At 60.1% G+C, this 57,671-nt stretch carries 38 protein-coding genes and 1 pseudogene (1 of these 39 running past the window's edge); 13 read left to right on the top strand and 26 right to left on the bottom strand.

Annotated elements, in window-relative coordinates; all coding sequences use genetic code 11:
- Positions 1-471, top strand: the end of a protein-coding gene (locus ACLKOZ_RS19305) for an aminotransferase class I/II-fold pyridoxal phosphate-dependent enzyme (RefSeq protein WP_436477490.1). The gene continues 759 nt to the left of window position 1, outside the view; 471 of the gene's 1,230 nt are visible here — the last part of the coding sequence; its start codon lies beyond the left edge, outside the window; the stop codon is at positions 469-471.
- Positions 471-1,259 (top strand): spermidine synthase, encoded by a 789-nt coding sequence (locus tag ACLKOZ_RS19300; protein ID WP_436477488.1) that lies wholly within the window; start codon positions 471-473, stop codon positions 1,257-1,259. The genes ACLKOZ_RS19305 and ACLKOZ_RS19300 overlap by 1 nt, the downstream gene beginning before the upstream one ends.
- A 31-nt stretch (positions 1,260-1,290) precedes the next feature.
- Here ACLKOZ_RS19300 and rsmD read toward each other — a convergent pair whose 3' ends face one another.
- The 7 genes from rsmD to ACLKOZ_RS19265 all read right to left on the bottom strand — a co-directional run bounded on the left by rsmD (position 1,291) and on the right by ACLKOZ_RS19265 (position 11,917).
- Positions 1,291-1,917, bottom strand: a complete 627-nt coding sequence (gene rsmD / locus ACLKOZ_RS19295) for a 16S rRNA (guanine(966)-N(2))-methyltransferase RsmD (RefSeq protein WP_337348915.1) — start codon at positions 1,915-1,917, stop codon at positions 1,291-1,293.
- Positions 1,918-1,971: 54 nt separating this feature from the next.
- Positions 1,972-4,239 (bottom strand): ATP-dependent DNA helicase RecG, encoded by a 2,268-nt coding sequence (locus tag ACLKOZ_RS19290; RefSeq protein ID WP_436477486.1) that lies wholly within the window; start codon positions 4,237-4,239, stop codon positions 1,972-1,974.
- On the bottom strand, positions 4,229-5,251 hold the full coding sequence (locus ACLKOZ_RS19285; RefSeq protein ID WP_337348917.1) for a DAK2 domain-containing protein: 1,023 nt from the start codon (positions 5,249-5,251) through the stop codon (positions 4,229-4,231). Before ACLKOZ_RS19285 ends, ACLKOZ_RS19290 begins: the two co-directional genes overlap by 11 nt.
- 22 nt (positions 5,252-5,273) lie before the next feature.
- Complete coding sequence (locus ACLKOZ_RS19280) at positions 5,274-6,329, bottom strand: thiamine-phosphate kinase (RefSeq protein ID WP_436477558.1); 1,056 nt, start codon at positions 6,327-6,329, stop codon at positions 5,274-5,276.
- Positions 6,330-6,459: 130 nt separating this feature from the next.
- Complete coding sequence (locus ACLKOZ_RS19275) at positions 6,460-7,830, bottom strand: hypothetical protein (RefSeq protein ID WP_436477484.1); 1,371 nt, start codon at positions 7,828-7,830, stop codon at positions 6,460-6,462.
- Positions 7,831-7,947: 117 nt separating this feature from the next.
- The gene (locus ACLKOZ_RS19270) at positions 7,948-8,715 is read right to left on the bottom strand and encodes a hypothetical protein (protein WP_436477482.1); all 768 of its coding nucleotides are present in this window, start codon (positions 8,713-8,715) and stop codon (positions 7,948-7,950) included.
- A 613-nt stretch (positions 8,716-9,328) separates the two neighbouring features.
- Positions 9,329-11,917, bottom strand: a complete 2,589-nt coding sequence (locus ACLKOZ_RS19265) for a hypothetical protein (RefSeq protein WP_436477481.1) — start codon at positions 11,915-11,917, stop codon at positions 9,329-9,331.
- Positions 11,918-12,100: 183 nt separating this feature from the next.
- Here ACLKOZ_RS19265 and ACLKOZ_RS19260 point away from each other — a divergent pair, with 183 nt between their 5' ends.
- The 4 genes from ACLKOZ_RS19260 to ACLKOZ_RS19245 all read left to right on the top strand — a co-directional run bounded on the left by ACLKOZ_RS19260 (position 12,101) and on the right by ACLKOZ_RS19245 (position 17,794).
- Positions 12,101-12,604, top strand: coding sequence for a DUF3515 domain-containing protein (locus ACLKOZ_RS19260; RefSeq protein WP_436477479.1), 504 nt, complete (start codon positions 12,101-12,103; stop codon positions 12,602-12,604).
- 230 nt (positions 12,605-12,834) lie between these two features.
- On the top strand, positions 12,835-13,410 hold the full coding sequence (locus ACLKOZ_RS19255) for a YdcF family protein (protein WP_436477477.1): 576 nt from the start codon (positions 12,835-12,837) through the stop codon (positions 13,408-13,410).
- 495 nt (positions 13,411-13,905) lie between these two features.
- Positions 13,906-15,048: a non-hydrolyzing UDP-N-acetylglucosamine 2-epimerase gene (gene wecB / locus ACLKOZ_RS19250; protein ID WP_436477475.1), complete on the top strand. Its 1,143-nt coding sequence runs from the start codon at positions 13,906-13,908 to the stop codon at positions 15,046-15,048.
- A 94-nt stretch (positions 15,049-15,142) separates the two neighbouring features.
- Entirely contained in the window at positions 15,143-17,794 is a 2,652-nt protein-coding gene (locus ACLKOZ_RS19245; RefSeq protein WP_436477473.1) for a heparinase II/III domain-containing protein, read from the top strand.
- A 20-nt stretch (positions 17,795-17,814) separates the two neighbouring features.
- Here the strand turns inward: ACLKOZ_RS19245 and ACLKOZ_RS19240 are convergent, their stop codons facing one another.
- Positions 17,815-19,992, bottom strand: a complete 2,178-nt coding sequence (locus ACLKOZ_RS19240; RefSeq protein ID WP_436477471.1) for a heparinase II/III domain-containing protein — start codon at positions 19,990-19,992, stop codon at positions 17,815-17,817.
- A 475-nt stretch (positions 19,993-20,467) separates the two neighbouring features.
- Between ACLKOZ_RS19240 and ACLKOZ_RS19235 the strand changes: the two genes are divergently transcribed.
- A complete protein-coding gene (locus ACLKOZ_RS19235) occupies positions 20,468-21,469 on the top strand; it encodes a serine O-acetyltransferase (RefSeq protein ID WP_436477469.1) in 1,002 nt (333 codons plus the stop codon).
- Positions 21,470-21,518: 49 nt separating this feature from the next.
- Here the strand turns inward: ACLKOZ_RS19235 and ACLKOZ_RS19230 are convergent, their stop codons facing one another.
- The 7 genes from ACLKOZ_RS19230 to ACLKOZ_RS19200 form a co-directional block, all read right to left on the bottom strand.
- Positions 21,519-25,949, bottom strand: coding sequence for a glycosyltransferase (locus ACLKOZ_RS19230; RefSeq protein WP_436477467.1), 4,431 nt, complete (start codon positions 25,947-25,949; stop codon positions 21,519-21,521).
- Between the two features lie 33 nt (positions 25,950-25,982).
- Positions 25,983-27,230 carry a UDP-N-acetyl-D-mannosamine dehydrogenase gene (wecC, locus tag ACLKOZ_RS19225; protein WP_436477465.1) on the bottom strand — a complete coding sequence of 416 codons (1,248 nt, stop codon included), beginning with the start codon at positions 27,228-27,230 and terminating at the stop codon, positions 25,983-25,985.
- 12 nt (positions 27,231-27,242) lie between these two features.
- Positions 27,243-28,937 carry a glycosyltransferase family protein gene (locus ACLKOZ_RS19220; protein WP_436477463.1) on the bottom strand — a complete coding sequence of 565 codons (1,695 nt, stop codon included), beginning with the start codon at positions 28,935-28,937 and terminating at the stop codon, positions 27,243-27,245.
- A 218-nt stretch (positions 28,938-29,155) separates the two neighbouring features.
- Positions 29,156-30,046 (bottom strand): ABC transporter ATP-binding protein, encoded by an 891-nt coding sequence (locus ACLKOZ_RS19215; protein ID WP_436477461.1) that lies wholly within the window; start codon positions 30,044-30,046, stop codon positions 29,156-29,158.
- A complete protein-coding gene (locus ACLKOZ_RS19210) occupies positions 30,030-30,842 on the bottom strand; it encodes an ABC transporter permease (RefSeq protein ID WP_436477459.1) in 813 nt (270 codons plus the stop codon). Before ACLKOZ_RS19210 ends, ACLKOZ_RS19215 begins: the two co-directional genes overlap by 17 nt.
- Before the next feature lie 80 nt (positions 30,843-30,922).
- Positions 30,923-32,149, bottom strand: a complete 1,227-nt coding sequence (locus tag ACLKOZ_RS19205; RefSeq protein ID WP_436477556.1) for a glycosyltransferase family 4 protein — start codon at positions 32,147-32,149, stop codon at positions 30,923-30,925.
- A gap of 518 nt (positions 32,150-32,667) precedes the next feature.
- A complete protein-coding gene (locus ACLKOZ_RS19200; protein ID WP_436477457.1) occupies positions 32,668-33,918 on the bottom strand; it encodes a glycosyltransferase family 4 protein in 1,251 nt (416 codons plus the stop codon).
- Positions 33,919-34,857: 939 nt separating this feature from the next.
- Here ACLKOZ_RS19200 and ACLKOZ_RS19195 point away from each other — a divergent pair.
- Positions 34,858-35,292 (top strand): annotated as a pseudogene (locus tag ACLKOZ_RS19195) (DUF3515 family protein).
- A 42-nt stretch (positions 35,293-35,334) separates the two neighbouring features.
- Here the strand turns inward: ACLKOZ_RS19195 and ACLKOZ_RS19190 are convergent.
- The 7 genes from ACLKOZ_RS19190 to leuC all read right to left on the bottom strand — a co-directional run bounded on the left by ACLKOZ_RS19190 (position 35,335) and on the right by leuC (position 42,674).
- On the bottom strand, positions 35,335-36,474 hold the full coding sequence (locus tag ACLKOZ_RS19190; RefSeq protein WP_436477456.1) for a D-alanine--D-alanine ligase family protein: 1,140 nt from the start codon (positions 36,472-36,474) through the stop codon (positions 35,335-35,337).
- Positions 36,475-36,476: 2 nt separating this feature from the next.
- Complete coding sequence (locus ACLKOZ_RS19185) at positions 36,477-37,526, bottom strand: NAD(P)H-dependent glycerol-3-phosphate dehydrogenase (RefSeq protein ID WP_436477454.1); 1,050 nt, start codon at positions 37,524-37,526, stop codon at positions 36,477-36,479.
- Entirely contained in the window at positions 37,523-38,344 is an 822-nt protein-coding gene (locus ACLKOZ_RS19180; RefSeq protein ID WP_436477452.1) for a lysophospholipid acyltransferase family protein, read from the bottom strand. Before ACLKOZ_RS19180 ends, ACLKOZ_RS19185 begins: the two co-directional genes overlap by 4 nt.
- A 10-nt stretch (positions 38,345-38,354) precedes the next feature.
- Positions 38,355-39,680 carry a UDP-N-acetylglucosamine 1-carboxyvinyltransferase gene (gene murA, locus ACLKOZ_RS19175; protein ID WP_337348924.1) on the bottom strand — a complete coding sequence of 442 codons (1,326 nt, stop codon included), beginning with the start codon at positions 39,678-39,680 and terminating at the stop codon, positions 38,355-38,357.
- Positions 39,681-39,750: 70 nt separating this feature from the next.
- Positions 39,751-40,554: a DUF6270 domain-containing protein gene (locus tag ACLKOZ_RS19170; RefSeq protein ID WP_436477450.1), complete on the bottom strand. Its 804-nt coding sequence runs from the start codon at positions 40,552-40,554 to the stop codon at positions 39,751-39,753.
- Between the two features lie 53 nt (positions 40,555-40,607).
- The gene (gene leuD, locus ACLKOZ_RS19165) at positions 40,608-41,210 is read right to left on the bottom strand and encodes a 3-isopropylmalate dehydratase small subunit (protein ID WP_337348925.1); all 603 of its coding nucleotides are present in this window, start codon (positions 41,208-41,210) and stop codon (positions 40,608-40,610) included.
- 9 nt (positions 41,211-41,219) lie between these two features.
- Positions 41,220-42,674, bottom strand: a complete 1,455-nt coding sequence (gene leuC / locus ACLKOZ_RS19160) for a 3-isopropylmalate dehydratase large subunit (protein ID WP_337348926.1) — start codon at positions 42,672-42,674, stop codon at positions 41,220-41,222.
- Positions 42,675-42,786: 112 nt separating this feature from the next.
- Between leuC and ACLKOZ_RS19155 the strand changes: the two genes are divergently transcribed.
- Together ACLKOZ_RS19155 and ACLKOZ_RS19150 are read left to right on the top strand one after the other, a co-directional pair.
- On the top strand, positions 42,787-43,506 hold the full coding sequence (locus ACLKOZ_RS19155) for an IclR family transcriptional regulator (protein ID WP_066292257.1): 720 nt from the start codon (positions 42,787-42,789) through the stop codon (positions 43,504-43,506).
- A 43-nt stretch (positions 43,507-43,549) separates the two neighbouring features.
- A complete protein-coding gene (locus tag ACLKOZ_RS19150) occupies positions 43,550-44,089 on the top strand; it encodes a DUF1697 domain-containing protein (protein ID WP_436477448.1) in 540 nt (179 codons plus the stop codon).
- Positions 44,090-44,130: 41 nt separating this feature from the next.
- Here ACLKOZ_RS19150 and ACLKOZ_RS19145 read toward each other — a convergent pair whose 3' ends face one another.
- Together ACLKOZ_RS19145 and ACLKOZ_RS19140 are read right to left on the bottom strand one after the other, a co-directional pair.
- Positions 44,131-45,747 carry a GTPase gene (locus ACLKOZ_RS19145; protein WP_436477446.1) on the bottom strand — a complete coding sequence of 539 codons (1,617 nt, stop codon included), beginning with the start codon at positions 45,745-45,747 and terminating at the stop codon, positions 44,131-44,133.
- A complete protein-coding gene (locus ACLKOZ_RS19140; protein ID WP_436477444.1) occupies positions 45,744-47,525 on the bottom strand; it encodes a dynamin family protein in 1,782 nt (593 codons plus the stop codon). Before ACLKOZ_RS19140 ends, ACLKOZ_RS19145 begins: the two co-directional genes overlap by 4 nt.
- 220 nt (positions 47,526-47,745) lie before the next feature.
- Here ACLKOZ_RS19140 and ACLKOZ_RS19135 point away from each other — a divergent pair, with 220 nt between their 5' ends.
- Together ACLKOZ_RS19135 and ACLKOZ_RS19130 are read left to right on the top strand one after the other, a co-directional pair.
- Positions 47,746-48,765, top strand: coding sequence for an FkbM family methyltransferase (locus tag ACLKOZ_RS19135; RefSeq protein ID WP_436477442.1), 1,020 nt, complete (start codon positions 47,746-47,748; stop codon positions 48,763-48,765).
- Positions 48,762-50,798, top strand: coding sequence for a DUF6270 domain-containing protein (locus ACLKOZ_RS19130; protein WP_436477440.1), 2,037 nt, complete (start codon positions 48,762-48,764; stop codon positions 50,796-50,798). The genes ACLKOZ_RS19135 and ACLKOZ_RS19130 overlap by 4 nt, the downstream gene beginning before the upstream one ends.
- Positions 50,799-50,838: 40 nt before the next feature.
- On the opposite strand, the gene ACLKOZ_RS19125 is transcribed toward ACLKOZ_RS19130, so the two are convergent.
- Positions 50,839-51,828, bottom strand: coding sequence for a hypothetical protein (locus ACLKOZ_RS19125; RefSeq protein WP_436477438.1), 990 nt, complete (start codon positions 51,826-51,828; stop codon positions 50,839-50,841).
- A gap of 95 nt (positions 51,829-51,923) precedes the next feature.
- Positions 51,924-56,339 carry a glycosyltransferase family protein gene (locus tag ACLKOZ_RS19120; protein ID WP_436477436.1) on the bottom strand — a complete coding sequence of 1,472 codons (4,416 nt, stop codon included), beginning with the start codon at positions 56,337-56,339 and terminating at the stop codon, positions 51,924-51,926.
- 1,107 nt (positions 56,340-57,446) lie between these two features.
- On the opposite strand from ACLKOZ_RS19120, the gene ACLKOZ_RS19115 reads away from it, so the two are divergent.
- Positions 57,447-57,671: helix-turn-helix domain-containing protein (locus tag ACLKOZ_RS19115; protein ID WP_436477434.1), on the top strand; the 225-nt coding region annotated here is incomplete at its 3' end.

The raw sequence follows: 57,671 nt of genomic DNA, 5'->3' as shown, positions 1-57,671 counted from the left end.
TTCTCGTTTACTGGCTGGAAAATCGGTTGGCTGACCGGACCGGAGCGTCTGGTGTCCGCCGTCCGTACCGTGAAACAGTTCCTGACGTACAGCTCGGGGACGCCGTTCCAGGCGGCGATCGCAACGGCACTGGCCCTTCCGGATGATTTCTACGCCGGAGTTTCTGCCACGCTGCGTCACAAGCGCGACATCCTCAGTGAGGGGCTCCGTGCGGCCGGTTTCGAAGTCTTCACCCCGCAGGGCACCTACTTCGTGAACGTGGACACCGACCCGCTGGGCATCAAAGACTCGGTGGACCTTGCGCGCCGGCTTCCCGCACTCGTAGGAGTGGCGGCAATCCCGGTGCCAGTCTTCTGCCACCCCGACGGCGCTGAACGGACACGCAGCCTGCTCCGATTCGCGTTCTGCAAGAAAGTGGAAGTCCTGGAAGAGGCCGCGGCACGGCTGGCCAGCCTCAGCGGAAGGCTCTGATGCCTGCGGACGGCCGGCATGCGGCCACCAGATTCCTGCGAACCACGGGTCAACATGCCTCCATCGAAGCGGACCACCTCATCGATGGCGCATACATCCTGAGCATTGGCGGTGCCGAGCAGTCCCACGTCAATGTGGACCATCCCGAGGAAATCTTCTACGAGTACTTACGCCGGATCGGCCACCTGGTGGATCTGGCAGCTCCGGAGGGGCAGCCGATCAGGGCGCTCCATCTTGGGGCCGGCGCCCTGACCCTGGCCCGCTACATCCAGGCCACAAGGCCAGGATCCGTCCAGTATGCCGTTGAATTGGAGCGCGAGCTGCTGGATTTCGTCCTTCAACAGCTGCCGCTGCCGGACGGGACGGACCTGCATCCTGTGATCGCCGACGCCCGTGACGCCCTGGCCGGACTGGCGCCGGAGCTGCGGTTCGACGTCATTATCCTGGATATTTTCTCCGGACCGGACGCCCCGGAGCACATCGCCTGTACCGGGTTCTACGAGGAGGCCCGCGCACGGCTCACAGCAAACGGCCTGCTGATCGTCAACGTGGGGGACGAACCCGGACTCACCCTGGTGCGCAGCCAGGCCGCTGCCCTTCGCCGGGCAATGGAGGATGTCGCGGCCTTCGCCGAGGCCGGGATGTTCGCTGGCCGCTACCCGGGCAACATCATCCTCGCCGGCACACAATTCCCATGGCCCCGGAACTGGTCCGTGGAACTGACGGCGCGGGGACCTCACCCGGCCAAAGTGCTGGCGGGCGTTGAACTGGACGGCCTCGCAGGCTGAGTTTCAGTGACCGGACTTTGACCACCGGCTTTCAATTGCCGCCAGCGTCTGCGTGCTCGTCAAGTTCTTCCTCGACCTGAATCGCGTCCGGAACCGAAGGCTCCGCGAACCAGAGGCGCGTCTCCCCGTACTTCTTCTCGGCAAAACGTTCCATTCCCACCGGCCAACCTGGTTCCGGCGACCGCGACGAGCGTTCGACCACCACAACGGCGGCCGGCGCAAGGTGCGCATTGAGCTTGGCCAGCACGGCGGACAGGGCCGGCTCGTCCAGCGGGTAGGGCGGATCCAGGAAGACCAGGTCCCAGTTGTCGTCAAGTGTGGCGCGCTCCAGGAACGACTCCACCCTGGATCGGTGCACGGTGACGACTTTGCGCCCCACGACGCCGTTGACCAGGTCCGCGTTGCGCTGGCACACACCGCTCGCCTTGGCATCGAATTCGACAAGGTCAACGGTTCCGGCGCCCCTGCTGCCGCTCTCCACACCGAGCGACCCTGAGCCGGCGTACAGGTCAAGGACCCGCGCGCCGGAGATGACATCGAAGGCATCCAGCCGTGAAAACAGGGCTTCCTTGACCCGGTCCGTCGTGGGCCTGGTCAGTGACCCGGGAACACTGACCAAGGGCGTGCCACCGGCAGCTCCCGCGATGATCCTGCTCATGCCGGGCACTTCCTGTTCCGCGCCGCCGTGCCGGCTGTCGCCGCGTTATCCGCGTTATCCGCGTTCAAGGAACGCCTCCTTTTCGGGATTGAGGTATCCATCGATGGCGTGCGCCAGCTGCGGATGCTGCTGAAGGGACGGATCCGAACCCACGATCTTCTGGGCGTCCTCCCGTGCCTTTGCTATGACGTCCTCATGCTCCAGCACTCTGAGGAGTTTCAGCGTGGACCGGACACCTGACTGTGAGGCGCCAAGGATGTCCCCTTCACGCCTCAGCTTCAAGTCTTCCTGGGAGAGTTCAAAACCATCAGTGGTGGCGGCCACTGCGTCCAGCCGGCGACGGCTTGGATGGCCGGGCTCCAGGGCCGTCACCAGGAGGCACGTGCCGGGATGCCCGCCGCGGCCCACACGCCCACGGAGCTGGTGGAGTTGGGAAATACCGAAACGGTCGGCGTCGAGGATCACCATGAGGGTTGCATTGTGGACATCGACGCCCACCTCAATGACTGTGGTGGAGACCAAAAGCTTGGTCCGGTTGGCCGTGAAATCAGCCATGGCCGCCGACTTCACCCCAGGGTCCTGGCGCCCGTGAAGCGGAGCCAAGGGCACGCCAGCCAAGGCCGGCTCCTGCTGGAGCTGCTCGACGACGGACGTCACCGATGCGAGCTCGCGCGCCGCGCCGCCCTCTTCCAGGTCCGCCGCAGTTGGTTCCGCTTCTCCGGGACTGAAGTCGCCGTCGTCGTCAGTCCCGATTTTGGGGCAGACAACATAAACCTGGTGCCCGGCGTCGATCTCCTCCCGCGACCGGGACCAAATGCGGCCTACCCAGCCCGGGTTCTCGGCGAGGCCCACCACGTGGGTGGAGATGGGGGCCCGGCCCGCGGGCAGCTCATCAAGCACAGACGTTTCGAGGTCCCCAAAAACTGTCATTGCCACGGTTCGGGGAATGGGGGTGGCTGTCATGACCAGCAGGTGGGGCGGTTTGCTTGCCTTCGCCCGCAAGGCATCCCGTTGCTCGACGCCAAACCGGTGCTGCTCGTCCACGACGATCAGGCCGAGATCATAGAAGGACACGTTGCCGCTGAGCAGGGCGTGGGTGCCGATGACGATCCCGGCCGTACCGGAGGCCGCGTCCAGCATGGCCTGCTTGCGGGCCGCAGTGGGCATGGATCCAGTCAGGAGCGTTACCTGGACGGCGTCGCTGCCCAATCCGCCAAGAAGCCCGTCCCGGGACAGCGGGCCCAAGGTGCGCCTGATCGATTCGAAGTGCTGGGCGGCGAGGACTTCGGTGGGGGCGAGGAGGGCTGCCTGGCCCCCGGCGTCGACCACCTGCAGCATGGCCCGGAGTGCAACGACGGTCTTGCCCGAACCCACCTCGCCCTGCAGGAGCCTGTTCATGGGGCCGTCCTGGGCAAGTTCGGTTGAGAGTGTCTTGCCGATGGAGGCCTGGCCGGCAGTCAGGGTAAACGGGAGTTGCCGGTCGAAGGCAGCGAGAAGGCCGTCCGGGACAGGACGCCGGGCGGTGGCCTCTTCGGCGGCCAACTGGGCCCGGCGCCTGGCCAATGCCGACTGCAGGACCAGCGCTTCCTGGTAGCGGAACCGATCCCGGGCACGCTGCCAGTCCGCCGTGGATTCCGGTGCGTGGATCAGCCGGTATGCCTCAGCGACCGGCAGGAACTTTTCCCGTGCCGCAACAGCAGGCGGAATTGGGTCCGGCAGCGCGTCGAGGTCGGCCGTTTCGAGCAATGCCCGCACAACTTTCTGGATGGCCCAGCTGGTGAGTTTGCCCGTGGCCGGATAGACCGGAATGGGCATCAGGGCCAGCGACTCCGGGTCCTTCCCCTGCGTGAAGGGGTCCTCGTCCAGCAAAAGGAAATCGGGATTCGTGAGCCCCAACAAGCCACCGTAGCGAGTGACTTTGCCGGAGAACAGTGCCCGCCGCCCCTGCAGCAGCTCAGCCTTGGCGCGGTAACCGTTGAAGAAGCTGACCTTGAGCGTGCCTGGGACTTTGCCGCGGTAATCGCTGCCCCCGACCAGCCGGAGCCCCGGCGTTCCGTCGTCGTCGGAAATCACGACGTCGGTAATGGTGCCGCGGCGTGCCTTCATGGAACGGGTGCTGTTGGACACCACCCGGGCTATCAGAGTGACGTCCTCATCCAGGGGAACCTCGCTGATAGGGGTCAGCTCGCCCCGGTCCAGGTACCGCCGGGGAAAGTAGTTCAGCAAGGCACCGACGGTATTCAGGCCAAGGTGTTTCTCGATGACGCCGGCGGAGCGTCTGCCGACGAGGCGTCCTAGGTCAAAGTCGAATTCAGCGTTCATGCCCACTGGAGTTCACCGGGTCGGTGTCAGGGTCTCTCGGCAGGGCGAGCTCGCTGACCGTGATCTGCGTGGGATCCCCCAAGGAACGGATGAGCCGGACCGCCAGTTCTGCATCCGGTACGTGGACGTGGACGCGCCAGCGGTAATTGCCGTCAGCCTCAGCCGAAGAACCCACCTGGCTCATGATTACGGACTCGCCGATCTCATCGAGCCGCTGCCGCAGGGTGGCCGCGTTGAGCGGCGAGAGGCTGATGGTGCACATGACTTCCACGCCGTCGTCGTCAGGCATGCTGGTGTGAATATGAGGGTCCTGGACGTCGTAGCCGTGCAGCCCGTCAAGGAGCTCGCTTTGCAGTTCCTCCCCCAGGACGGCGGATCGGAGGCAATCCAGGATGAGGAGCATTCCCACACCGCCGGCGTCCACGACGTGCGCCGCCTGCAGGGCGTCCAGCTGGTCCTCCGTGCGGATAACTGCCGCCAGGGCGCCCTCAACCGCGGCGTCCAGCGACAAGCCAAGAGCGTGGTTGCTGTCGTCACCGTTTTGACCGGCATCCACCGCGGCAGCAGCACGGGCGGCAGCTTCCATAACTGAGAGCATGGTCCCGGGGACGGGGTCGCTCAATGCTGACCAGGCCCTGATCTGTGCCCGGTTGAGGGCGGCGGCAAGCAGGGTGGACGTCAGCCTGGTGTGGCCGGCCAGCGGCTCCGCGGCTGCGCACAGAAAGACGGAAAAGAGTGTGCCCGAATTGCCCCTTGCCTGCTCCAAGGCCGCCTGTCCGGCCATTGCCAGGACAGCTCCGACGTCCGCCTGTCCGGCGTCCGGCTGCCGGGAATCCAGGCTGGTGCTGCCGTTGCCCGGCCCGACGCCTTGGAGCGCGCGGGAGGCCGCCCGGACTGTGAGATAGAGGTTGGTGCCGGTATCACCGTCCGCCACGGGGAAGATATTGATGGCGTTAAGGCGGTCGCTGTGGTTGCCAAGAGCCGTTTCAGCCTTGCCCAACCACCGCTTCATCGCTTGCGCGTTGGCGGCAACCTTAGTGTGCAAAGTGATCCCATCCCCCGGTGTCCGCGGCGTGGCCTGCAATTTTGATGCCCGGGCTTTCGCTTTCTCCCAAGGCTTGTACTGAGCCTATCGCAGTGAATCCGGGAGGCACCTGAACGCCGGGAGGGAATGTGGCCAGGAGTCCGTGGTCTTCTCCTCCGGCCAGCACCCACTCCATGGGGTCAGCATTGAGAAGGTCCGACGCCGGTTCCAGCCCTTCGGACAGTTGGCGAAGCGCCTGCGGATCCAGGTCCAGGACGACGCCGCTGGAGCGGGCGAGGCGGGCCCCGTCCCGGAGGAGCCCATCGGAGATATCCAGCATCGCCGTTGCGCCGCCTGACCGTGCCAGCGGACCTGCGGCAAGAGGAGGCACCGGCCGGCACTGAAGTGCCACCAGTTTGCGCTGTTCCGGAGCCAGGGACTCTATGCCTGCGTCCGACTCCAGGAGGGCGAGCCCAGCCGCCGCCCGCCCCACCGTACCGGCAAGTGCCAGCACATCGCCGGGGCAGGCTCCAGATCTCAGCACCGGCGATCCGCCGCTCAGGGTGCCCAGCACAGCGACACTGACCGAAATCTCCCGGCCACGGCCGAGGTCACCGCCGGCAACAGAACAGGAGTCGGCGCCCAGCTTCCGGATTCCGGCTGCCAGGCCATCGGCAAGATCCTCCACCCAACTGACCGGGGTGTCCCGCGGAAGGGTGAGGCTGACCACCATGGACGTTGCTGTGGCGCCCATGGCATTGATATCGCTGAGGTTTTGGGCAGCAGCCTTCCAGCCCACGTCAAAGCCGGTGGTGCGGTACCCGTTGGGCCACTGAAGCCGGAAGTCCTGGTCCTGCACCTGGGTGTCGATGCTGATGACCGTCCGGCCGTCCGGGGCGGCAACGATCGCGGCGTCGTCCCCCGGACCCAACAGCGTGGCAGCGGCATGGCGGCTGTCCATCGCCAGCCGGGGGAATATCCGGGTCAGAAGATCGGACTCGGACAGTTCCGCGACAGTCACGGCCTCTCCAGGGGCGGCTTTCTGAGGCGCAGCTTCTTCGGGCAATGCCTTTTCAGGCAGGGCTTTTTCGGTGGGGGCATTCCCAGGCACAGCATTTACAGGCACGCCACTACGCTACAGCGCAGCACCGACATTCGTTGCCGGTGCCGTGTGGCCCATCCTGTCGCTCTAAGGCTCAACGCCCAAGCAATAACGTGCACGGAGCTTCCCAGTGCCAGCCCGCTGGAGCAGCATGGACGCTTGCAGCGCTCAACGTGTTGTCGGATACGCACGCCGCACGGGCAGCGTCCACCCCCATGTTCCAGGTAGGCCCCACTTGTCGGGTGGTGGTGGGCGGAAGATAGTTAATCAGCAGGAACGCCAGCATCAGAGCGGGGGCCGCCAACCCTGGTTTCCATCGGCCCTTGGATCGTTCAGCAACAACAAGACAGGCAATGGGAGCAAGAGTAAGGAGAAACATTGACGGCGCGGCCGCGTACCGGAAAAAGTAGAACCTGCCCAGCCAGTCGTCTACGGTGAAATCGGCGTATTCAAAGGCCGGCTGTGCGTTCACAACGATGGCCGCTGTCCAGCACGCTACGGCAGCTCCGAAGGCATACGCTGCGGTTATTTTCCATCGCCAACGGCCAAAAATCAGGATATAGCAGAGGACGCCCGCCACGAGAAGTACCGGGATCACCATCGCGAAGCCACCAAAAGCCACGATAGCCGAGGCAACTGTCCGATGATCGGACTCCCAGAGGGAGCCGATCCCTTGCAGGACGAAACCATAGAGTACGGAAAGGGGCTCTATCGATTCTTCTTGTTGGGGCACCGGCGTTCCGTACCTCGGGACTGCGGAGGTCACCAGTAGCTGGAGTGCCACGCCCAGGATAAGCCCCGCAGGAGCCCAGAAGTTCTTGCGCCAGAAGATTGCCCAAATCGCGAGTGGCAGAAACAATCCGGTGATGATTTCGCTGGTGGCCGTAGCCAGGGCAGCAACCAGGAGGAGTGCCTTGGCGTACAGCCTGCTCGGCTCGTACAGCAGTAGCCATGGGGAGAGGAACAGCAGGAACCAGTGGAGGTTTGCCGCATTACCAAGGACTTCCAGGGGACCAACGGGTAGGAAGCCGGGAATGATGGCGAGCATCAGGCGGAGGGGCCAGGGCTGCACCAGCGCGCGGGACAGGAAAAACACAGCTACTGAGATACCTGCGACGACCATGCAGCTCAGCAACGACATCATCGTTCCGTAGTAATCGATGGGCGCAACGTTATAGGCCACACCGGAAATTACCCTGGGAACTACGTGAAGGTAACCGGAATACGGCTCGGGAATGCTCCTGAATGAACCGAGGGACACGGTTTCCCGCAGGAACACAGCCGCGTCTTCAGCCCACAAGGTGCCACGGGTCACCTCCGGGAGCCGCAGCCACAGAACGAAAGTCAGAACAACGATTGCGCCGCCCAGGGCGGCCATCCGGACGCCGTGCCGGAGCAGAAACGTTGGCGCCGTCCGCGGTTTGGCCACGCGTCGCGCGGGAGGCCTGTCAATTTGTATGGTCATGTTTTCCGTAGTAGTTGGCTAGGGCAGAGGCTGGCGAGTTCAGCCTCTGGAATCTTACGGGACGGACCCACTAGTTCGACAAGCCGACCAGAACTACCCGGTGGCTGGACATTCAATTCACGGCGTGCGCAGTTCCTGACAGGGAATTTGCACTTGGGCAAACTTCCAGGCGGCAGGAGCGGTGGAGGCTGGTGCCGCTGTGAGGTTGGGGTCGTTTTCACACGCGGAGCGGGCCGCGCCAACGCCTGCGGCCCACTCGGGGCCAAGCTGACGCACCGTTGTAGCCGGGAAGTAGCTAACAAGGAGGAACGCGACGAACATTCCCGCAACTGCTGTGGCAGTACCGCGTCCGATGTGGCCTCGTTCCTGGGCCGCTGCCAAAGCCAGTGGCAGAAGCACGAGGAGAAACATGGCGGGGGCCGCGGCATACCGTATGTAGCCAAACCCAGTGGCCCAATCCGCTTCCGTGTACATGGCGTAGGTGAACATCGTGTTTCCGCTGAGGACGACCGAGGCGGTCCAACAAAGGGCGGAAGCGGCAAAGGCGCCGGCCGCGGCAATCTTCAAGCCGGACCGCCCTGTTATCAGCGTGTAGGCGAGCAACCCGAGAAGCAGTAAGGCCGGGATAACCGATGACCAGGCTCCGAACATTACGATATTGGATGCCAGAGTGCGGCTGTCCGCGTGCCAGATGGAGCCGATGGGCAACAGTCCGAACCCGAGAACGACAGACCAGGGGTCAGCAGCATCGGTGGGCGATGCTCCGCTGAACCTGGGCTTGGTCAGGGCTGTAAAGACCTGCAGACACACCCCCAGCAGCAGTCCCGCAGGTGCTGCAAAATGACGGCGCTTCACGGCTGCCCAGACAGCGAGGGGTAAGAACATGCCCGTGATGATTTCACTGGTGGCCGTCGCCAAGGCCACTGTAAACATGGCGGCGGACCCAAGACGCGATTTTGGTCTATAGAGCAGCAACCAAGGCGCCAGCCATAGCAGGTACCAATGCAGGTTAGCTGCGTTGCCAAGCACTTCTTGAGGTCCCACGGGCAGCAACACAGGGATTGCGGCCAGGACAAGGCGTACTGGCACCGACCCAGTCAAAGAGCGGGAAAGGTGGAAGACGCCCACAGAGACGAGCGCAACCACCAGGCAGCTGAGAAACGATGTCGCCACCGCGTATCCGTCGAGTCGGACCGCCGCGTGCGCTATGCTCGCCAGGATCCGCGGAACGACGTGGAGATAGCCGTCGTAGGGCAGTGGAATGCTACGCAAGTGCCCGTTGCTCAGGACGTCCCGCAGAAAGACACCACCGTCTTCAGCCCAGACTGTCTGCCGCGTTGTGGCGGGTAGGCGCCACCATGTGACCAAACTAGTGACCGCCACGGCACAACCCCAAGCTAAGGCTTTGGTAACCCGGGTCGCTGGGACGGGCGTCGAAGCGGTCTCCTGCGCAGCCATATCGGCAGGGGGAAATCCGTGAATTGTTTTAGTCATTTGGTCAGTAGTTTATAGCCCTGCAACCCAACTGGGTGACTCCAGCAGAGAGGGATGACACGGCCAGCCCCCATGTGCAGACAGTGTATTTGCCGCGCAGGCCCAGGGGGATGGAAATTGTGTATCCATGGTTTCCCGACACTGCCATCACTTTGTTTACATCTGGCCTGGGGACATCGGCGGTGAAGGCGAGACCCCGGGTGGTGCCGTCCGGGGCCGTCACGTACGCGTGCACGGGTGTGCTGGCAGAATCGAAGGCCGGGTCGTACGCCCAGCCTTTGGAGACAAGGACGGCTCCGGCAACTCCGGACTCAACTACAACCGAGTCAAGCACGCCAACAGGGGCTGGTGTCGCAGGAACGTCAATGCTCCGGCACCCCAGGAGGCTGTTGCCTTCCGCCATGGGGCTGACAGAGATTCCGTAGGCGCACACGCGGTAAGTACCCGCACCACGAATTTCAACAAGTGAGTCAAAGCCGTGGTTGCCCGTGATTCCGAGTGCCCCGTTCACGTCGACCCGCAGACGATCCGAGGTGAATGCCTGGCCTTTGACGCTTCCATCGGGTGCCGTGACGTAGACATGCACTGGGATGGAGGCCAGCGGGGAGCCAAGGTCTGCCGTCCAACCGGCGACCGACAGGTAGGCTTTCGTGTCAACCTTGCGCAGGGAGACGCTATCCACGAATCCGACAGGCGCTGGAGTCGCCGGCACCAGGATTTCCTTGCAACCAAGGAGGCTGTTGCCTTGCGAGAGCGGGGCGACAAAGAGGCCATAGGCACACGCGGTATAACGGCCGCCCTGTGTCACCGGCGTGCTCAGGCTGAATCCATGGGCTCCGGAAATCGAAAACACGGAGTTGACGTCCGGGCGGGAGCCGTTCGCAGTCAGTGCGTGGGCACTCTGGCCGCTGGGGCCGCTGAGATAAATGTGCACGGGGATGCTGGCAGAGGAAGCGCCGGCATCGAAAGCCCAGCCCCGAGCCTTGAGAACACCCTTTCCGGATTCCACGGCGTAGCTGAATGAGTCAAACACACCCAGCGGCGGCGGCGACGCCTCCGCTGTCACCGTCCTGCAGCCAAGGTATGTGTTTTCGACGCTTCCCATCGCGTACACGCACACCCGGTACGGTCCGGCCGCGGTGACGTCAAAAGTCTTGGAGTAACCATGCTGACCGGTCACCTGCATCACGCTGTTAACGTCCGGCCGCGGCTGGTTCGCCGGCACTGCGTAGCTGCGCTCCACTCCGTCAGGTGTCTTCAGGTAGACGTGCACATCGCTTGATTCCGCCGGTTTGGCACCATCGTATGCCCAGCCCCGCACCACCAGCTTCACCGCCGTGCTGTCACGCTGCAGCTCTACGGCATCGATAGCGCCGATACCCGGCGCGCCCGGAGGACGGAGCGTCACGGTCGCCGAGGTGTCACTCACCGAATCTATGGTCACCTTCGTCCCCGCATGGGTCTTGAAGGTTGTGCCGGCCTGCCACGCCTGGGTGGAGCTGTAGTTGCCGCTGATGGGAAAAGTCGAAGGAGGCAGCAATATGGACGAGTTTCCCGAACCCTGCTGCGAGATCTTCACGCCCCGGTTCCCGCCAATGGCCTTGCCCACGTCGTATCCGACGGGTGCCCTCAGTTCCAGGTAGTAGACCTCGCCCGATTTCGGGTCTGTGAACTTGGCGGCGCGGGCTGCACCCGTCCCGGCCCACGGCTTAAGCGTCAGTGACTTTGTTGCGGTGACAGTGCCGGCGTCGGCAATCTCGTTGCCGTTGCCGAAGCGTCCCATCTCCCAAAACGGGGCACCAATGGCCGGCATGAAGTCGTAGTGCGAGATGCCCATGACATCCAGGTTGTCGCCATAGGTTTTGATGCTGCATGACGAATCCGCGAATCCCCCGTACGGTCCCGGGGCGACGTCGGAGATCCCGCTGCCGCACTGGAGGCTGTTCGCGTGGTCAAGCCCCAGAGCGTGTCCGAATTCATGTGTCAGGACCGGCGTGCTAAGCCTGCCGTTCTGGGGCATGATGATCCGGCCGCCCACCGACCCGTTGCTGAAAGCCATACCGGCGGCGCCATTGGTCAGATAGGCGCCCGGAATGTACATCACCAGCGCGGTGTAGGACGTCTGCGTCCATCCCAGCTCGCGCGAGACGATGTCAACGATTTCGTTGGGCGACTGGGTGGAGCGCGCCGCCGACGGCCGGGCCGTCTCGGCCTTGATCAGCGACATGTTCACCCTGCCCACAGTCTGCGTTGACCAGTACGCGCTTGCCGCACTCAGGGAAGCCTGGGCGGCCGCCATGGGAACGGCAGCGTTGGTCTCCTCTACCGTTTTGTCGGCAAGCTTCACCGTCACGAGGGTCGTCTTGATGGTCCCCGCCAGCGGCTGGTCAACATACGTGTATTCCGATTCGATGTGCCGTGGAGGAACGTCGGGGCGGACAAAGTCGTCCACCGGCACAGGACCCGGATCCGCCACAGCGGAAACGCCCGCCGGCACGGACAGATCAGCCGGCGCCGCAAACGCGAACTGGGGAAGGGCTGACGACAGCACGATAACGGACACGGCCAGGGCCGTCCGACGCAGAATATTCAAGAGTGCTCGCTTAGGGGTGAGACCAGAAGTGATGCAGTCATCCTAGGGGAACCACGGGCATCGCGGGGATACCTGCGCAAAAACTGATCCAAGCCTTTGATTAGGCGAATCCAAGGATTGGCGCAGCAAACGGTAAATGGAGATGATGGGTTGATGCGCCCCGCCCCTTTACCCGCACCAGCCATGCCCATCCCGACGGCGTACAGCAGGGCTTCCGGTGCAGTAGTGGCCGTTATCGCTGTGGGACTCTGCTTGGCGGCGTGTTCCCCGGTAGTGGATGTTACCGCGGCGCAGGACGCAGCCAACCCCGCCTGCGCACCCATGATGGTGGCACTGCCTGATGCCATCGGGGACGCGGGCCTGCGGAAAACAAACAGCCAGGCAACCGCTGCGTGGGGCGACCCCTCGCAAGTGATCCTGCGTTGTGGCGTCAACGTTCCGGGACCGACGACGGACCGCTGCGTCAGCGTCAACGGCGTGGATTGGGTCATCAAGGAGGGGGACACCGCGTGGACCCTGACTACCTTCGGCCGCGAACCAGCCACCGAAATCCTCCTGACCAAGGATCAGGAGGCCGTTAGTTCCGCGACAGTCCTTGCTGACTTGTCGGCCGCGGCGGCAAAGATCCCCGCCACAGGGAACTGCGTCGGGCAGGAAGAGCTGAAGAACCTGCCGTCCACCCAGTAGGTCCCGATGAGCCCGGCCACCGGAACACCACCGTCCCGGCGACATACCGGCTCCGGAACCCAGCAGCCCGTTCCCTCTGGGCTTTCCGCCAAAGGTTTCAGTCGCGGGGTCACGGTGAAGCACTACGCCGCTGTCGGCTACGAAGCGACGGTCAACTGTTCTTCAGGCACAGCCCTACGCTATCGCATGGGTTGACATCCCAACACCGCACCGGCGCATAGACTTGCAGAGTGCAGCTGAAGGGGACCATCGCCGTGAAGATTCTTGCCGGCACCCTCTTTGGTCTGTTTGCTCTGTGGTTCACCGCATGCTTGTTTCTGTTTTGCTTCAACTCGCCGGGGTCGCCTGCACCCCGGGTTGATGCGGTCATCGTTCTGGGCGGCAGCAGCGAGGAACGCCTGCCCGTTGCCCAAAGCTTCGCCGCGGACGCGGGGGAACCGGTTTTGGTTGTGTCCTGGACGGATACCCCGGGCAACGTCTCTGCGGATAACTTTTGCCGGGGTACTTCCTTCCCCAGTTCGTCGTTGATCTGTTTCCGTCCCGTTGGTATGGACACACGCGGAGAGGCGGAGGTGATCGGGAAGTTGGTAAAAGCCAATGGCTGGACCTCCATAGCCGTGGTTACTTCCTCCTATCACCTGCCCAGATCAGGAACGCTCATCCAACAATGCACTGACGCCAAAGTGAACATGGTGGCTTCCAAACCCGACCTCGATTCCTTCCAATGGCTGCGTCGTTTTGTGATCGAAACCGGCGGCCTGATTGACGTGAATCTACACCCGGAGTGCACGCCCAAGAGCCAGTGATGCAAGAATTGACGGTGTCGGTTGAGTCATCGGCAGTTTGGTTGATGCACTCCAACAGCCATAGCCCGAGCACGTGAGGAGGAGCAAACTATGGAGGAATCTGAGGACGCTCCGCCCTTGATCGCCGCTCCGCGCCATTTGAGAAGACGGAACTTTCACCCCGACATACCGGACGCTCTACTAGTCCGCGGTCTGGATCCGTTGCCGCAGCCGGCGTCCCGTGCCCGCGAACCCTACCGGCAGGGTGGAACCGTGTCGGCCCGAGTCCGGGCATTTGGACGCAAACGGGCCGTTGCATTGTTCGTCGTGATGTTTGTCACAATCAGCATTCCCTTACTGCTGTTTGCCTTGATTCTTGCGGGCTAAGGAGAACAAGCTTGAAATGGGGCGATGCCCATGGTCCATCTTCGGTAATGCAGGAGACTCCGATGCAGCGAATTACGGGCTGTTCCCGTAGCATTATCGCCGACGTCCACAATTTTCGGGGGAATATCTATGCCCAGCATCATGCCTATCTTCGGTACCAGACCGGAGGCTATCAAGATGGCTCCGATCGTCGCTGCATTCCATGAGTCAGACATTTTTAACTGCGTTGTGACCGTCACCGGCCAGCATCGCGAGATGCTGGACCAGGTTAACGAACTGTTCGGCATCGTGCCGGATCATGACCTGAATATCCTGAAGCAGCGGCAATCGCTCTCCGCAATCATGACGCGGACCATCGACGGCTTGGACCAACTCTTCGCCGAGAAGAAGCCTGACGCAGTCCTCGTCCAGGGCGACACGACGACGTCCACTGCGGGCGCCATCGCCGCCTTTTATCACGGCATCCCCGTTGTGCACGTCGAGGCCGGGCTTCGGAGTGGCGACCTCTTTTCGCCGTTCCCCGAAGAGGCCAACCGCAAGATAACGAGCCAAATTGCCAGTCTCCACCTTGCTCCGACCAGTGTCAGCCGGGCCAACCTCCTCGCCGAAGGCATTGACGCCAGCGACATTGTGGTCACCGGCAACTCGGTCATTGATGCACTCCTGACCACCGTCGGCAAACAGATCCCTTTTACTGACCCTCAGCTCGAAGAACTCGCGTGCAGTGGCCGCAAGATTCTGCTGGTGACCACTCATCGGCGTGAGAATCAAGGAGACGCGATGCGCGGAGTGGGCCGGGCTTTGGCTCGTATTGCGGACGCGGAGCCTGACCTGATGATCGTTTTGCCGGCGCACAAAAATCCCGTTGTGCGCGAAGCGGTGCTGCCCGCGCTCGAAGGCAAGCCGAATGTCATTGTCACGGAACCCCTCGCTTATGGCGAATTTACCCGTATGCTCTCTTTGGCGCACATCGTCCTGACAGATTCGGGCGGAGTGCAGGAAGAAGCACCGAGTCTCGGCAAGCCTGTTCTGGTGATGCGGGATAACACCGAACGTCCCGAGGCGGTCGACGCCGGAACGGTGACTCTGATCGGAACCGACGAAGAACGTATCTTCAAGGAGGTTGACCGGCTCCTGCACGATCAGACCCACTTCAATTCCATGGCCAACGCAGTTAATCCCTACGGGGATGGTAAAGCATCTGAACGCACCGTCGCGGCGGTGGCGCATCTGCTAAAGGTCGGAGACAGGATCGCCGAATTCGGTCTGTGACACACAAGAAGCCCGGCGGCCCTATTGCCGGGCTTCATGCATTTGGACCGGGGTAGAGACTGGAGAACTTTTAGTGCCGATTAATTTTGACCTCATGCGGGAAGCTGTAGCACGCCAACTTCCCTACGCCGCGGATGATACGGCTCGATCGCGCGCGGAAGAGTTCTTCAATAACGGAGAAATTGTAAGCACCAGATTCGGAAATCTAGCCTTCAACCGTGGCGAAATCTGGGATGACACAACGAAACGTTCGCAGGCGCGATTTGTTCACGGCTTCCTATTCTTCTCGGACTGGCACGGGACAGTCCTCAGTGATCCGCACGCGTCCCCGGACTATGCGGCTTTCGCCTTGGGGGTCCTCCGCAATTGGGCAGAAAACTACGGAGATGGCACGCGGATCCCCGAGGTCTCGCATCATGACGAGACCACGGCCCAGCGGCTTATCCAACTGACTGCGCTGCTCCTGCGGCTCAGGGAACTCGTAACCAGCGACGACTACAGTTGGCTTTCGGCTCTGGCCTTGGAAACCGCTCGTCTGCTGGCGACGGACGAATTCCATGCCACCGGCAACAACCACGGAATGTTCCAGGACATCTCTCTGCTGTATTTTTCGGTGATGTGCGACTTCGCCTCGCCGGAGGAGCGCGAGGGGTTCTTTGAGACGGCTACGTCGAGGTTGTATTCATACTTCTCGACATCGTTCACTTCGGACGGTGTTCACATCGAAAATACTCCGACCTATCACCTGATGGTGTCCAAGTACGTCTACGGCGTACTGGAAATTCTGTCCCAGACGGGGCACGCTCATGCTGACTACTACAGGTCGCTGCTTCGGAATGCAGCCATGTATGCGACGCACGCAGCGATGCCGAACGGAATGTATCCGCCAATCAGCGATACCACCCAGCAACTGGAGATTCGCGCGGCCAGGCAGAATATCTTTGACAGTGAGGAATTTGCCTATGCTGCGTCCGCTGGACGTCTAGGCTCAAAGCCCTTACAAAGAACTTTGGTCTTGCCCGACTCCGGATATGCGATCTATCGAAGCTCATGGGGAGATCCCCAAGCAACCTTCGCCTTTTTCAGCGCAGCGTATAACGCGAACTACCACAAACATTCCGACGACCTGAGTCTGTTTCTACGCAGCGGCGGAATTGATCTGCTGTCTGAGGCTGGACCGTACGGCTACGACTACAAGGATCCACTGACCAAGTACGGCTACTCGTCCTACGCACACAACTGCATCGTTGTTGACGGCATCTCCCTGCCGCGTACCGACGCGTCAGCTCACCTCACCACTCTGGAGGCGGATGAGGTGCGCGAGGATGGTTTCCGCGTCACTGGGCGCACGCAACGGTGGCGGGATACATCTCATTCCAGGACCGTCAGCATTGAGGAGCGAGAAGGAACTCCGCACATTGATGTCTCGGACATAATTGAAAGTCAGGAAGAACACACCTACGAACTCCTCTGGAATCTCGGCACTGATGTTGAAGCAGTCGTCCACGGGCAGGGCTTTGAGTTGTTCCACGATGGCCGGAAGGTCATGGATCTCCAATTTGATGCGAATGTCCCCACCAAGGTTTCACTCCACAAAGGAGAAGAACGGCCTAAGCCCCTCGGTTGGAGATTTCCGCGCTTCGGCGAAGCCGTGCCGGCTCCGGTCATTAAAATCTCGTTCGATGGCAACCGTGCTCAGCTTCAAACCCGCATCCGTTTCGCAGATTTTAACTATCTCGACCGAGGACTGAACGACAGTTCGAATGGCTGGCGTCGCAGCAGCGGAAGCGTGGGTTTGAACTACCTTTCGGTACCGGCAAGCTCATTGGCGGGGCAAAGCAAGCTCGCCGTCGTCTTTACTGCCATCCACCAGCCGGGTGACTTCACTTTCAACTACAAAAAATCCGTTGACACCTCCGGTGTCCATGCCCTGTACATCCTTGACGACTTCGGAGACCAGGGATCCTATTACTTAGCTGACCACGGGGACATAGCGATTTTTGACGCCACACAAGCCCTAATTGCTCGTGAACTGGACCACCTTGGGCTCACCGCCAAGGACCTCATAACCGCGGGTTCGTCCAAGGGTGGCAGCGCAGCCATACTGCATGGCATTGCAGCCGGGGCTGGACGCATAATCGCCGGAGCACCACAGGTCAAGATCGGCTCGTTCCTCCAGGGGCCGCACCCCAACATACTTGGATTCATAATGGGCGACACCAGCGCGGGCTCGGTAAGAGCTCTCGATGCGGTCGTCTTTGAGGCCATCGACGACATGCTCGAGACGACTCGACTGTCAATTCTTGTGGGCGAGGCAGACCATCACTACAAGAATCACGTGCTGCCGCTGAAATCGTACGCTGAGAGCCAACATAAGCGCCTGGACGTCACAGTTCTACCGGGCCTTCCCCACGCCGAAATCGGAGCTGTTTACCGGCAGTTCCTCACTTCGAGGATTCAACATGAGATTGCTGAAGCAGGCGACGGGGCAGTCCCGTTTGTTTTCCGGCGATCCGACATCGATTCGGCAGCGCTAAGCCTTGATGTCCTTATGCCAGCCGGTTGGGAGCTTGCATCCCGCCTGTACTGTGGCTCCGAGCCTGTTGCGCGGACCCCTTACGGCTCTGACAGCAGCGCGCTATGGAACGAAATGCCCGCCGGTCGGTATCGGGCCAGGGTATTCGTGAGAAACCCCGAGGACGACATCGTTCGCGCTTTCACCACGCCGTGGGTGACGCTCCCCTGACAGCTCCACGGTCACGGCGGCTAGTATGCCGACGTGGTAAGTGCCAAGTTCTGTACCTGCGGCATGGATAGCTTGACGATTGTCAAGGACTGACCGTCCGGTCCCTTCTCGGGGGCCGGCACCGCCGTGAGTGAGGCGCCAGCAGGCATGCCAGCAAAACGGAGCACTAGAGTCTGTCCGCTGCGCCGCAGGATCGCCCGGTCAGTGCCCAAACTTACCGAGGCGTCAGTGACCCACTGCCACACAAGGTCCAAAGGTTTATCCGAGCGAACGGCATCCTTGATGACCATGGCCGACTGTCCGTGGTTAACGGTGCGGGTTGCCAGGGTCGCGCTCGGGAACGCCTGCCGCAGGTCCGCTACAGCACTGGACGTAGTGGGCATTGTCACGGGCGCGACTGCAGTTGTTGGCTGGTTGGTGCCTGCTACCATCAAGGTCGAGTGGGCGGATGTCCCCGGCTTCCAGTACGTCCAGCGTGTCGGATCCGAGTAATAGCCTGGGGTCGCTCCGTCCGGTATGCCGGGATCGACTGACCACTGCACCCCACGGCGAAAGAAGGAGACTGTTCCCAGATCAAGATGGGCGTGGTTGGCGCTGTTCACGCCGCCTTTGAGCGTCGCTGTACTTGCCGGAAGATGGAGGGCGACAAATCCGGTCTGCGGGTAGACCGAAGACTTCTTGGGAGGCAACGCACCTGCCGGCGAACCCCACCACATGAGATACGCATCAGGCTTCTGCCTGAACTTTTCGGCCACCCAGGCCCCGACGGCAGGGTCTTTCCGAACATGTGCGTCCCAGGCGGGCATCAGCGGACTGAGCTCGGCTGGACTGGCGTCGGCGAATGGCGTTGGCCGGTTGTCTGGATCGGTGCTGTTCATCGCATAGCCGGAAACCTTCGCCAGCGTTGGCATGGTGACGGGCATCGTTGTGTAGGCATTAGGCAATGTGGAGTATAGAAGCGCTATTGCCCGACTTTGGTACGTCCAATATCCGGGGCCTTCCTGGGTACCACCGTCCGTGGTAATCATTCCGAGTGCCGGCTGGATGGAAGTAAGGGACTCCTTTGCAAGCGCAGCAGCCCGAGCCGGAGACTTTTTGAGAAAGACTGCGGCTGCTACAAAGTTCGCTGCGTTATGGATCGTGGCGATGTTCGTTGCTGCATCTACGAAGTTTTCGCCGTCGGCCTGCAAACACGTCTGCGGTCCGAGCCATCGAACGAGTACTGTCTCCTCCATGCCACTCGACTTTCCCCAATCGGTCGCTGTCGCCGCCGCGAGTAGCAAATGGGAGGACGACAGGGTGTCCATGCCCTCAGGGCCGGCCGAGAGTATTTGCTTGGCTTCCGAGGCAAGGACGCTTCGGGAGAGATTGTCGGAGCCTGACAGCCAGCCATATCCCAAACGGGCCACGCGCGGGACATAGGCCTCGCGAAGCTCCGCCAATGGGAAGGTCCGGGCCGACTCTGCGGCAGCGGATCGAAGCATCTGGGCGTGGACAGCCCCCAGTCCAGAATCTGCAGCCTGGCGCGAATTCGCATCCGCTACGAGTTGCTTTGACGTGCCAACGCCAGGACCGTCAGCAGGAAGAGCTGGGACGAATACGCTGCTCGCAGAGGGCAATGCACAGCCGCCAGGGAATCCGACCCAGCCTGGAGCGGCCGGAATAGGTCCTGTCCCATTTTGCAGGGTTGTCAGCCAACTCACAGATTTCAGGTCTGGCGCCGGGAGAGGTTTGCCGATCACACCCAACTGGACGGCAGCGTCAGCGGCGAGCTGCGTAGTGAAGGAACTGGTTCTTTCCTTCGAGCCAGAATAGGTGCTGAGCGTTATATGGGCAGCCGATAAGTCGCTCAGGGCCTTTGTGGCCACGTCCTGCTGGGCACTTCGAAGATCAACCAAGATGACAAGCTGTTCGGCAACTTTGCGGACTGTCGCCGCCCGCGTGGCCTCTTCCCGAACCCGCGCTGCGGCCGCGTCCATCGCCTCCTGAGTCTTCGCCAGGGTCAGCTCATCACCAGCAGCTTTAAGGGATACGGTGCCAGACGCTATTGCGTCCTTGACCGTCAGGGCATTCCTTCTGGCAAGCTCCGCCACAAAGGGACGGGCATTTGCGTAGTCTGCCCCGGCGGCATATGTGATCTGGCGCAGGACGGCACGCTGCTCGCTAAGGGTTGCAGCCGATGCGGGCCCTGCGGCCAACGCACTACTCAGAATAGCTAGCGCCGTGGCCGTCGCAGCAGGGCCAAGGGCTCTCCTTAACCAGCCCGTCGCAGCACCACCGAGGGCACTGAACAAAAACGGCTGGCTCGAAGATTCCATTGGCTTTCCCCCATTGCGGACCCGTGAAGTGCGAAGTAGACGGATCTTCCAGACTGATGCCGGCATTTTCCCCGCGCGCTGACGGGATAACCGTCGAGCACTACCAGTCTATTTCTTAAACGTCCACCGCGGCCGAAGTCTTGCGCAGTTTTGGCGAAGGATTCGCCCACGCTCATCAGCGAAAGGTACGGAGCACGGCTGCAGACGGGACGAGTTGAGCGGTTGTTCCAGGGTAATCGCCACTGTCTTTGGGCCCACAGTTCCCCATTCGCAGCGGTACCAGGCGTCCGACAAAGTAGAATGGGTGCCAATCTAACGTTGCCGGTTCCATCCAGCACCCAGCGAAAATGAGCAGATGCAGAAAATTGAAGTCGAACTCGAGAACTTTTTTCAATTGAAGGCGACAGCGAAACTTGAGGCAAGGCTATGCGCCTTCTATCTATTCCTGAACGATGAAGTGATAGAGCGAACCCCCTACACCGCTCGAGCCACACATACTTTCCCCCTAGACAAAGCTGGAGTCTATCGCGTGAAGTTATACGCCAAATCGGATTCCGGCGAAATTATCTCGGAGATATCAGAGCGTTTCCGCTTTGCAGGCTTTAGCGATGTAGCCCGTTCACCGGATAAGAAGAATGTGGCGATCGTCGGCGTGAACCGAACTTCCGGTTTTGCTGCCCATATTTTTGCGGCGCGGAATACCGTTCTATGCTTCGTCGATCCCGGCCTGGATTACGTCGGAACGGAGTTTTTCGGACGCCCAGTCGTTGGAATGGATGCGTTGCCGGGAGACGCTATTGTTGTCGGTCATGAGGCGTATGAGGCTGAATACGGCAATCTGCGGTCGTTCACCCTCTCCAACGGCGCTGTTGATATTCTTTCTAAAGAACTGCATCGGTTCAGCGTTATGGATTTGTACCGCTTGTCACGCTCGGCATATCTAGAAGGTTTCAAGGAGGGCGCCCATTACATTCAGACATTTATCTTCAATAAATTCAATTCTCGCGTTCCGTACTTAGCAACGATCGGTGAAGGGACTCGGCTTGGGATAGGTGGCATCGGTACCGTAATACATCCAGAGTCAGTTATTGGTCGGGACTGCGTCATCGCTCAGAATGTCACGCTGGGTAGTCGAGTGAGAGGGAACGGGACGCCGATAGTTGGCAACAATGTATTTATTGCCCCTGGAGCTAAGTGTTTTGGGGGAAAAATCGGTAACAACGTGGTTATCGGCGCCAATGCAGTAGTCCTGGACGAGATTCCAGACAACTGTGTGGTTGCTGGCGTTCCAGCCCGGATAATCAGCAGGGACATCTCACGCTACACCGATTACACAGCTCGCCCCAGCCGCCAATAAAGCCCTAAACCCTGTCCTGCACAAGTGATGTGCAAGACAGGGTGAGCTGTTACCCCCGTGGTCGGCCAGGGCTTGACGGGCCGTCCCCGAGGATTACATCTGTCATTGCTGACAGCACATCTCTTGAGTCGAACCGGGAGACTACATACTCCCGTGCCCTCCCCGAAGCTTGAGCCCACGAATTGTCGTCCAGCGATCCGATGAATTCGGCGAGTCCGACCGTATCGGCATGAAGCCAGCTCGTCGGATATATCTGGTCAGAGCCCGGCCACGCCAAGCTGGCAGGCAAGGCGCCAGAGGCAGCACCATCGGGCAGGGTGAGGTGGAAGGATTCGAAGTCGCTCAAAGACAGAACCACACCGATTTTGCGATACCAGGCAGCCATGTCGTCACCCTGGGCATCAAAGGTGACTGCGCCTCTAAGAAGCGGATCAGTTTCAATTCGCTGGTATTGCTCATCGTAGAAGGACATTTCCTCGGGTCGATTGGCCATCCAGGCGAAGTCTTCGGGCCGCTTACCCTTGATGAATAGCCGGTAACGCTCGTCCTGCATCCGCAGAAGCCTTAGCACGTCCAAAGCTTTGTCCAGCCGTTTGCGGGCAGGTACAATTCCCACCAACCCAAGATTGAACCTGGCGTCAGCCACTTTTTCCTGCCCAAGCCCCACCGTGTCCACCGCATTAGGAATCACACGGCTGATATCTCGTGGAACGCTGTGATCTCGGACGGCTACTTCGAGGATGTGTCTTCCAACGAAGACCACATCGTCCACATTCGCATATGAGACATCCTTTACAAAGGGTCGGAAGATCTCTTGAAGATGTAGTCGGGTGACCAAACGCTGGTTCGAAGATTTGTTCTTTGAATACCAAACGGCATTCCCGAGCGTCCATTCACAGAAGATGACATCCGCCTGGGCCAGCAGGCGACGGCTTTCGCCTTCATCGTGTTTGTTGTGATCCGCCCATTTGTCGACCAGGACGCTATGCCCCATTGCCTCAAGTTCTGAAATGATGCCGGCGGCGAATTTCAGGTCGTGGCCTGCAACCAGTACGTTTCTCGGCTTACTGACCGAACGCACCGACGGCAGCTGCTCCGGCTGCACGAGTTCCCGACGGAGACAGAGCGGGCCGTCATTATGCCGGTCGTCAATGGCCGTGAGCAAAGGCCCTCCCGATGCCGCTGAACCACGACGGGCTAGCCCAAGACCGGGAGTGTCCAGGTCGTCATTCTCAATCCCGACGGCACTCCAGGCACCAAACGTGGTGGCCGTGAGCATGTCCTCAAATACCGTTCGATCGCAATGTCCGGTTCCAGGCCAACCTATAAATGAAATTCCCTCCGCCCTTGCCAGGTCGGCTGCCTCGGCGAAACCAGACACGACCTCTACGGCTGGCTCTGGGACCATTCCGCTTTCCACGGAGTAGATCCGGACTGGTAGCACGGTCTGCATCGCGATTACTGAGGATATCTCGGGCGTCAAAGTCTCGACGAAAACCGAATACCTGGGCAGCTCCGGGGCTTCCACGATGAGGCCCGCAGCGCGAAGCACATATGCCAGCCTATGTGCCGCTGTATGCCCCCGGTGTACGTGCCTGTAGGCGAGCCAGGCGTCCCTTATCCGCGCTGACTCATTGTTCATCCACTCAGTAACCAGCAGTTCCAGTTCCTCTGAACCGTCGATGACTGGCACGAGTCCGTTCATAACATGGTCAACGCCAATGCCTTTGCCGCTCAAAACCGCCGAGCCGGAGGCGGCAACCTCCATGACGCGCCGCGAGAACATCGTCGGTGAACCCTCGACAGAGTTTACATTTATGTGCACGGGATGCGATTTGTAGGCATCGACCATCTCTATGTAGCTCAACCCACCGCGCACGTATCGGGCTAGATGGTTAGGGAATCGGTAGGGACTTTCCGGGTTTAGGTGCTGCCTGTCGTAGATCGACAACCCGTGGTTCTTTGCAACATCAAGGATCACGGCCAATTCTTCTGACCGTGCCTTATACCTGTCGCCGTAAAACGAACCAGCGTAGGCGACGGAGTGATCGTATGGGCGGCAAGACGGAACGATGTTGTGTAACCGAGGCTGGGCGTAAAAGGGAAGCGACGCTACAGTTCGCTGCCGAGGACCCGCTGCTGCTTTGTACCTGCGGATGCAGTTCGAGTCTGTCGTGAAGACGTGGTCGAAATGGGCAGCAGTGTGGCTGAATCTGTTGAAGTGCACAGGATCTTCTTTATTCCAGAAGATCGTAGGGACTCCCACAGAGTTGCAGTGTTCCAGGATGGCCCTCAAGGTGGAGAAGCGCTCGTCGTCATAGAAGCCGACCTTTTGCTTCCATTCGCCGTCAACGCCCTCCCATGCAGACTCCACCAGCAGAGCGTCCAAGGGCTGTGCATCTACCTGCTGGCGCCAAGTGTCCGGACGCAGCTCGACCATCTTGGATTCGCCCCTCATCCCCTCGAGAGTGAATTCATCGGCGATAATACCGACGGTTAGTTCCGACAACCGCCGTCCTGCTGGCGGTGCTGCACGGTTGCTGGCACGAGCGTGGGCTTCAACTGCCTTGCTGCCGGTTGACCTCCACGTCCGTTCGTCAATAGCCCATAGCCGGGCCCGTCTGCCCATGACGGCCCGACGTTCGGGATCTCGTGCTAAAACTGTGATTGCCTCTGCGAGAGAACTCGGATTTCCGGCCTCGGAGAGCAATGCCCGGTCCTGCTCGGGTCCGGCCAGATCGCGCAAAGGGGCTAGGTCGCTGAGGATCAAAGCCTTGGCGCTTGCCATGGCTTCGAGAGGCTTCAGTGGCGAAACCATTTCGGTAACCGGTAACCTTCGCCGGGGGCAAGGCATGATGTCAAAAAGGCTGACGTAATTCGGAATTTCGCCGGCCGCTACTCTACCGGCGAACTTGACGTTGGCAGCGATCCCGAGTTCAACGGCCAACCGTTTCAGTTCACGCAATTGAACGCCGTCTCCGACGATCACTACTGTCACATCTAGGCCGTCACTCAGGACAATTCTGGCCGCCTCCAGGAGATCCTCGAGGCCCTCATAGGCAACGAGGCTTCCGGCGTAGCCGACGACAGTAGTCGTGTGAGCAAGCCCAAGTTTTCGACGTAGCGATTCAAGAGCCGGCATCGGCGCAAAGGTGTCCGTGTCAACCGAATTCGGCATCAGGCTGATGACTGATGAATCAACCCCGCGTTTCACCAGTTCATCCCGTACCTGGCTTGTGATCGCCAGGACGAGATCGGCTTCCGTCGCCACCAGGGTTTCAAGTTTTAGGGCAAGTTTGTAGCGATCTGTTTCAGCCCAGAGAGGGTTATTCGATAGCTGTGTGATCTCCCAGAGACCGCGAACCTCATAGGCGAATGGAATGCCAAGCCTTCGCGCCGCCATAAGCGCAGGCAGTGCGGTTACGTAGTTTGATGCGGACTGGATCAGCGAGACCCGGTTGCGCTGGGCTTCGCGAACGTAGACGTCGACGGATTCCGTCAGATAGTAGTCAAGACGGTCGGCGGTCCAGCTTGGTCCTGGATTGAAGATATGCGCGACACCGCTGATCTCACGTTCAAAGCGTTCCTTGGAGGAAACTTCTACATCGACTTTCGAATCCCAGGGGTACCCGGGACGCGCCACGACCAACACGTCTTCGCCATTGGCCTTGAGCCCAGCGACGACACCCGCGGTTCGCGTCGCATAGCCGTTGCTGTTGAAGTAGCCAGTGCTGTGAGCGCAGTACATGATCCGGTCGCGCTCCGCCAGGTATCCAGCATTGGGTTGCCGAGGGGAGAGAAATTGCTCGCGGGTCAATAGTTCGCGCTGTCCAAGGACATTTTGCACAAGCGCAAGTTCAGAACCAGTCAGGTCTGCGAGAAGTGCGGAGTTCTCCAGAATGAACTCTGCTGGTTCCAGGATCGCTCCCCTGGTGAAGTAGTCGTGTGAAATCAGCTTGAGAGCGGCCGCCTTGGACGGATTCGCGTCAAATTCACTGATGAGGTCTTCGCGCCTGACCGGGGTAGGCACCACGGCCTTGACCGGCTTGGAAGCGGCTTGCCGGCCGCCCGAACCCCCTGGCTGCTTCGGAGACTGGACGGGCCCTACAGTCAGAGCGGGCACCGGCGGAGTAGCCCCAGCCCACATCGCCCGGTCGCCAAATGCCCGAGAGAGACTCCGTGCGGGGGCAAGGATTGCCTGCCCTAGACGAAGGCTTTTGGAGGAGCGGAGCGCTTTCAGTGTTGATTTGAGTTTGTTTCGGTCATCGTTCGCCGATTTCAGCTCCGCCATGGCGTTGTCCCGGGCCCGTCGCATGGCACGGAGGTCCTTCTCAAGAACCTCAACCCGTCGTCGACTCTTGGCTTCATGAGCCAGAAGTCGCTCATAATCCTGGATGACAGCGTCAATATCCCGCAGATACCTTTTGCGTTTGGCCAATTTCACTGTCGCCAGCTGGGCAACTTCATCTGCATACTTCAAGGCTTCACTCCGTGTCCGCGTTCGGCTTGCGAATTACTGCCAGATTCCCCGCGTGTCCAAGAATGGCTTTCCGTCAAAGACCTCCCGGTCCATTTCTCTAAATGCGTCGTGATCCACGAGGAGCAGGACTGCGTCAGCCGCACCAACAGCCATGTCCAAGTCCTGTAGCAATACATTATTAAGACCCGAAAGCTGCTTCGGCAGACGGTCCACATGGGGTTCCACAACGAGGAGTTCAGCGCCATCGAGCTTGAGGCTGAGCTTTTCGACGATGGCAACGGCCGGCGACTCGCGGAGGTCATCGATGTTGGCTTTGAACGCCAGTCCGAGGACGGCAATCTTTGGCGAGACGACACCACCCACTGCCTCTTGTACTTTTCGTACGACCCAATCGGGCTTCGAGTCGTTTGTCTCCCGTGCCTGCCGGATGAGCTGCGCCTCCTCAGGGGCCGCAGCGACAATGAACCAGGGATCCACGGCGATGCAGTGGCCGCCAACACCCGGCCCCGGCTGCAGGATATTGACGCGGGGGTGGTGGTTGGCAAGCCTAATGAGTTCCCAAACGTTAATACCAAGTTTGTCGCTGATCACAGAGAGCTCGTTCGCAAAAGCGATATTGACGTCTCGATATGAATTTTCCACCAGCTTGGCCATTTCCGCGGTGGCGGCATCGGTTACCAGGATTTCTCCCTGGCAGAAGACTGCGTAGAGTGCTTTGGCGAGTTCGGCAGCTTCGGGGGTCAGGCCACCCACAATTCGATCATTCGTGACAAGCTCAATCATGATCCGGCCAGGCAGGACACGCTCTGGACAATGGGCCACATGAATAGCGGGCCTGCCGTCAGCTCCGTCGAGGCTGAGATCCGGCCGGAGACTGATGAGGTAATCACCCAGAAGCTGGGTGGTTCCAGGAGGCGAAGTGGACTCCAGTATGACTAGTTCTCCACCCACAAGCTGCGGCGCGATACCGCGCGCGGCCGCCTTGATGTAGGTCACGTCTGCGGTGTGGTCCGGGTTAAATGGCGTTGGCACTGCAACGATGTACGCCTGAGCAACCGGCGTTTCAGTGGATGCGCTCAGCTTGTGCTGGCTCACCGCGCCTGCTACATAGGACGCCAAGTCTGGCTCTACAAACGGAACCTCGCCTCGGTTGACTGACTCGACCGTGTTGGCGTTAACGTCCACCCCGATGACGTGGATGCCGTTGCCGGCAAGAATTGCCGCCGTCGGCAGCCCGATATAGCCCAACCCGATGACAGCTACTGTTTCAATCGTATTCAAGGGAACCCCCAGTCAGACAGAGACGTGATCTCTGTAATTTCCAAAAAACTTCAAAGCACTGCCGGCCAGCAGCTCACTTTCGCCGACCTTCCAGGTGTGCCCCGTTGACGACCGCTGCTGACAGTAATTAAACCTGTCAGATGCATAGACCACGCCACCGTCGGCAACAACGCTGCGGAGGAAACGGGTATCTTCTCCGCTGCCCACCGCGGCAAAAGGGCTGCTGCGGAAAACGTCCGAGGCTCCCATGATTGTGGGCCCCATGACCGTCCGAGTATATCGGTGCTCCCACTCAGGAAAGCGAAGCAGCGTTGCATTCCGGTCCACAAGAAACATGTAGTGCGCCTGTTTACCCACCACATCCGCACCGGAAAAGCCGAGCGAATAGAGCTGGTCACTGAGATATTCCGAAGCATAAAAGTCGTCGTCATCCATCTTCGTCAGGACCTCCCCGGAGGCCGCCGACACACACCTGTTGAGGCACTCTCCCAATGGAACCTGAGCGTCCGCCGTAAGCAATCTCATAGTCGAAACACCGTATTGGTCCTTTAGATGACGGAGTCTCGGCGCATCTACCGTGAATCCGTGCGTCAACAGCACCAGCTCTGCGTCGACGTCGCGCTGGCTTCCAACAGTTTGGAAAACGTGCTCAAGCTGCCAAGGCCGAATCGTCGATACAAGAACGGACACTGTCGGGCGCCGGGCCTGAACCAACAGCTTCGGTACCACGGCCGCCAGTATTTGGTTGCTTCTCGCCGTGTAAGTATGTTCCCGCCAAATCCTCCGCTGACCCTTGTGCAGTTGGCGCTCGCCCAACTCCGGATTTCGTTGCAAGGCCCGCAGGACTTGTTCCGCTTCCGCCTCGGTGTCAACGGTGAAGATCTCATCCGGGGAAAAGTGAGTGTTGATGGCAGCGCTGGGGGTCGTCAACAGGTTTGATCCGGAGGCAATGATCTCAAAAACCCGACGGGAACACATGGTGGGAGAGTCCACCACCGAGTTCACGTTGAGGAAGGTTTTGTAGGCCTTGTAGGCCGTCACCATCTCCAAGTAGTCAAGGGAGCCCACCACCCTGGCATCGAACGGAGCCGGGAACTGGTATCGAGGGTCCCCGCCCAGCTGTCGCGAGAAGATTTCCAACCCGGTTTCCATCGCAGGTGAGGCTGCTTCGGCTGCACGCAGCAAGGTATCCAGCTGCCGGCGGCGGTCTGGGTACTTCGCTGTGAAATACATCCCTCCGAAGGCCACATCCCGTTCGTGCCAGCCGTGTTTGGGGCGAACGGGATTGTGAATGACAGGCTGGGCTGCGAAGGACAACACGTCCACGCGGTCGTGCCCCAGATCCCGAATGTACGCTTCGAGCCTGTTGGCGTCACTCGTGAACACGAAGTCGAACAATTTTGCCGACGCGAGGAAGTCGTCATAGTGCGGAGGATCCTCCTTGTTCCAAAAAGCTGTGGGAATAGATCGTTCCCGGCACCAATCAGTCAAGTCTCGCAACGGTGATGGTCCCACGTGGTCCTGACGGGCAATCTTTCCTGCCCACAGCCCCTGTAGCCCCTTCCAAGCCGATTCAATGAACACCAGATCCACATCTTGCTCGGAGAGTTGCTCGCGCCACGTCTTTGGGGAGAGATGCACGCAATCCCATTCGAGCCCGAAGCCAAGCGCGGAGAAGTCATCGAAAACCACTCCTACGCGCGCCATCTTCTGGGACCTCCGGCGGGCCGGCGGCACCACAGACGGCCGGAATTTCAGCTGCTTTTTCCTGCCGCGGCCAACCCATACACCCTCAGCACCGCGAACAGTCGCCAGCTTACGGTGTCCCGCCTCGAAGGCTTCACGCTCCCGCCACGTCCGGACCTGCCGCAGCCCGCCTCTTCTGAAATGCCACAAAAGTCTACGGAGGGTTCTGAGGTCCGCTCTCAAGATCGGGACCGCCTCAATGAATTGCGGTCGCTTACGTCAGCTACTTGGAGGTCGTTAATCATCCGTCGGCGGAGTTTGAGGGCGCCAATCCGGTCGCCGTCGGCCATTCGCTGGGTAAACAGGCGGTACGACTTGACGACGTCTCCCGGTGTGCCGTCAGCAAGCAACTCCCCCTGATCGATCCAAATGGCTCTATTGCACAAGTCGAGCACAGTGGACATGCTGTGGCTGACCAGGAAGACCGTTCCAGCCCGCCCAAGCAGTTCCAACATACGTTTGCGCGTTCGGTCCTTAAATTGAGCATCGCCCGTGTTCAGTGCTTCATCAATTATGAGAATTTCCGGATCGATGGCCGCAGCAATTGCAAAGCGGAGCCGGGAAGCCATGCCAGCGGAATAGGATTTCATCGGCATATGAATTGCCTCTTCCAACCCGGATAACTCGACTATCGCAGAATACTTGTCATCGATCTGATGCCGGGACATGCCCATTGCCAGACAGCCCAGAACTATGTTCTGGTCGCCTGACAAACCGGGCAACAGTGCTGCGTTGACGCCCAGCATAACTGGCGTGGATGTGGCGTAAACAGCACCGGATGTCGGCGGAATTTGCCCGCCCACCACCTTGAGCAAGGTGCTTTTGCCTGAACCATTCCGGCCAACAATCCCGACTGACTCCCCGTGCTCGACGACGAGGGACAACTCCTTTAGGGCCGTGACACTGACAGCCGTGGTCTTGCCCACGTTCTGCTTGATCATCTGCCACGGGGACCCGGCAGCCGAGGCCTCAACGCGCGACCGGGAAGTAGTTTTGTAGGTCATGCTGACCTTGTCGATGACGACGGACGGCGTCCCTTCGACAAAATTCAGCTCATAGTTCTCGCCCATACGTCTCCTCCCCCCGCCAGAAGACCACAGTCCCTACAGCCAGCGCCGAAATGGACCAAAGCGCAAGAATTGCCCAGGACCGCCATTCCCCGGTATTTCCGTACAGCAACGTCTCCCTGGCCAAGTCCAGGACGTTGTACAGAGGGTTGTATTCCATGATCGTCTTGACGACGGGCATATCGTCGAACCTCTCGATCGAATAAAACATGCAGGAACCGTACATCCATAGGCGCATCGCATAGGAAATCAACTGGCTCGCATCATTGAACACTGACACTACGCGGGCAAGGATCAGGCCAACGCCTAGGTTGAAAACGAACTGCAAGGCCACCAACGGGATGATCAGTAGCCATCGCCAAGTGATTTCTTCTGCGGGCGGCAGAACAATGATCAGGATGAGCATCGTGATCAGGACCGGGACGTTGGAGAGAAGCTCCCGCAAGTTGGCCGCCAGGACCAGGCTGGCTCTCGGAAACTGAAACGCATGGATCACGTTCTTGTTCCCACTTATCACGCGCGATGATGACGTAATGGCACGCGTCGACATTTGGAAGAGGAAAACGCCGATGATCAAGAACGCAACGTAGTTCTCGATGCCGTGTCCGGACTTCAAGACAACACCCATGATCAGGTAGAACATCAGCCCGTTCAAGAGGGGACCCAACACCAACCAGGCCCTGCCAAGATGGTCCTGTTCGTTTCCCGTCTGAACACGAGCCTGAGCATCGAAAAAGATGAAGTGCCTGTAGTCCCAGAGCGACACAAGGTAGTCGAGGAAGGGTGGCCTGGCGCCCACGCGTCGGAGTCCGCGCAGGTTCACGGAAGTTGCTACTGGGGTGGGTTGAGGCCCCCGGGGAGCCCGCGTGGTATTCGAGCTCAACAAGGAGCCTCCATCAGTTGCTTGTATGCCGTGTTGAGGGTAGTCGCGTTCGCTCGCCAAGTACGAGAGTCAAGCACGTCCCGTCGTCCCGCGTTCCCCAAGCGGATCCTGAGATCCTGCGAGTTGAGTAACCATTCGAGTTTAGCCGCCAGGTCATGTCGATCCCCGGGTACGGCAAGGAGACCGTTTTTGCCGTCGGTGACTATCTCTTCAAGCGCGGCGAGTCGGCTGGCGACGACAGGTCTGCCGCAGGCTAGTGCCTCCACAGGCTTCAAGGGCGTTACGGATCGAGTGACCGCAAGGTCCTTACGGGGAACAACGAAGACATCCAGGGCTTGGTGGTATAGAGGGGCCTGCTCTCTGGACACACGTCCTGAGAAGATTATGCGATCAGACAAGCCAGTGCGTTCGGCTTGTCCCATTAACGATGGCAGCGATTCGCCGTCGCCGACAACCAGGAGTCGCAGGTCAGGATGCCGGGGGGCCAGGAGCTCGAAAGCTCCGATCAGGTCGTCTATTCCTTCATACGGGACCAGACTGCTAACAGTCCCGACGTATTGGCCATTGGTCGGCAGCCCTAGCTTAAGGCGGGCCACGGCAGCATCCAAAGGATCACTTAGGAATACACCGCCGACGGCGTTTGGGGCCACAATCACCTTTTCCGGCGGGACACCACCGGAAACGATGTTCGCCTTCATTGCTGAACCTAGCGTGACGACTAGATCCGCGTCCCGCATCACTTCGGTTTCTCTCTTTTGAAACAAATGGTACCGCTCGCTCTCGCGGGCAGCCGGACCTCGCGCCGACGCCCATGTGTCTGCGAGTTGTCCCCGGACTTCATAAACCCAAGGTATTCCCAAGGCTTCGGCGACGGCACGAACTACGATTCCGTTGACGTAGTGCGTGGTGGTGTGGAGCACCGCCGGCTTAAACTCTAGTGCCACACGGAGCAGTTCATCTGCCTGCTGCTGCAGCCGTGCGTCCATGGACGGAGCCAAGGTGGCCGGAAGCAGCCGGCGATATCGGATTCCGTCAACAGCATCCATGCTCCTTGCCAACAGCTTCCCCACTTGGACGGGATATCCCAGCCTTGTGACCGCCAATACGTCCCAGCCAGCTTCCTGCTGGGCCAGCAGCATTGAATGCGAACGCTGTGCGTAACCGCTGCTCGTATGAGGGAGGGAATTGGTGAGGAGATGGAGCACTCGGCCAGGGGACGGCATGTAGCCGGGCTGGCCGGCGAGGGCTGGCGCTACGCCCTGAAATACGCGCAGTTCGCCGGCCAGCCGGTCACGCTGCGTCCGTGCTGGCGCCCGAGCCCCTTCCAGAACCGCGACTGCATCAGTCATCAACCCGTCGTGCCAAAGCCGTCGAGCCTGTGCAGAGCGGACCCCCGATGCGTTTTCCGCAGCATCCAGCAGTCGGTGTGACAGATCATACTGTCGGGCGGCGAGGGCAATGTCGGCCAGTCGCCGCGCTCTGACGCCCGTCACCTTGCGATCCACGGCAAGATTCAAGCGCCTCGCAACGTCGATATGGTCGCCCAGAATGAGGGAGGCGAGGAGCACTGCCACTGCCGCTGAGCTGCGGGGCGCGGCGGCGCGTGTCAGACGGGCAAATCGCAAGACAGCGGGAACCGGAAGGCGTCGCGAGACCTGGAGGCAAAGCAATACCGGGTCATCGCTCAGGTGTTGCCAAACAGTCGTGGTGGCGAGCAGCACGTTCTTCAAAAGCTGAACCATTAGGTAGTGGCGGATCCTTTGCGGAGAAGCGAAGAGATGAGTTCCATGTACTGGGCAGCCAACGGTTCGTAGTCGGCGTGGGCCTCCACCCACTGCCGGCTGGTTCCGTTTCGCACAAGCCGCCCGCGGTCCGCCGCAAGTTCACGCCAGAGGGCTGCAAGTTTGCTGGGATCGCTCTCCACAATGTCACCAGCTTCGGCGTCCCTGATAATGCGGGCGGCCTCACCACGGACGATCGCCGTGACGTGGCGGCCTACGGCCAATACCTCATATGTTTTGGATGGGACGGTTGTTTCAAAGGACTTCCAATCATCGCGCAGCGACACCAAGCACGTATCCGCTGACGCGTATCGCTCCAGGACGGCTTCTGCATGCAGAGGCGCATGGAAAGTGACTGGCGCATCCAGATGGCGTGCCAGCCTCTCCAGCGCTGGCCGCTGGGTCCCGTGTCCCACCATATGCAGGTGCATGGATTCACCCACAAGTGCGCTGGCACGTATGGCCACATCCAGCTTCTGACTCTCGCCGTGATTACCGAGATAGAGTGCTTCGAAGATGGGGCGCTCCAGATCCGGGGGTTTCATGACCGGAATTGAATCCAAGTGAACACCGTTACTGACGGTGGCAACATTCCGGATGCCGCGGGCTCGGAGGGTCGCAGCAAATCCCTCGGTCACTGTGACCACAAGGTCGGCACGGTGCTGGACGAAGTCCACTACGTGCTCGATGAAACCCTTGACTCTGCCCTTGACAATCCGCGCATCCCGGGCCAGGTCTGGCCAAGCATCGCGCATCTCAACGATGAGTGGTACCCGTCGCAGTTTTGCCAAGAGATAGCCAGCGGCCAAGGAAGGTAGAGCCGGGGCTGTGACAATAACGACGTCGGGCTTCCGTACCAACAGGCCCGCCGGAACGGACAGCATGGCGGAGTAGCACTGATCCAGCAAGCGGGCAACACGTGATGTGCCATGGCGCAGGTACGGCACATGCATGATTTGTTCGGTGAACTGCCCGTTGCGGACGCGAAACGCACGGCCTGCAGTCAGGCGCGGCAGCTTTCGCCTGCCAAACGGATAGTGAGCCACGGGTGCGATGACATCAATCCCCCACCCGGCGCGGGAAAACTCCTTTATCATGGCCGTCCAGCGGCGCTGAGGCGGACTATGCTCCGGCCAGTACGAGTGGGTGATGAGGGTGATCTGCGGAGCAGCATTCCAGTCCCCACCATCTATCGGCGATTCGTATTCCATGTGTCAGGACTTGCCAGCCCTGGGTGAAATTGTCATCCTTGCGGACCTAAGGAAGCGAAAGTAACCGTAGCCCAGGCCCAAAAGGATGCAGACGACGGCACCCTGAAGCCATACGGGGCTGCCAGACGCCGCGGTAACGGCGGCGTGGACCGTTGACTCAACCACGGCGGAGGGCTTTTCAGGTGGGGCTGCGGCAGCCGCAGATTCCGTGGGACCCGGAGTGGCAGCATCTTTCTCAGGTGCACGTGCAGGGGCAGGCGCAGCGTCAGCGGGTAAAGTTTCCACGGTAATCTCTGTGGACTGGGCAGGAGGAAGAACCGGGGCAACATAAGCCGGCGGATTGAACGCTGGCACGTCCGGCACCGAAGCCGGGGCTTCTAGGCTTGGGGGGCCTGGGAATGGATCCGGTGGTTGGAATGGCACGGGAACCGGTTCCTGGACCGGTTCCGGCGGCGGACCGGTGGCTGGATCAGTGATCGGTACGGCCGGTTCTGATGGCGGTGGCGTCTCTGACGCCACGGGCTCCGGATCCAGCACCGTCTGCGGCGGCGGAATGACCGGAGGAGTCTCTGCGCCCATCGCTCCGCCGACAGGACCGATCGCCAGGGCAGACGTCACAGCAGCAGCGAGAACCACGTTGGTAATCCTTTGTCTCCAGCCGCGATCAACCACCGGCAGTTCCTCCCCCAGATCGAATACATAATGCATCAGTGATTTCGCCACCCTGAGCCGGCAGCAACTGGATGCACAACTCCCAGTCTACTCGAAGACTACAATTGGATGATTTTAGCTACACGGATGTAGCCTCACTTAGGCGCGTCAAAGTTGTCCCTTTATCGCGCATAGGCTTGATTCATGCTTTCTGTTGTTCCGTTCCGTTCCGGTCCTCGCTCCGTGTCAGTGCCGTACTCGTTGCGGCTGGTTGCGCAGTGCTAGGTCTTGGGGGAATGCGCCCCCGTGGTGGACGTCTCCCTGGCCCAGGATGCGGCCAACCCCGCCCAGTGCGCCCATGATGGTGGCTCTTCCTGACGCCATCGGGGATGCGGGCCTGCGCAAAACCAACAGCCAGGCCACGGCCGCGTGGGCGACCCCTCCCAGGTGATCCTGCGCTGCGGAGTCAACGTTCCGGGACCCACCACCGACCGCTGCGTCAGTGTCAATGGCGAGGATTGGGTCATCAAGGAAGGGGACGCCACCTGGACCCTGACGACTTTCGGCCGCGCGCCGGCCACCGAGATCCTCCTCACGAAGGATCAGGAGAGCGTCAGCTCAGCCACGGTCCTTGCTTACTTGTCGGCGGCCGTAGCGAGGATCCCCGCCACCGGAAACTGCGTCGGCCAGGAAGACCTGCAGAACCTGCCGTCCACGCAGTAGGTCCAATCAGACCCGGCTACCGGCCGGGTGGTTCCGGCCCGCTCAGCGCAGCCCGGTCTTCCGGTGCAGCGCCAGGTAGATGAGTTCGTCAATCAACTCGGCGTAGTCCAGGCCCGATGCCGCCCACATCTGGGGGTACATGCTCTTCGGTGTAAAGCCGGGCATCGTGTTAATTTCGTTGATGATCAGCTCACCCTCAGGGGTATAGAAGAAATCAACCCGGCTCAGTCCTTCGGCTCCCACGGCATCAAACGCCGCAGCTGCCAGTTCTCGCACGCGGGCGATTGCTTCCTCCGGGATATCCGCCGGGCAGCTCAGTGCAGCGGCGTCATCCTCGACATACTTGGCGTTGAAGTCGTAGAACTCGTGGGTGCCGCCGGCCACGGAGATCTCACCAGGCATGGAAGTCCGCGGCGCTGCCGTCCCGCGCCCTTCCAGGACGGCGCATTCGATTTCGCGGCCCACTATGCCGGCTTCGATGACCAGCTTGAGGTCATGGCGGCGGGCTTCCTCGACGGCGGCGTCCAGCCCCTCCAATGAGTCCACTTTCGAAATTCCCATGGAGGATCCGGCCCGTGCGGGCTTGACGAAGACCGGGAACCCGAGGCGGTCCACCTGCTTGCGGACTGACTCGGCGTCCTTGAGCCATTGCCGGTCGGTAACAGCGATGTAGGGTCCGACGTGGAGCCCGGCCGCCTCAAAGACCACCTTCATGTAGTGCTTGTCCATGCCCACGGCTGAGGCGAGGACCCCGGCGCCGACGTAGCGGGTGTCGGACAGTTCCAGGAGTCCCTGGATGGTGCCGTCCTCACCGAACGGACCGTGCAGCAGTGGAAATACGACGTCGACCGTCCCCAGTTCCTGCGGAACTTCGTTGGGTGCGGCGACGATCAGCTGGTGCTCGCCGCCGATCTCGGCGAGCGTCACCGTTTCGGTCGACGGCGGGACTTCCGGCAGCGACGACGCCGACAGTGACCACTGGGCGGTGTCCCCCGAGGCAAGGACCCACTGCCCCGATTTGGCGATGCCGATGGGGATGACCTCGTATTTGTCTTTGTTGATGGCGGCAAGCACTCCGGCAGCGGTCACACAGCTCACTGCATGCTCGCTGGACCGGCCGCCAAACAGCACGGCCACCCGCGGTTTGGCGGAAGGGGCCGCTTTCAGGTTGTCTTCGGACATGGTCAGTAATCGCCTTCAGGTTTCAGTTCCCGGGCCAGCAGAAGCGGCCCCAGTTGGTCAACGGACAGTTTGCCGGCCAGGACAGCTACAACGGCAGCGGTAATGGGCATGTCGACGCCGAGCTTTCCGGCCAGTTCGTGCACGGCCTGGCCGGACTTGATCCCTTCGGCAGTCTGGGTCATTTTCTGGGCAACCTCGTCCAGCGTCAGGCCCTCCCCCAGCAGGCGGCCCGCTGTGTGGTTCCGGGACAACGGCGAGGAGCACGTGGCCACCAGGTCGCCCAGCCCTGCGAGGCCGGCCATGGTCTGGGCCTCGCCGCCGAGGGCGAGGGCCAGCCGTGAGGTTTCAGCCAGACCCCGGGTGATCACGGAAGCCTTGGTGTTGTCCCCCATCTGCTTACCCTCGCAGATACCGACAGCCAGAGCGATGACGTTCTTGACGATGCCACCGATTTCCACGCCCACGACGTCGGCGGTGGTGTACGGGCGGAAGTAGGGCGCCGTGCAGCTGCGAGCGATCCACCCGGCAGCAGCGGAATCACTGCACGCGACAACTGACGCCGTCGGCTCCTCGCGGGCGATTTCCATGGCCAGGTTCGGACCCGACACCACAGCGATACGGTCCGCCGGGATACCGAGTTCCTGGCTGATGACTTCGCTCATCCGGGCGTCGGTGTCTAGCTCGAGCCCCTTCATCAGGGAAACCACCATGGCCTGATCGTCGATCAGTGTCTTCCATTCGCGCAGTTGAAGCCGCAGCGACTGCGCAGGTACCGCCAGGACCACCAGGTCTGCTCCTGCCAGGACCTCGCCCACATCCGTGGAGGCGGTGATCGTCTCCGGCAGGGCGATGTCTTTCAGGTACTGGATGTTACGGTGTATGCCGTTGATTTGCTCCACGACTTCCCCGCGCCTGCCCCAGACCCGGATCTGCCGTTCGTCGCCCGCGGCCGTGGCGGCGTCGGCCAGGATCTTGGCAAAGGTGGTTCCCCAGGAACCGGCCCCGAGGACCGCAACCGAGCGGGCTGAGCCGGGGCGCCCGTCACCGGTCACAGGGCGTCCGCCTCGTCGCCAGCCGACGTTCCAGCCGCATCTGCGGTTCCAGCGGCAGAGCCAGCACCTGCGGCCCGTGGTCCCCGCTCCACAAACCGCCCGTGTTTCGCTTGCTTGTGCTTGGCGGGATCCCACCGCTCGACGGGCGGCTCTTCGTTGCGGATGCCAGCCAGCAAAGCTGTCACCGCGTCCATGATCGCCTCGGTGGCCGCCGTCAGGGTGGCCTTGTCCAGCGGACGGCCAGTGTAGGGGCTGAGGTCCACCGGATCACCCACAACAACCGTGGAGGTCCTGCGGGGGAACATGTGGAACCGCTTGGCATAGCGGGGGAAGACCTCGTGGGCGCCCCAGTGGGCGATCGGCACCACTGGAATGCCGCCCTCGAGCGCCAGCCTGGCCGCGCCCGTGTGCCCTTTCATCGGCCACAGGTCCGGGTCCCTGGTCAACGTTCCTTCAGGGTAGATGATGATCGCGCCGCCCTCGGCGACGATCTCCTGGGCGACCTGCAAGGAGCGGTTGGCTCCCGCCGTCGAGCGTTCCACCGGGACCTGCTTCGTGGCCCGCAGGACCCAGCCCAGCACCGGCACCTTGAACAGTCCGGCCTTGGCGAGGAAGTGGGGCGCCCGCTTGTTGTTATAGAGGAGGTGGCCCACGATGAGGGGATCGATTTCGGTGCAGTGGTTGGGTGCTGCGATGAAGCCGCCGGCGGGCAGCTTCTCAATGCCCTCCCACTTCTTGTTCATCAGCAGGTTCATCACCGGCCTGACAATGCCGGCAACGACCACAAAGGTGGCCTGGCTTTTGGCCGTTTCCTTCACGTGCCCCCCGCTACTTTGCTGTGGTGATGTCGAAATCTGCGCCGAGGCCTGCCAGCTTTTCCGTGAACCGCTCATAGCCGCGGTTGATGATGTCAATCCCGGTCACGCGGGAGGTGCCGGTAGCGGCCAAGGCTGCGATGAGGTGGCTGAAGCCGCCGCGCAGATCAGGGACGTCAATGTCGGTTCCCTTGAGCTGGGTGGGTCCGGAGATAACGGCTGAGTGCAGGAAGTTGCGCTGGCCGAACCGGCACGGCACGCTGCCCAGGCATTCGCGGTGCACCTGAATGCTGGCACCCATCCGGATGAGGGCGTCCGTGAAGCCGAAGCGGTTCTCGTAGACCGTCTCATGGACAATCGACACGCCCTCGGCCTGGGTGAGCGCCACCACCAGCGGCTGCTGCCAGTCGGTCATGAAGCCGGGATGTACGTCCGTTTCCAGGACCAGCGGGTTGAGCTTACCGCCCCGGTGGTAGAAACGGATGCCGTCCTCGCCGATGTCCATCCCGCCGCCCACCTTCCGGTAAGTGTTGAGGAAGGTCATCATGTCCCGCTGCGAAGCACCTTCAACAAAGATGTCGCCCCGAGTCACGAGCGCGGCTGATGCCCACGACGCCGATTCGTTGCGGTCCGAGAGGGCACGGTGGTTGTAGCCGCCGAGGTCGCGGACGCCTTCGATGCGGATAGTGCGGTCAGTCTGGACGCTGATGATGGCGCCCATCTTCTGCAGCACCGCGATGAGGTCGATGATTTCGGGTTCCGTCGCCGCACCTGAGAGCTCCGTGATGCCCTCGGCGCGGGTAGCGCTGAGCAGGACCTGCTCGGTGGCTCCAACGGACGGATACGGCAGCGAGATCTTGGCTCCGTGCAGGCCCTTGGGTGCCGAAATGTGGATGCCGCCGGGGCGCTTTTCCACGACCGCGCCAAACTGGCGGAGGACGTTGAGGTGGTAGTCGATGGGCCTGTCGCCGATTTTGCAACCGCCCAGGTCAGGAATGAAGGCCTCACCGATCGCATGGATCAGCGGTCCGCACAGCAGGATGGGAATCCGAGAATCGCCGGCGTGGGCATCAATGGCCGTGCTGGGAGCGGTTTTGGCCGCCTTGGGATCGAGCGTCAGGTCGCCGTTGACGGGGTCCTTGACCACGGTCACGCCATGCAGCTGCAGGAGGGAGGTGACTACCTCCACGTCCTTGATCTCCGGAACGTTCCGCAACACCGAGGGTTCGTTGCCCAGCAACGCCGCCACCATGGCCTTGGGAACAAGATTCTTGGCCCCACGGACGCTGACGCGGCCTGTCAGCGGGACTCCGCCGCGGATTGTCAGAACACTACTCATATACCGGTTTCCTTACGATTACTCGCCCCCAAGTCCTTGCAAAGGCTCCAGCTAAGCATAGGAGGTCGCGTTACCGAACCGAAATGCGCCGGGGCGCGCCGGGCTCGCGTTGCGCTCTTTGTGGGCTCCCCCAAGCAGTGGAGGTACCGGTAACAGCGTCCCTCATCTGATCGGCTATCCAACTGTTCGCTCCTGGAGCAAAATGAAACGGCGCAGGCCCCCATTTATGCTGCGCGTGGGCAACCCGCAATTCCTCGGGCAGCGTCGGCACGTTGTAGCCCAGAGTCCTGATGTGCGCGCAGCACTCGGCGAAGTAGGCGTTCAACTCCAGATCACCGTTGAGCCCGCGGAAGCTGTCCACGGGTTCTCCGGATTCCGTCATCTGGGCCCACGGCGTACTCAGCACCAGGGTCTTCTCGCGCAGTCCCATGCTGGTCAGTGCCCCGAACAGCCTGGTGGCCGCCGATTCCCACAACTTCCAGTGGCCTTCCGTAGCAGGGTCAAAGTGGCGTCGCGTTCCCCGAACTTGAGCGAGCCGCCCTGAGCTCCCCAGCTCCGGGGACTGGGTGACGTAGCTGCCGTCCGGGAGACGAACTACGCCCAGCCGTTCATCCGTCAGGTCTATGACGAGAAGGTCTATGTTCGCCGCGAACCTCCGCAGCATCGGCAACAGGTTCGATTTCAGATCACCCTCCAGCGAACGGTCCTGAAATGCTGAGCTAAGAGCGTCCCCTTCGAGAAGATCCGTAGGCCGGGATAATGCGCTGATCATCGACTGACGCGTCACATAGCCCAGCAGTGTGTACCCTGCTCCGAGCTTGTCAAACGCGTCCCTCGACACACAACTGCCATAGATCATCACGCTTTTTTGCATTGAAGAACCTTAACAGAGGAGCCGCTCAAGCCCTGCGCCGGCAGCCGCACGATTCAGGACAGACGGGCCGGGAGCGTCTTCGGCATGAATGCGGGGCGGGTGGCCTCGTAGGCGGTGATGTCCTCTTCGTGCTGCAGCGTCAGGCCGATGTCATCGAGGCCTTCGAGCAGACGCCACCGTGTGTAGTCGTCGATCTCGAACGGCGCCACAATGTTGCCGCAGATCACAGTCTTGGAAACCAGGTCAACCGTCACTTCGGTTCCCGGTGCGTTCTCGAGCTCTTTCCAAATCAGCTCGATGTCGTCCTGGGCCACTTCAGCGGCCAGCAGCCCCTGCTTGCCGGAGTTGCCCCGGAAGATGTCCGCGAACCGTGACGACAGGACAGTCTTGAAGCCGTAGTCCTTCAACGCCCAGACGGCGTGTTCACGGGAGGAGCCGGTGCCGAAATCAGGTCCGGCCACCAGTACGGAACCGGCGTTGAACGGTGCCTGGTTCAGGATGAAGGCAGGGTCCTTGCGCCAGGCGGAGAAGAGCGCGTCCTCGAAGCCGGTGCGGGTGATCCGCTTGAGGTAGACGGCTGGGATGATCTGGTCCGTGTCAACGTTGCTTTGGCGCAGCGGGACGCCGATGCCCGTGTGGGTGGTGAACTTTTCCATATCGGTCTCCTAGGCTGCGTCGGTGCGGATGGCGGCGGACTCGGGGGCCGGATCAAGGTCCGACGGCGAACTCAGCGTGCCGCGGATGGCCGTGGCTGCTGCCACCACCGGGGAGACGAGGTGCGTGCGTCCGCCCTTGCCCTGCCGGCCTTCGAAGTTGCGGTTGGACGTTGAGGCGCAACGCTCCCCCACCTCCAGCTGGTCCGGGTTCATGCCCAGGCACATCGAGCAGCCGGCGAAGCGCCACTCGGCGCCGAAGTCCTTGAAAACCTTGTCCAGGCCCTCAGCTTCGGCTTCCAGCCTGACGCGTGCCGAGCCTGGTACCACCAGCATGCGGATGTTGGGGTCTTTCTGGCGGCCGCGGATGATGTCTGCCGCAGCGCGCAGATCCTCCATCCGCGAATTCGTGCAGGAGCCGAGGAAGACAGTGTCCACGCGGATGTCCTTCATGGGCGTACCTGCGGCCAGGCCCATGTACTGCAGGGCACGCTCAGCGGCGGCTTTGGCGTTCTCGTCGCCGAAGTCATCCGGGGACGGCACAGATCCGGAAAGCGACACGCCCTGGCCAGGGTTGGTACCCCAGGTGACGAAAGGCTCAAGCGTGTCGGCGTCGAGGTCCACCTCGACGTCAAACGTGGCGTCGTCGTCGGTACGCAGCGTGTTCCAGTATTCGACGGCGGCGTCCCACTCGGCACCCTGCGGGGCGTGCGGGCGACCGTACATGTAGTCGTAGGTAGTCTGGTCCGGCGCGACGAGCCCGGCGCGGGCCCCGGCTTCGATGGACATGTTGCAGATGGTCATGCGGGCATCCATGGACAGCGCCCGGATGGCGGAGCCACGGTATTCCAGGACGTAGCCCTGGCCACCGCCGGTGCCGATCTTGGCGATGACGGCGAGGATGATGTCCTTTGCCGTGACGCCCGGGCGGAGGGTGCCCTCGACGTTGATGGCCATGGTCTTGAACGGCTTCAGGGACAGCGTCTGCGTGGCCATGACGTGCTCCACCTCGGAGGTGCCGATGCCCATCGCGAGCGCGCCGAACGCGCCGTGCGTGGAGGTGTGCGAGTCGCCGCAGACCACTGTCATGCCGGGCTGCGTCAGGCCAAGCTGGGGACCCACCACGTGGACGATGCCCTGTTCGGCATCACCAAGGGAGTGCAGCCGGACGCCGAACTCTGCGCAGTTGTTGCGCAGCGTCTGGATCTGGGTGCGGCTGGTCAGGTCGGCAATGGGCTTGTCGATGTCCAGTGTGGGCGTGTTGTGGTCCTCCGTGGCAATCGTGAGGTCCGGGCGGCGCAGCTTGCGGCCGGCCAGGCGCAGGCCTTCAAAAGCCTGCGGGGAGGTCACCTCGTGAACGAGGTGGAGGTCGATGAAGAGAAGGTCGGGCTGGGCGTTGGCTCCTTCGCCGTCGCCTTTGCGCACCACGTGCGCGTCCCAGACTTTCTCGGCCAGTGTCTTTGCCACGGCCATCTCCCTTCACTGCTGTTGGCTGTTAAGGTCCACTGAATCAGGGCGGCTGTGCAAATCGCCAGCCGAAACATTTGCATCTCAGATATTGAGACGGCAATATCATTACATGGACAATTCTAGTGGAGTCGGTGTCATTGATAAAGCGGCCCATGTGCTGGACGCACTTGAGGCCGGGCCTACCACCCTGGCCCAGCTTGTAGCAGCCACCGGCCTCGCCCGGCCCACCGTCCACCGGCTTGCCCTCGCCCTGGTCCATCACCGGCTGGTCAGCCGTGACATCCAAGGCCGGTTCGTGCTCGGGAGCAGGCTCGTTGAGCTGGCTTCCGCCGCGGGAGAAGACCGCCTGATCGCTTCCGCCGGACCTGTACTGATGCAGCTGCGCGACGCCACAGGCGAAAGTGCCCAGATCTTCCGGCGCCAGGGCGACTGGCGTGTGTGCGTTGCGTCCGCGGAGCGTCCGATCGGCCTGCGGGACACCATTCCGGTAGGCACGCAGCTCTCCATGAAGGCCGGCTCGGCCGCCCAGGTCCTGCTCGCGTGGGAAGACCATGACCGGCTCCTAGAAGGCCTCCAATCCGCGCGCTTTACGCCCACGGTGCTGGCAGGAGTACGACGGCGGGGCTGGGGGCAGAGCCTCGGCGAACGTGAGCCGGGGGTTGCCTCAGTTTCCGCACCGGTGCGCGGACCGTCCGGCCGTGTCATTGCCGCAGTGTCGATCTCGGGCCCCATCGAACGCCTCACCCGCCAGCCGGGCCGGTTGCACGCCGAAGTGGTGTGCAACGCAGGCCGGATCCTCACCGAAGCCCTGCGCAAGAACAACGACTAGGGCCTACCCGCAAGTGACGCGCCGCCGCGGCTAGGCTTTCAGCATGAACAGCTATGCAGTGTTCCTCCGCGGCATCAACGTGGGCGGGATCAATATCAAGATGGCGGATCTCAAGGCAGCCCTGGAAGCCACGGGCTTTGACGGCGTCAAGACCCTTCTTGCCAGCGGCAACGTGGTCCTGGCCAGCGAACTGGGACCCGCCGCCGTTAAGAAGGACTTCGAGGATTGCCTGCGGAAATCATTCGGCTATGACGCCTGGGTGGTTGTCCTCACCGCACAGAGAGTGTCCGAACTGGTGGACGCGTGCCCGTACCCGGACGACGACAAATCCACCCACACCTATGTCACGCTGGCTTCAGACACCGCCATGCTGGATGAACTGGATGCGGCCGGGGCGGCCCTGGAAGGTACGGAACAGAAAAGGCTCGGACCGGAAGCCCTGGCCTGGCTGGCACCTGCGGGTGGCACGTTGGACAGCCCCTTCAGCAAGGTCTCATCGAAGGCGAAATACAAGGCAACTACCACCACCCGGAACCTGCGGACCCTGATCAAGGTGCGGGAGGCAGCCGCAGCTCTTTCATAGGCAGGCACCTGCGGAAGCGGCGGACCCAGTCGGCAGTGGCGCTACGCCTCCCCCGCTTTGTCCAAAGCGGTGTTGAATGACCTGTGTCGGCTGACCTCAAGGTCAACAGGTTCCACCACCAAGGCCTGGGCAACCTCTCCGACGGCGGCACGGAGGCGCTTCCTGGCCGTGGTGGCCCGGGCCCGGCCGGCTACGGCCCCGATGAACTTCCCCGTAAGCGCCAGGAAAATTCCCAGGGCGGCTCCCCCGGCAATCATCAGGGTTGGGATCGGCCAGCCTTCAACCCGCGGCACGTCGGGGACAGGCAACTGGAGGTAGCCCAGCCCAGCCAGTACTCCCAGCCATCCGAGGCCGCCGAGAATGGTCAGCAGGGCAAGCCACTGGAACAGGTTGAAGACCGGCCACCACCAGGACTTCCGCGCGACCAGCAGGTCCGTGCCCGCAATGGCCTGGTCGAGGGCGTCCGGGAGCCGCTCCCTGCCTTCACGGGCAGCATCCCGGATCGCAGCGCGCCACGGGCCGGGCGCGCCCGCGCTGGCGTCGTCGCCGAACTGGCGGACGGCGGCATCCGTCCGAGCGCGTTCGGGCGCCCCGGCGGGTGGCAGCGACGTGCGGCTGAGTTCGGATGGGGCACTGCTACGCAGGTTAAGCCGCCGCAGGGGGTCAGGCCGGAATTTCAGCAGCCAGCGGGTCACCGGCCACCCGGTGCGGCGGGCCGCTTCCAGGCGGTAGGAGCGGTCCACGGCTCCCACCACCAGGGGCACGTTGGCAGCCGAGGCCAACGCATCCGCAAGTCGCGTTTTAGACCCGGGCCGGACACCGGCGGCCTCGCCGGCTCCGGAGGCGTCCCGCAGCCGTGCGACGGCGCGGGACACGTCAGCTGTGAGTCGCTGTGAAGACGCCTGCCGCCGCACCACCACGTGCCGAATAGCGGCCCTGACACGGTCCACCCCTGCGCCGGTGACGGCAGAAGCACCGATCACCTCGACCTGCCCCAGGCCGTCCACGGCGAGGATTCCCTTCAATGATTCCAGCACGGGCTGGACGTCCCTCTCCGGCAGCCGGTCGGTTTGGTTGAGCACCACGAGGGTGATGGAACCGTGCGCTGCCAGCGGTGCAAGGAAGCCGTTATGAACCGCGGCATCGGCATATTTTTGCGGATCGAGCACCCAAACCAGGACATCCACCATGCCCACCATCCGCTGCACGATCTCACGGTTGGCTGCCCTCGTGGAATCGAAGTCCGGCAAGTCGAGGAGAATCAGCCCGGTTTCCTCATCCGCGAAGCCGGGCACGGGCGCGGCATGGTGCCGGCTTCGAACATCCAGCCAGTCCAGCAGCGGTTCGCTGCCTTCCGCTCCCCAGACTCCTGCCAAAGGTTCGGTGGTGGTTGGCCGCCGAACGGCCGCCGTCGCGATTTCGGCGGCGCTGACGGCGTTGAAGAGCGATGACTTGCCGCTTCCGGTGGCGCCGAAAAAGCCAACAACCGTGTGGTCGGCGGAGAGGGACCGCCGGGAGGTGGCGCGCTCCAGCAGCCTCAACACGTCTTGCAAGACTTCCTCGGGCAGCACGCCCTCGGCGAGTTCACGGGCACTATTGAGGGCTTCAAGGCGGGCGTCCAGCTGCGACGAGACACGGGCAGCGGTGTGGCGGCTCATGCGGTGTCCGCAAGCCGCGTCAGGGCTTCAACATGGCGGGCCAGCAGAGCCCGGTCAGCGGGCACCTCGGGGAGCCGGTCAAGGAACTTTCGCTGCTCCTCCGCCAGCAGCTTCCGGGTGCGCTGGTGGAGATCCTCCCGTGCTTTCCGGGCAAGCCGGCGGACCGCGTCTTCACCGAAGACCGCTTCCAGCAGCTTTTGGCCCACGATGGCGGTGCCGCCGGCCACGCCCACCTCCAGGCCAGTGAGCCCGGCGGTCATGGAAAACACCACGACCATCAGCGCTGCCCCGAGGCCGTTGATCCCGAAGGACAACCATCTGGCCTGGGTACGTTTTTCCTGCCCTTCAGTCCGGATCAGTTCCATCAGGTCCGCCTGCCAGGCCCGGATCTCCGCCGCCACGGTTCCGGGGAAATCCATAGCTGCCCCTGAGAGGTCCTCGGTTCCGAGCAACTGACGGCCTGCCGGGTCTGCGCGCCACCGCTTGTCTGCCTGCTCGGCAGCGTTGGCGGCCTCATCGAGGATGACTGCCTGCAGCCCGGATTCGATGGCGGCCTCGACCTTGACGGCCGGGGCAGGTTCGCCGCGGAAGAACGCGCCCGCCCGGTCGCGCAAGCGCCCGATGCCCTGTTCAAGGCTGCGGAAGAACTCCCCCGTTCCCACGAAGTCCTGCCAGCGGGCAAGGACCTCTCCCCGCAACAGGGCGCCATCCTTCGTAGCATCAAGGATCCGCGTTTCCGCATCACGATAGGCCGTGAGGGTCTCAGCCCTGAGCCCCGCCGCAGCCTGCTCCTGCTCGTCCTGCGCCCGCGCCACGCTGCCAATCCGGCCCGCCAATGCCTTCACGGTTCCATTGAGGGTCCGCCGGGCAATCTGTCCCCTGCCTGCGGCGTCAGCGGCCAGGCTGTGCAGCCAGGTACGGAGAGGCTCCACTGCGGCAGGGGGGAGCATGCCGAGCGCGTCAAGGTCAGTCTCGGCAATGATGAACAGTCCCGCCGAACCCAGGCCTTCCCTGTCCAGCAGGCTCCGCAGGTCCGCAGAAACTTCTGCCTCTGCCTCGGCCGGTACACGGTCCAACACCACGGCCACCAGGATGTCGCGGGAGGCCGCGTTCAGCAGCAGTTTCCACGGAACGGCATCGGCGTAGCGATTGGCCGTGGTCACAAAGACCCAGAGGTCAGCGGCAGCCAGCAGCTGTCCGGCCAGCTTGCGGTTGTCGTCGGAGATGGAGTCGACGTCCGGAGCATCGAGCACCGCTATTCCGTGCGGAACGGCCCGGTCCGCCACCAGCACAAGGGAGGAAACGGCGGCCGCGTCCAGGGTTACTCCGGCGCGGCTGGCAGGGACAACATCCGTGGTGAGCGTGCCCCTGATCCGGCTCAGGGTAGGCAGGATGCGCTGGTCTTCGAACCAGCCGGCGTCCGCCGGGTGGTGCAGCAGGATGGGCTGGCGGGTGGTGGGCCTGATGGCCCCGGAGCGCGTGACCGGATGCCCCACCAGCGCGTTGACCAGTGTGGATTTGCCGGCCCCCGTGGAACCGCCGACGACGGCAAGCAACGGAGCGTCCAGGCTGCGGTAACGCGGCAGAATATAGTCGTCCAGCTGGGCCAGGGCGTTCCGTGCCTCTTGCCGGGCCTGCCCGGCAGCCGGCAGGGCAAGCGGCAAGGAAACAAGCGACAGGTCCTGCCGCACAGCCTCAAGCAGCGCAAGGGCGGCGGCAGCCGATTGGCCGGAGCCCTGTGCTGGAGCCCTGGCGGGAGGATGGTGGTTGGAGCTCACAGCACCATCATGCCAGCAACAAATTTCGGGAACGCACCCAACACGATTTCCTCCGAGGAGACCGACCGCCGCATCGAAGACTGGCGGCTACGAGGCTTCTGGAGCGGTAGCATTGCTTCGGCGGTAGTGCACTCCTGTAGGTTACAGAAAAGGGTACTTCGCCACGACGCGAGGTAAAGTCGAAGGAACAGACTTACGGAACTTACAGGGGCCAGCACTAGTGCACAACAATCCAGGTTTTTTAAGCTTCGTGGTGGCTACTGCTCATGGAAAAAGCGCGAAAATAGCGGTGTCTTCTGAGCACGATCACATCACTGCATCGATAAAGAACACCGGTAACTTTTACGAAAGTCAGTTCCTCGATGCGCTTACCTCGATACTCAAACCCGGTGATCTGGTAATCGATGTTGGTGCAAACGTAGGAAATCACACCCTGTACTTTTCTCAAATTCTCGGCTGTCACGTCGTCGCCTATGAACCGGTAGAAGAAGCGCTGCGGTGCCTCCTGCACAGCGTTGAGCTCAACTTCGCAGACGAGCGCGTCGAGGTCCGCCCATTTGCAGTTGGGAAAACTTCCGGTCGAGCGCGCGTGCACTCCACTAACAAGGGAAACCTCGGCGCAACTTCACTCATGCCCTCAATTTACGGCGATATTGTCCTGACTTCGCTCGACGAACAGGACTTTGAAGGAAAGGTGGCGTTTATCAAGATTGACGTCGAGGGCATGGATCTAGACGTCATCTGCGGCGCAAAGACGCTGATCGAGCGTGATCGCCCCTTCATCTCCTGCGAAATTAACGACGAGAAAGACGTCGACAAACTCAGCGGAATTCTTGAAGAATTGGACTATGCTTCTCTTGGCCGTTTCAATGCTTCGCCGACTTTCGTCTTGGCTCCAGTTAGGACACTTCAAGAACAAACTTCAATCATCAAGTTTCAGGTGCATCAAATGCAAACGATTAGAGAGGCTCAAGCGGAGTTCAACAACCGCTTGTTACGCTCCAACAGGTACACCGAACGATTGCACCGGGAGGCTCTGCAGAAGATCGCCGCAGAATGCTCTGTGGTAGATACCAATGGTGATGTAAACGACTCCACTGACCGGGAAGACGCAATGGCTCAGCGAGTGAACGAACTCTACTCGATGATGAAAAGTTTGAGAGCGTCCCAAGACAAGAGCCAACTGACCATTGAAAGCCTTGAGAGGGAAGTTCGCTTGTTGAGGGGCGAGGAGGCATGAACGTGGTCCGCGATAGGGACTACTCTGCATGGCCCGATACTCACTTCCAGTGGAATTCGATCGACGGGTACAGTGGCGAGAATATATGGCGGGATGGCGTTCACACAATCTCCCTAGATTCTGGGCCGAGCCTGGATCTTGTTATCAGTGGTAGCCCTCTACACGGCGATAACAAGGTCATTCCAATTTTCTTGTCAGGCGCCGTTCAATCTCGTGAACTGAAAGCTGGGCCGTTCTTTTCCGGCAGCAATGTCTCTGCGACGGGCGGCTTTCCGTACATCTCAATTTCAGACCCATCGCTGGAGTTAGACCCAACCTTAGGTCTCGCCTGGTACGCTGGCAACGAAAAACAGGACTTAACGCAAAGCTTGTTGAAGCTCCTGAGGCATCTGATCGCGGCTTCCGGCAAAGAACTGCTTCTTATCGGAGGCTCAGGAGGAGGTTTCGCCGCCCTAAAGTTGGGGCAAAAACTGGGAAATACCGCTTCCGTATTCGTTTGGAATGCGCAAACAGATATTCTCGAATATAATGAAAAGTTTGTTCGCAATTACTTGAAAGTCGCATACCCGGCCCTAACTGCAAATTTGCTTGAGTCTGCAGCTTGGAAGGAAACAGTACGTCGCGAATTCGAAGCTGCTGGTGTTGAGCTGTCGCTTCTACCAGATGCAAGGGCTGGCAGGAGTCCTCGACGGGTCCTCTTTGTACAAAATGCAACGGATTGGCATGTGCCCATCCATACTGCTCCGTTTATCGAAGCCTGTAATCTCAAGCACTTAGGCCGAGGAGTTTACTGGACCAACCCTGACCAACTGCTTTGGGTCACGCATTTTGGCACGGATCATCAGCCATTGCCTGCGGACGCCGTAACCCTAATAATCAAAGAGATGCTAGATCCGATGAGGGCTGTGATTGACATAGTTGCCAGCCTCCAACAATCCAAACTGCTTCCCCAACAGCAGCCAGGAAAGGAGCCTCGGGACCTGCGGCAGATCGAGTCGCTGATTGCATTGAATTTATCACTCGAGCTTGAGCACCGTAAGAATGGGCAGTTATATGTCCGAGTGAATCTCGGAGACGTACCCGCCTCTTATGGGGGCATCACTTTCGGTTTCTTTACACTTGACAACGCGGGCGTCGCCACTAATGTCCGTTGGTTCTCTTCTGACAAGGACTGCCTCATTGAAGTAGACACCGAATCAACAGGAGCGGTGCAAGTTCGTGTTCGTGATGGATTCAATAATGAACTAACGACGCTTTCCAAGAAAATTAGTCCTACAACTGCCCTGGAGCCCTTACCCCTACGCGTGTTCATATACGGGAGTTGCGTCTCCAGAGATGCCTTCCAGTTCCCACACGACATGCACCTCGTGGACTATGTCGCGAGGTCGCCGCTAGGAAGTGCCTTCGCGGAGATTCCGTCCGCACTTGACTTCAGCACTGCTTCTATCTCGAGCTCATTCCAGAGGCGCATGGTGGAGATCGACTTGAAAAAGGAGCTCGCGTCCATTCTTCGTCACTCCGAATATGACCTGTTGCTTCTGGATCTCATAGATGAGAGAATACCGCTGATGAACTACGAGCATTCAGTAGTGGCGTATTCATCCGAGCTTCAAAGCACTGGCGTGACGGCAGAAGAAAATTCGCTGATTGGAGTGGGAACCGACGCATATTTTGCTCGCTGGCTGGACGGCCTATCGAAACTGCTAGCGATCTGTCCAGCTTCGAAAATCGTCGTAAACAAGGTTTGGTGGGCAACAACCGATAGCGCCGGCGCACTTCTTCCAAACCAAGGATATATCAACACCAATAACGCAATTTTGGAACGCCTCTATGCCGAACTCGGCCAGTACCCTGAGATTCGCTTCATTGAGTACCCGGCAAATCTTCTGGTTGCCGATGCTGGCCATAAATGGGGGGCGGCACCATATCACTTTGTTACCAAGGCGTCTACGCACCTGCTCACCGTGCTTGCTGAGCATTGCCCGCCCGATGGGGTTCAGTCCACAACCTCAGACAAGGCACGACATAGCTAGTGACCATGCGACCACCGCCTGGCTGCTCATCGGTGACCCTCTAGTCAGGAATGGACGCCCAATGCTGTGAAATGGATTTCTGCCGTGCTTCGTTTGCCGCAGAGCTACGCCGCATTTCACGCGGTGGCGAGAACATCGGCTCATCGGAGTGGTCAGCCTCCAGTGGCCTGCAAGTTCTCAATCTCGTAAAGGCCATCTCTGTCTCGGCTGGCCAGAACGAGGATGGAATCCCGATGTGGCCGCCCCCGACGTATGGCCTCGAGACGGTCATTCTGTCTTCGAGTGCCACAAAAGCATGGACTGACTCGCCCACTTCTTCGAGAAAGGGATTCAGGTGCTCTTCCGTGTGCCACGTATCGCCAGCATTGTGCACATAGGATATGAGATTCCCGCGGTTCCAAGACGGGTCAGTGTATAGGTCGGCAATACGAAATCTGTGTGAGTAGTTTTGCATAATCTCGACGTACGAGAGCCCTGACCAAGCCGTGTTGAGGCTTTCACGCACCGGCTGACGTATTGAATATCGGAAGATGTCCGTCTGGGGGATACGTGGTATCGCGACCGAGTTTGCGAATCTTGCCCCTAGGCGCATGGCGACGAAGCCGCCCGCCGAAGACCCCTCAAGGATCAAGTATCGAGCACCTACAATGCCCATCAACTTCCTGATTATCGCTTCCATCCAGTTGTCGGGATCAACATTCGGGGTACCAAGGTACCAAGACAGTCGATTCTTGGGCGCTAGTGACAATGTTGGATCAGAGAATAATACAAAAGGCGCATTTGATGCCCGAGACAGTGCCACCGGCGCGAAGTATCGGCCATCGGGGGTTATGGGTCCCTTTGCTGCATGAAACCCCGTCCTTAATTCACCCCTGACGCTGGGACGACAATTTACGAGAAACGAAAGCAACATGCCGTCGCCGATTTCTAATTCGTAGATGGTCTCGTCATCGCCCAGATTCGGAGTGAAGGAATCCAGCTCACCAAGGGTGACAACTGGGGCTTTATAGAACTCGTCAAACTCTGGCACTTGACCTCCTGGCCTAGTGATGTGGGGTAATTTATAATTACGGGAAAGAGCTTCACCTTGAACGGGCAAAGCGACGGACTGACTAACGGACGCAGCTAACATTCATCGAAATCGGCGCCCGGTAGGATCCATGTGAGCGGTGAATCCTCAATTGGCATGCCATGGGGCACGCGATGAAGCTCAGCAAATTCTCCATTTCTTCCCAGCTCGATGATTGGATTGCCAATGCCATCGCGGGCGCTGTACATGCGCCCTGATAGCACACTGTAAGTTCCGAACCGTGTGGCGTGTAAAAGATCTTCGAAGTATGAATCCGTGGGCACGTTGCCCCAAGAGGCGATCCAGCTCTGCTCTACTTGGTCAATCTGTGATGCGGGTGCTACCGAGATCCCTCCCTCTTCCAGCGCTTCGCGGTTCGGTGCACTAATGCTGTCCGTGAAGACAACGGCTGGTCGCCACGTTTGACGCAGAATTGCAGCCACTTCGTCCGACTCAATTCCTTTCCTCGCTAGAGCATAGGAGGGAAGAGCCCTAGCGATCACAGGTATCCCAGCGGTACGCATGACAATAGCCAGTGCGTGTTCCGCCAGATGGGACCGCGTGATAGTGCGCATCTGTCTCCAAACGGCTGCCACGCGTCCCGTTTCGTCAGACATCCAGCTGGAAAGCAGTTCTGCCCACCTCGAGTCCGAGTTGGTGGCTTCAATCCCTCGGATTTGCTCAGTAATGCCTCGTCCGCGGCCACTTAGCACCAAGGACCCGCTCGCTGCGATCTCTACGACGCGGCGCGAAAACATGGTGGGTGAATCATTTGCTGAATTCACGTTGATGTTGACCGGGTGCGCTTTGTACACCTCGAGAACCTCTTTGTAAGGAACCCCTTCCCGGACATAGGGAACGAGTTCTGCAGGGAAATGATAGGGCGAGTTGGGAACATTGACTTGACGGTCATAGATCGTGAGCCCATGAACCTTGGCAGCATCAAGAATTCTATGTAATTCTTCAGAGCGTTCTTTGAAACGATCGCCGTAGTATGTTCCCGCATAGCTAACTGTATGCATGTACTTTCGCTCTGTCGGCAGGGGATTATGAATTACCGGTTCAGCGTAGAAGGGCAGGGACGAAACGCTCTGGTTTGCAGAATCTGCGCTCTGCAGGTATTTGCCGACCATGTCAGCGTCGGTCGTGAAAACGTGATCCATCATCCGAGCGGTTCGTTCAAAGGCTCGGAAATGCACCGGGTCTTCTTTATTCCAAAATATCACTGGGATACCACGAGCTCTAGCGACCTTAATGATTTTTTCGAGGTCCTTGATCTCATCTGGATAGTAAGCAACGCCTCGGCGCCACTGATTTTGCGCGCCCTCCCAGGCTGATTCAACGAAAATTGCATCCAAGTCTAGCGAAGCCACTTCGACGTAGCCATCATGTCGTGAGAGCGGGAATGTATGAAACGAATGCGCAATGGTTGTGCTGGTGAAATTGTCTGCGATGACACCAACGCGTAAATCCGCTAGATTTATTTGCTCATCCTGGTTTGTGGCTACCCGGTAGGAACTTGTCGCATCTGACAGACAGTCAATGGGTGTCCCGTTGAATGCGAAAACCGCGTCCGCTTGCTCCAGACAAATCAGAGACAGCTCGTCATCCTCCGTAAGAGGTGAGTCGGCAAGCATAAAGGGCACACCGAGTCGTCGCGCCGCCAGAAGCGCGGGAAGACCGACCCAGAAGTCCGAGTGAGCGGCTATTCCTGCCGGCCGGACTGCCCGAGCTTCTCTCACGATGGCGTCGGTGGCAGCAATTATGAATTGGGGCAGCAGAAGGTCATCAGAATTACGGAGTGGAAGCCTTGTGACCGGCAAATCTTGCACATAAATGGTTTCTCGGCCGTGGTCAGAATCGAGGAATGCAGTGTTGACTGTTGCGGAAGTGACGCTAACAACACTTACCTTCCCGTCTTGGACGCTTTCCAACAGTGGAGCTGTCCAGGCCCGTTGAAGGGACGCCTCGCAGAACTCATTTATGGCGAACAGGACACTGCCATGTTCGATCAGGTATGCAGCTCCCTCAGATCTTCTGGGCACCGGAGGGGGCGCGGCCTTCAAACGTTCAACACCTGCTGCCCATCTCTGAGCCGCCACGTACTTCAGAGCTGAGCCGACAACAAGCTGAGGGTGACCTCCCGCCAGCTCTCCAATGCGTGCTAAATCTCCCTCTCGGTGTAAGACGCTGAAGAGCCTTGTCAATGTCTCAGTGGTTGGCTTTTCGACGAATCGCTCTTCCATTGCGTCGATTGAAATATTGGTACTCGGCACGTCAGAGTGTTCTGCACATGTTGAGAACAACATCTTCAGCCACTGTTGTCCATTGATCAGAAGATCATATCTTGCTGCGTAGTTTGACGCAGCCCGCGAAACTTCGGAATAGCTGTCTGCTGTTCGATTCACCGTTGTAATATATTCAATCGCCGCATCCAATTCGGCATGGACCCACTCGTCTCCAAAAATCTCCACGGCCCCTTCACGTTCCCACACAACAGGAATCGCTCCCGACGCCATCCCCTCCACCGGCGCAAGATGGAACGTCTCGCGGTAACTCGGCGATAACATCCAACCAACATTCTGGAACCACCGACCCATGTCGGGACTGAACTCATCGAAGGCTATTCTGCGCCTCAACAGCGGGTTACCAGAAATTCGTTCGTAAAAGGCATCATAGGCCTCTCGAATCTCCTCGTTTTCCCACATCCAGCCGTAATCCCACGGCGCTCTTCCTCGAATGTGCAAAACATAACGACTGTCAAGGTCGAGTAGCCGCTCAAGAATATCCAAGGCTCGGTCTGGCCGCTTCAAAATCGGCACAATACCGGCAATGCCCAGATGAAAACGAGCGCCGTCCTTCTTCGGACGTTTGAGATCCAGTATATCCACTACATTTGGCAGGACGACCGCTTTATCACGAGACCATCCGAGTTGGTTACAAACTTTCTCCATGTAGAAATTTGAGACAAAAACGACTTTGTCGACGTTGTTCAGATTGATATCTTGAATCCAAGGAGAAAATAGCTCATATCCGTGGAACCGAATTACTAGCACCTGACCAGGCTTTTTGTTCCAGGAATACCAAACGGCATTGTGCGACGCGAATTCGCAGAGAATGATATCGGCCCAGTCGCGAAGGCTTTGACTTTTATCTTCATCTTGTAGGTTTTGCGCTTTCCAGTGATCAACGCGAAGCTCAACGTCAACTCTTTGTGCCAAGACATCAATCAACTCGCCGGCAAACTTAAAGTCATGTCCAGCCAGGAGGATCTTGCGAGTAGTCGAGTTGAGCGGGACCGCCTTGTAGTCGGCAACGAACCTGTCGAGATAGCCTTCAAAAACATCTGCATTGCTTTGTTTTGCTCCAACCGGATCCGGTGAAATGGGATTCGCTAGGAGAATACCTTTCGATGTGGATGCTGGAATTCGAGATTCCACGACGGCACGGCAGTCATCATTCAAGTAGACCAAACGAGGCACCGCCTCAGCTATACGCTCATAGCTCGAGAATGCGGACCTATATTCCTCATAGCTGGGGAAGTCAATGATTGGCCAAAGCTTGCATTTCAGCTGGCTGTTCGTGAAGCCGTGCTCCACAGCCTCGAGATCATCGGTAAGTACGACGGGGCAGTCCAGATCTGTCGCGGCCACGAAGATGTGCCATGCTGCGAACCTGGGCAGCAGCTCATCGTCGACGAGCTGATGTGCTGCACTTGCAGGCTCGACTACAGTCGTGTGCGGGCTGTCGCGGCTGAAAACCGACCCTAGGGCTGATTGCGCATTGTGGCACAGCACGACTACATGAACTCGTGAGGAAGCCAGTGACTCGGCCATTTCATAAGCGCGGTCTGCCCAACTAGGGTCGTTTAAACGTGGACGAAGGTAAAGCATTACACGACGCTGAGCGATTGCAAGGTTGAAGGTATTGGCAGCCCTGCAGTCATCAAGGGTAATAATCCGGTGAATAAAGCGCGGCTTCGCAAGGCGAACCAAGTTTTGCCGTTCTGGGCCCGAGACTACAGTCCTCGCAGATTCCTCGACTACTTGATCGAGCGATAGAGTAAAATTATGTTGATCGTCGATTCTTAAGAAATCGGACTCGGACAGGACAGACCAAACACGTCCCCTCAGTGAATCCTGCCGGATGAGTTCAGCGATCAAATCCAAACCTAGTGCGATGACGAGGTCGTAACCCTCATTCTGCACCATGCGTTCGATCTTTTCGGCAAAAGAAACTACATCAGCACCGGATATCGCATAGTTCTCGACGGGGTTAAAGTCCCCAACTGTCGACACGTGTGGCTTTAGGGTTGGCATGTCCGCAGCGGCGGCCGTCGCTGTTACCACATCGACATCATAATTTGACCCTAGGGCCGCGCTGATCTGGTCTGCATATACGTCCTCAGTACCTTGGTTGATGCGACAAAAAAGCACTTTCACTTCAGATGTCTCCGTCTTGAGTCGATACATGCGGTGCGGTCGAAAACTTATGCGCGATGCGAAATACCAGCGGGCGCGGCGCTCGTTCTGGAACGCGACTAAGAGTATTTTCTGACGGCACAATTTCAGTGCCGATACTCCGCAGTCGCGCCGTGAAGTACAGGTCAGGCTTGCCATTCTCTATGAAAAGAACTGGGACGGATCGTTTCCGACTCCACGGGAGTAGCCGGGAAATTGTGTCCGCGGCTATGCCACCTGTTGCATATTCAGCACCAAACCACGGACCGCTTTCAAATGCCGAACGATGGATGATGATCATTTTTGGCTGTCCATCGTCCACAGAATTGACCAAGCACGAGGGCATAAGCGGCATAACGAGGTACGACTTCTCAAGTTCGTCATATAGTTCATCGTGGACTATTGTGGCAATCCTCAACTGGGAATGGTGTGCCGTAGCCGAATTATATCCGATGCCGATGGTGTCCGCCAGTTTGGTCTTTGAGGGATTGGGCGGAGGGGGCGTGGACGATCGACCTCGAGCCGCCAGAAGACTGCCAATGTTCCCGATGCTCGGGTCGAGATCTACTCTCTTCGTGGTTCTCACGCTTCCCCTATCCAGACTTCGACTAATGCTCATACTCCCTAGCATTATCGGTCATGATCCGGCCAATCGCTAAAATTCTGACGAATCCATGTCTGGGCTCGTAAGTGCAGGGCCGGTGTGACGGCGCGAGTTGTCACGGAATTTACATGCTGCACGCCGCCTGCAATTCTTCGTATTTTGAATCAACAAAAATATTCATTGTGGGGGGATAACGCGTATACTTCGTGCCAGTAAGCACCAACGAGACGGCTAAACCAGCCTGTCCACGTTCTCTGAAACCCCTAAATAAACAACATTCATTGCCGCCACCCGTCCAGACAGTGAACAGACAACCAACCCACGATCCGCGTCATGCGCTCGACTATGTCCCGCCCCACAGAGTCTCGCGGCGAACGGCCGGTGCTAGATGTACTGCCCAGGGACGTTGGTTGGGTGAATGTGATGACTCGCTGGAGTCGTTGACTCATGGGTGAGGACCTCCGGTTGCACAGTGGAGTTGCTTAGACAACCGCTGAGGCGACCAGGAGGTCCTCATGTCCCACGCTAATGCCGCTTTGACTCCGCGCCAACGGTTACGCCTCGCGCGTCTCGTCGTTGACCAGGGATGGCCGGTGTCCCGGGCTGCCGAGCAGTTCAATTGCTCCTGGCCTACGGCCAGACGCTGGGCTGAACGCTATGCCGCGATGGGCGAGTCGGGCATGACCGACAGGTCCTCGCGCCCGCACCAGGTGGTGAACCGGACCCCGCAGCAACTCGTT

This window comes from Arthrobacter sp. R4, assembly GCF_051365025.1.
GTDB lineage: Bacteria > Actinomycetota > Actinomycetes > Actinomycetales > Micrococcaceae > Arthrobacter.
The sequence above is the reverse complement of the archived record's forward strand: the minus strand, read 5'-3'. Positions and strand labels throughout refer to the sequence as shown.

What these genes read in the sequence shown, in the direction of transcription:
- ACLKOZ_RS19300 (WP_436477488.1), top strand. Translation starts at nt 471, where the DNA reads ATGCCTGCGGACGGCCGGCATGCGGCCACCAGATTCCTGCGAACCACG.
- rsmD (WP_337348915.1), bottom strand. Translation starts at nt 1,917, where the DNA reads ATGAGCAGGATCATCGCGGGAGCTGCCGGTGGCACGCCCTTGGTCAGT.
- ACLKOZ_RS19290 (WP_436477486.1), bottom strand. Translation starts at nt 4,239, where the DNA reads ATGAACGCTGAATTCGACTTTGACCTAGGACGCCTCGTCGGCAGACGC.
- ACLKOZ_RS19285 (WP_337348917.1), bottom strand. Translation starts at nt 5,251, where the DNA reads ATGAAGCGGTGGTTGGGCAAGGCTGAAACGGCTCTTGGCAACCACAGC.
- ACLKOZ_RS19275 (WP_436477484.1), bottom strand. Translation starts at nt 7,830, where the DNA reads ATGACCATACAAATTGACAGGCCTCCCGCGCGACGCGTGGCCAAACCG.
- ACLKOZ_RS19270 (WP_436477482.1), bottom strand. Translation starts at nt 8,715, where the DNA reads ATGTTCTTACCCCTCGCTGTCTGGGCAGCCGTGAAGCGCCGTCATTTT.
- ACLKOZ_RS19260 (WP_436477479.1), top strand. Translation starts at nt 12,101, where the DNA reads ATGCCCATCCCGACGGCGTACAGCAGGGCTTCCGGTGCAGTAGTGGCC.
- wecB (WP_436477475.1), top strand. Translation starts at nt 13,906, where the DNA reads ATGCCCAGCATCATGCCTATCTTCGGTACCAGACCGGAGGCTATCAAG.
- ACLKOZ_RS19245 (WP_436477473.1), top strand. Translation starts at nt 15,143, where the DNA reads ATGCGGGAAGCTGTAGCACGCCAACTTCCCTACGCCGCGGATGATACG.
- ACLKOZ_RS19235 (WP_436477469.1), top strand. Translation starts at nt 20,468, where the DNA reads ATGCAGAAAATTGAAGTCGAACTCGAGAACTTTTTTCAATTGAAGGCG.
- ACLKOZ_RS19220 (WP_436477463.1), bottom strand. Translation starts at nt 28,937, where the DNA reads ATGGCGCGCGTAGGAGTGGTTTTCGATGACTTCTCCGCGCTTGGCTTC.
- ACLKOZ_RS19215 (WP_436477461.1), bottom strand. Translation starts at nt 30,046, where the DNA reads ATGGGCGAGAACTATGAGCTGAATTTTGTCGAAGGGACGCCGTCCGTC.
- ACLKOZ_RS19205 (WP_436477556.1), bottom strand. Translation starts at nt 32,149, where the DNA reads ATGCCGTCCCCTGGCCGAGTGCTCCATCTCCTCACCAATTCCCTCCCT.
- ACLKOZ_RS19200 (WP_436477457.1), bottom strand. Translation starts at nt 33,918, where the DNA reads ATGGAATACGAATCGCCGATAGATGGTGGGGACTGGAATGCTGCTCCG.
- ACLKOZ_RS19190 (WP_436477456.1), bottom strand. Translation starts at nt 36,474, where the DNA reads ATGTCCGAAGACAACCTGAAAGCGGCCCCTTCCGCCAAACCGCGGGTG.
- murA (WP_337348924.1), bottom strand. Translation starts at nt 39,680, where the DNA reads ATGAGTAGTGTTCTGACAATCCGCGGCGGAGTCCCGCTGACAGGCCGC.
- ACLKOZ_RS19170 (WP_436477450.1), bottom strand. Translation starts at nt 40,554, where the DNA reads ATGCAAAAAAGCGTGATGATCTATGGCAGTTGTGTGTCGAGGGACGCG.
- leuD (WP_337348925.1), bottom strand. Translation starts at nt 41,210, where the DNA reads ATGGAAAAGTTCACCACCCACACGGGCATCGGCGTCCCGCTGCGCCAA.
- ACLKOZ_RS19155 (WP_066292257.1), top strand. Translation starts at nt 42,787, where the DNA reads ATGGACAATTCTAGTGGAGTCGGTGTCATTGATAAAGCGGCCCATGTG.
- ACLKOZ_RS19150 (WP_436477448.1), top strand. Translation starts at nt 43,550, where the DNA reads ATGAACAGCTATGCAGTGTTCCTCCGCGGCATCAACGTGGGCGGGATC.
- ACLKOZ_RS19145 (WP_436477446.1), bottom strand. Translation starts at nt 45,747, where the DNA reads ATGAGCCGCCACACCGCTGCCCGTGTCTCGTCGCAGCTGGACGCCCGC.
- ACLKOZ_RS19130 (WP_436477440.1), top strand. Translation starts at nt 48,762, where the DNA reads ATGAACGTGGTCCGCGATAGGGACTACTCTGCATGGCCCGATACTCAC.
- ACLKOZ_RS19120 (WP_436477436.1), bottom strand. Translation starts at nt 56,339, where the DNA reads ATGTATCGACTCAAGACGGAGACATCTGAAGTGAAAGTGCTTTTTTGT.